54 protein-coding genes and 1 riboswitch (1 of these 55 running past the window's edge) are annotated in these 55534 nt (G+C 65.9%); of the genes, 22 read left to right on the forward strand and 32 right to left on the reverse strand.

Features of this window, described 5'->3' with window-relative positions:
- Positions 1-154: 154 nt before the first annotated feature.
- The 3 genes from ettA to QW881_RS07995 all read left to right on the forward strand — a co-directional run bounded on the left by ettA (position 155) and on the right by QW881_RS07995 (position 3848).
- Entirely contained in the window at positions 155-1804 is a 1650-nt protein-coding gene (ettA, locus tag QW881_RS07985) for an energy-dependent translational throttle protein EttA (RefSeq protein WP_315755321.1), read from the forward strand.
- 145 nt (positions 1805-1949) lie between these two features.
- Positions 1950-2528 (forward strand): TIGR00645 family protein, encoded by a 579-nt coding sequence (locus tag QW881_RS07990; RefSeq protein WP_315755322.1) that lies wholly within the window; start codon positions 1950-1952, stop codon positions 2526-2528.
- 132 nt (positions 2529-2660) lie between these two features.
- Positions 2661-3848: a lytic murein transglycosylase gene (locus tag QW881_RS07995; RefSeq protein WP_315755323.1), complete on the forward strand. Its 1188-nt coding sequence runs from the start codon at positions 2661-2663 to the stop codon at positions 3846-3848.
- An 82-nt stretch (positions 3849-3930) separates the two neighbouring features.
- Here QW881_RS07995 and QW881_RS08000 read toward each other — a convergent pair whose 3' ends face one another.
- Positions 3931-4212, reverse strand: coding sequence for a hypothetical protein (locus tag QW881_RS08000; RefSeq protein WP_008964967.1), 282 nt, complete (start codon positions 4210-4212; stop codon positions 3931-3933).
- 215 nt (positions 4213-4427) lie between these two features.
- A complete protein-coding gene (locus QW881_RS08005) occupies positions 4428-4766 on the reverse strand; it encodes a hypothetical protein (RefSeq protein WP_315738586.1) in 339 nt (112 codons plus the stop codon).
- Positions 4767-4935: 169 nt separating this feature from the next.
- Between QW881_RS08005 and QW881_RS08010 the strand changes: the two genes are divergently transcribed.
- The 3 genes from QW881_RS08010 (at position 4936) to bfr (ending at position 6284) form a co-directional block, all read left to right on the forward strand.
- Positions 4936-5205, forward strand: coding sequence for a hypothetical protein (locus tag QW881_RS08010; RefSeq protein ID WP_315755324.1), 270 nt, complete (start codon positions 4936-4938; stop codon positions 5203-5205).
- Positions 5206-5393: 188 nt separating this feature from the next.
- Positions 5394-5678 carry a bacterioferritin-associated ferredoxin gene (locus QW881_RS08015; RefSeq protein ID WP_315755325.1) on the forward strand — a complete coding sequence of 95 codons (285 nt, stop codon included), beginning with the start codon at positions 5394-5396 and terminating at the stop codon, positions 5676-5678.
- Positions 5679-5798: 120 nt separating this feature from the next.
- A complete protein-coding gene (bfr, locus tag QW881_RS08020; RefSeq protein WP_315717837.1) occupies positions 5799-6284 on the forward strand; it encodes a bacterioferritin in 486 nt (161 codons plus the stop codon).
- A 108-nt stretch (positions 6285-6392) separates the two neighbouring features.
- On the opposite strand, the gene QW881_RS08025 is transcribed toward bfr, so the two are convergent.
- From QW881_RS08025 to QW881_RS08045, 5 genes are all read right to left on the reverse strand, one after another.
- Complete coding sequence (locus tag QW881_RS08025) at positions 6393-6704, reverse strand: DUF3240 family protein (protein ID WP_315755326.1); 312 nt, start codon at positions 6702-6704, stop codon at positions 6393-6395.
- Complete coding sequence (locus QW881_RS08030) at positions 6701-9775, reverse strand: CusA/CzcA family heavy metal efflux RND transporter (RefSeq protein ID WP_315755327.1); 3075 nt, start codon at positions 9773-9775, stop codon at positions 6701-6703. Before QW881_RS08030 ends, QW881_RS08025 begins: the two co-directional genes overlap by 4 nt.
- Complete coding sequence (locus QW881_RS08035; RefSeq protein WP_315755328.1) at positions 9776-10897, reverse strand: efflux RND transporter periplasmic adaptor subunit; 1122 nt, start codon at positions 10895-10897, stop codon at positions 9776-9778. It lies immediately after the preceding gene.
- A gap of 163 nt (positions 10898-11060) precedes the next feature.
- Positions 11061-11414, reverse strand: a complete 354-nt coding sequence (locus QW881_RS08040) for a hypothetical protein (protein ID WP_316158163.1) — start codon at positions 11412-11414, stop codon at positions 11061-11063.
- A gap of 21 nt (positions 11415-11435) precedes the next feature.
- Positions 11436-12497, reverse strand: a complete 1062-nt coding sequence (locus QW881_RS08045) for an alpha/beta fold hydrolase (RefSeq protein WP_315755331.1) — start codon at positions 12495-12497, stop codon at positions 11436-11438.
- A 96-nt stretch (positions 12498-12593) separates the two neighbouring features.
- Here QW881_RS08045 and QW881_RS08050 point away from each other — a divergent pair, with 96 nt between their 5' ends.
- Complete coding sequence (locus tag QW881_RS08050; protein WP_315717862.1) at positions 12594-12866, forward strand: DUF2277 domain-containing protein; 273 nt, start codon at positions 12594-12596, stop codon at positions 12864-12866.
- A gap of 30 nt (positions 12867-12896) precedes the next feature.
- On the opposite strand, the gene QW881_RS08055 is transcribed toward QW881_RS08050, so the two are convergent.
- Positions 12897-13424 (reverse strand): collagen-like protein, encoded by a 528-nt coding sequence (locus QW881_RS08055; protein ID WP_315755332.1) that lies wholly within the window; start codon positions 13422-13424, stop codon positions 12897-12899.
- A 161-nt stretch (positions 13425-13585) separates the two neighbouring features.
- A complete protein-coding gene (locus QW881_RS08060; protein WP_315755333.1) occupies positions 13586-13855 on the reverse strand; it encodes a helix-turn-helix domain-containing protein in 270 nt (89 codons plus the stop codon).
- A gap of 416 nt (positions 13856-14271) precedes the next feature.
- Between QW881_RS08060 and QW881_RS08065 the strand changes: the two genes are divergently transcribed.
- On the forward strand, positions 14272-14712 hold the full coding sequence (locus QW881_RS08065) for a hypothetical protein (RefSeq protein ID WP_315717830.1): 441 nt from the start codon (positions 14272-14274) through the stop codon (positions 14710-14712).
- A 956-nt stretch (positions 14713-15668) separates the two neighbouring features.
- Here the strand turns inward: QW881_RS08065 and QW881_RS08070 are convergent.
- Complete coding sequence (locus QW881_RS08070; protein WP_316158301.1) at positions 15669-16196, reverse strand: mismatch-specific DNA-glycosylase; 528 nt, start codon at positions 16194-16196, stop codon at positions 15669-15671.
- Between the two features lie 108 nt (positions 16197-16304).
- Between QW881_RS08070 and QW881_RS08075 the strand changes: the two genes are divergently transcribed.
- Entirely contained in the window at positions 16305-16925 is a 621-nt protein-coding gene (locus QW881_RS08075) for a glutathione S-transferase (RefSeq protein WP_315738576.1), read from the forward strand.
- A 33-nt stretch (positions 16926-16958) separates the two neighbouring features.
- On the opposite strand, the gene QW881_RS08080 is transcribed toward QW881_RS08075, so the two are convergent.
- From QW881_RS08080 to QW881_RS08090, 3 genes are all read right to left on the reverse strand, one after another.
- Positions 16959-17228: a hypothetical protein gene (locus tag QW881_RS08080; protein WP_315738575.1), complete on the reverse strand. Its 270-nt coding sequence runs from the start codon at positions 17226-17228 to the stop codon at positions 16959-16961.
- 193 nt (positions 17229-17421) lie between these two features.
- Positions 17422-17679, reverse strand: a complete 258-nt coding sequence (locus QW881_RS08085) for a hypothetical protein (protein ID WP_316158165.1) — start codon at positions 17677-17679, stop codon at positions 17422-17424.
- Between the two features lie 188 nt (positions 17680-17867).
- On the reverse strand, positions 17868-19127 hold the full coding sequence (locus QW881_RS08090) for an acyltransferase (RefSeq protein ID WP_316158166.1): 1260 nt from the start codon (positions 19125-19127) through the stop codon (positions 17868-17870).
- Between the two features lie 298 nt (positions 19128-19425).
- Here QW881_RS08090 and QW881_RS08095 point away from each other — a divergent pair, with 298 nt between their 5' ends.
- Entirely contained in the window at positions 19426-19770 is a 345-nt protein-coding gene (locus QW881_RS08095; protein ID WP_315717823.1) for a hypothetical protein, read from the forward strand.
- 74 nt (positions 19771-19844) lie between these two features.
- On the opposite strand, the gene QW881_RS08100 is transcribed toward QW881_RS08095, so the two are convergent.
- The 7 genes from QW881_RS08100 to QW881_RS08130 form a co-directional block, all read right to left on the reverse strand.
- Positions 19845-20231: a RidA family protein gene (locus QW881_RS08100; protein ID WP_316158169.1), complete on the reverse strand. Its 387-nt coding sequence runs from the start codon at positions 20229-20231 to the stop codon at positions 19845-19847.
- A gap of 572 nt (positions 20232-20803) precedes the next feature.
- Positions 20804-22705 carry a phosphomethylpyrimidine synthase ThiC gene (gene thiC, locus QW881_RS08105; RefSeq protein WP_316158171.1) on the reverse strand — a complete coding sequence of 634 codons (1902 nt, stop codon included), beginning with the start codon at positions 22703-22705 and terminating at the stop codon, positions 20804-20806.
- A gap of 387 nt (positions 22706-23092) precedes the next feature.
- Complete coding sequence (locus tag QW881_RS08110) at positions 23093-23701, reverse strand: thiamine phosphate synthase (RefSeq protein ID WP_316158173.1); 609 nt, start codon at positions 23699-23701, stop codon at positions 23093-23095.
- On the reverse strand, positions 23688-24470 hold the full coding sequence (locus QW881_RS08115; protein WP_316158175.1) for a thiazole synthase: 783 nt from the start codon (positions 24468-24470) through the stop codon (positions 23688-23690). The genes QW881_RS08110 and QW881_RS08115 overlap by 14 nt, the downstream gene beginning before the upstream one ends.
- A gap of 223 nt (positions 24471-24693) precedes the next feature.
- Entirely contained in the window at positions 24694-24891 is a 198-nt protein-coding gene (thiS, locus tag QW881_RS08120) for a sulfur carrier protein ThiS (RefSeq protein WP_315781926.1), read from the reverse strand.
- A complete protein-coding gene (locus QW881_RS08125) occupies positions 24882-25895 on the reverse strand; it encodes an FAD-dependent oxidoreductase (RefSeq protein WP_316158177.1) in 1014 nt (337 codons plus the stop codon). The genes thiS and QW881_RS08125 overlap by 10 nt, the downstream gene beginning before the upstream one ends.
- Positions 25883-25993: riboswitch (TPP riboswitch) on the reverse strand. It overlaps the preceding gene by 13 nt.
- Positions 25994-26072: 79 nt before the next feature.
- Positions 26073-26855: a lytic transglycosylase domain-containing protein gene (locus QW881_RS08130; protein ID WP_315738566.1), complete on the reverse strand. Its 783-nt coding sequence runs from the start codon at positions 26853-26855 to the stop codon at positions 26073-26075.
- A gap of 214 nt (positions 26856-27069) precedes the next feature.
- On the opposite strand from QW881_RS08130, the gene QW881_RS08135 reads away from it, so the two are divergent.
- The 3 genes from QW881_RS08135 to QW881_RS08145 all read left to right on the forward strand — a co-directional run bounded on the left by QW881_RS08135 (position 27070) and on the right by QW881_RS08145 (position 30075).
- A complete protein-coding gene (locus tag QW881_RS08135; RefSeq protein WP_316158302.1) occupies positions 27070-28557 on the forward strand; it encodes a hypothetical protein in 1488 nt (495 codons plus the stop codon).
- Between the two features lie 150 nt (positions 28558-28707).
- A complete protein-coding gene (locus QW881_RS08140) occupies positions 28708-28956 on the forward strand; it encodes a hypothetical protein (protein WP_315755345.1) in 249 nt (82 codons plus the stop codon).
- A 582-nt stretch (positions 28957-29538) separates the two neighbouring features.
- On the forward strand, positions 29539-30075 hold the full coding sequence (locus QW881_RS08145) for a PRC-barrel domain-containing protein (RefSeq protein ID WP_316158179.1): 537 nt from the start codon (positions 29539-29541) through the stop codon (positions 30073-30075).
- Between the two features lie 71 nt (positions 30076-30146).
- Here the strand turns inward: QW881_RS08145 and QW881_RS08150 are convergent, their stop codons facing one another.
- From QW881_RS08150 to QW881_RS08165, 4 genes are all read right to left on the reverse strand, one after another.
- Positions 30147-31559, reverse strand: a complete 1413-nt coding sequence (locus QW881_RS08150) for an ATP-binding protein (protein ID WP_315755346.1) — start codon at positions 31557-31559, stop codon at positions 30147-30149.
- A gap of 24 nt (positions 31560-31583) precedes the next feature.
- Positions 31584-32324: a response regulator gene (locus QW881_RS08155; RefSeq protein ID WP_315717811.1), complete on the reverse strand. Its 741-nt coding sequence runs from the start codon at positions 32322-32324 to the stop codon at positions 31584-31586.
- Between the two features lie 411 nt (positions 32325-32735).
- Complete coding sequence (locus QW881_RS08160; RefSeq protein ID WP_315755347.1) at positions 32736-34373, reverse strand: DUF4403 family protein; 1638 nt, start codon at positions 34371-34373, stop codon at positions 32736-32738.
- A 255-nt stretch (positions 34374-34628) separates the two neighbouring features.
- Positions 34629-35327, reverse strand: coding sequence for a L,D-transpeptidase (locus QW881_RS08165; protein WP_315755348.1), 699 nt, complete (start codon positions 35325-35327; stop codon positions 34629-34631).
- 357 nt (positions 35328-35684) lie between these two features.
- On the opposite strand from QW881_RS08165, the gene QW881_RS08170 reads away from it, so the two are divergent.
- The 3 genes from QW881_RS08170 to QW881_RS08180 all read left to right on the forward strand — a co-directional run bounded on the left by QW881_RS08170 (position 35685) and on the right by QW881_RS08180 (position 38257).
- Positions 35685-36740, forward strand: coding sequence for a glycosyltransferase family 1 protein (locus QW881_RS08170; RefSeq protein WP_315755349.1), 1056 nt, complete (start codon positions 35685-35687; stop codon positions 36738-36740).
- A 50-nt stretch (positions 36741-36790) separates the two neighbouring features.
- The gene (locus QW881_RS08175; protein ID WP_315738560.1) at positions 36791-37480 is read left to right on the forward strand and encodes a class I SAM-dependent methyltransferase; all 690 of its coding nucleotides are present in this window, start codon (positions 36791-36793) and stop codon (positions 37478-37480) included.
- Between the two features lie 144 nt (positions 37481-37624).
- Positions 37625-38257, forward strand: coding sequence for a hypothetical protein (locus QW881_RS08180; protein ID WP_315755350.1), 633 nt, complete (start codon positions 37625-37627; stop codon positions 38255-38257).
- Positions 38258-38532: 275 nt separating this feature from the next.
- Here QW881_RS08180 and QW881_RS08185 read toward each other — a convergent pair whose 3' ends face one another.
- The gene (locus tag QW881_RS08185) at positions 38533-40197 is read right to left on the reverse strand and encodes an aminotransferase class III-fold pyridoxal phosphate-dependent enzyme (protein ID WP_409998963.1); all 1665 of its coding nucleotides are present in this window, start codon (positions 40195-40197) and stop codon (positions 38533-38535) included.
- 35 nt (positions 40198-40232) lie between these two features.
- Here QW881_RS08185 and asd point away from each other — a divergent pair, with 35 nt between their 5' ends.
- The 4 genes from asd (at position 40233) to QW881_RS08205 (ending at position 44199) form a co-directional block, all read left to right on the forward strand.
- Positions 40233-41108: an archaetidylserine decarboxylase gene (gene asd / locus QW881_RS08190; protein WP_315755352.1), complete on the forward strand. Its 876-nt coding sequence runs from the start codon at positions 40233-40235 to the stop codon at positions 41106-41108.
- Between the two features lie 115 nt (positions 41109-41223).
- Positions 41224-42219: an NUDIX hydrolase gene (locus tag QW881_RS08195; protein WP_315755353.1), complete on the forward strand. Its 996-nt coding sequence runs from the start codon at positions 41224-41226 to the stop codon at positions 42217-42219.
- A gap of 30 nt (positions 42220-42249) precedes the next feature.
- A complete protein-coding gene (locus tag QW881_RS08200; RefSeq protein WP_315755497.1) occupies positions 42250-43128 on the forward strand; it encodes a DMT family transporter in 879 nt (292 codons plus the stop codon).
- Positions 43129-43302: 174 nt separating this feature from the next.
- Complete coding sequence (locus tag QW881_RS08205; RefSeq protein WP_315755354.1) at positions 43303-44199, forward strand: DUF3313 domain-containing protein; 897 nt, start codon at positions 43303-43305, stop codon at positions 44197-44199.
- Positions 44200-44315: 116 nt separating this feature from the next.
- Here QW881_RS08205 and QW881_RS08210 read toward each other — a convergent pair whose 3' ends face one another.
- From QW881_RS08210 to QW881_RS08225, 4 genes are all read right to left on the reverse strand, one after another.
- Positions 44316-45590 carry a DUF2130 domain-containing protein gene (locus QW881_RS08210; protein WP_315755355.1) on the reverse strand — a complete coding sequence of 425 codons (1275 nt, stop codon included), beginning with the start codon at positions 45588-45590 and terminating at the stop codon, positions 44316-44318.
- Between the two features lie 110 nt (positions 45591-45700).
- Complete coding sequence (locus QW881_RS08215) at positions 45701-48778, reverse strand: efflux RND transporter permease subunit (protein WP_315755356.1); 3078 nt, start codon at positions 48776-48778, stop codon at positions 45701-45703.
- On the reverse strand, positions 48775-49851 hold the full coding sequence (locus tag QW881_RS08220) for an efflux RND transporter periplasmic adaptor subunit (protein ID WP_315755358.1): 1077 nt from the start codon (positions 49849-49851) through the stop codon (positions 48775-48777). The genes QW881_RS08215 and QW881_RS08220 overlap by 4 nt, the downstream gene beginning before the upstream one ends.
- Positions 49848-50969: an efflux RND transporter periplasmic adaptor subunit gene (locus tag QW881_RS08225; protein ID WP_315755359.1), complete on the reverse strand. Its 1122-nt coding sequence runs from the start codon at positions 50967-50969 to the stop codon at positions 49848-49850. The genes QW881_RS08220 and QW881_RS08225 overlap by 4 nt, the downstream gene beginning before the upstream one ends.
- Positions 50970-51286: 317 nt before the next feature.
- On the opposite strand from QW881_RS08225, the gene QW881_RS08230 reads away from it, so the two are divergent.
- A complete protein-coding gene (locus QW881_RS08230; RefSeq protein ID WP_315755360.1) occupies positions 51287-51925 on the forward strand; it encodes a TetR/AcrR family transcriptional regulator in 639 nt (212 codons plus the stop codon).
- A gap of 310 nt (positions 51926-52235) precedes the next feature.
- Here QW881_RS08230 and QW881_RS08235 read toward each other — a convergent pair whose 3' ends face one another.
- Positions 52236-52535 (reverse strand): hypothetical protein, encoded by a 300-nt coding sequence (locus QW881_RS08235; protein WP_315755361.1) that lies wholly within the window; start codon positions 52533-52535, stop codon positions 52236-52238.
- A gap of 521 nt (positions 52536-53056) precedes the next feature.
- Entirely contained in the window at positions 53057-54241 is a 1185-nt protein-coding gene (locus tag QW881_RS08240; RefSeq protein WP_315755362.1) for a urate hydroxylase PuuD, read from the reverse strand.
- Positions 54242-54441: 200 nt separating this feature from the next.
- On the opposite strand from QW881_RS08240, the gene QW881_RS08245 reads away from it, so the two are divergent.
- Complete coding sequence (locus QW881_RS08245) at positions 54442-54753, forward strand: hypothetical protein (RefSeq protein WP_315755363.1); 312 nt, start codon at positions 54442-54444, stop codon at positions 54751-54753.
- Between the two features lie 116 nt (positions 54754-54869).
- On the opposite strand, the gene QW881_RS08250 is transcribed toward QW881_RS08245, so the two are convergent.
- On the reverse strand, positions 54870-55534 hold the 3' end of the coding sequence (locus tag QW881_RS08250; protein WP_315755364.1) for a molybdopterin-dependent oxidoreductase. The gene runs 2050 nt beyond the window's last position; only the last 665 of its 2715 coding nucleotides appear in the window; its start codon lies beyond the right edge, outside the window — the gene reads right to left on this strand; the stop codon is at positions 54870-54872.

The raw sequence follows: 55534 nt of genomic DNA on the forward strand, positions 1-55534 counted from the left end.
TGGGCGGGAGGCCCGTCCCGGCGCAGGAACGACCGTGATTCTCCCGGCATTTGTTCCGGTCGGGACCGGCTCGCCGGTTGCCCTTTGGGGACCGCGCGGTTACATCAGCGGCAACCATTTTCCGAAAATTCCGGCAGGCTTCAAGGGACACGCGATGGCGCGCCAGTTCGTCTACTTCATGCAGGGTCTGTCCAAGACCTACCCGACCCGCAAGGTGCTCGATAACATCCATCTGTCGTTCTACCCGGACGCCAAGATCGGTGTGCTCGGCGTCAACGGCTCCGGTAAGTCCACCCTGCTCAAGATCATGGCCGGCATCGACAAGGACTATACCGGCGAGGCCTGGGTCGCCGAGGGCGCCCGCGTCGGCTATCTCGAGCAGGAGCCGCAGCTCGATCCAAAGCTCACGGTGCGCGAGAATGTCATGCTCGGCGTCGGCAAGCAGAAGGCGATTCTCGATCGCTACAACGAGCTGGCGATGAACTACTCCGAGGAGACCGCCGACGAGATGACCAAGCTGCAGGACGAGATCGAGGCGCAGGGCCTGTGGGATCTCGACAGCAAGGTCGACCAGGCGATGGATGCGCTGCGCTGTCCGCCCGACGATGCCGACGTCGCCAAGCTGTCCGGCGGCGAGCGTCGCCGCGTCGCGCTGTGCCGGCTGCTGCTCGACCAGCCCGAGCTGCTGCTGCTCGACGAGCCGACCAACCATCTCGACGCCGAATCGGTGTCGTGGCTCGAAGGCCATCTGCGCAACTATCCGGGCGCGATCCTGATCGTCACCCACGACCGCTACTTCCTCGACAACGTCACCAGCTGGATCCTCGAGCTCGACCGCGGCAAGGGCATCCCCTACGAGGGCAACTACTCGTCCTGGCTGCAGCAGAAGCAGAAGCGGCTGGAGCAGGAAGGCCGCGAGGACGCGGCGCACCAGCGCACTTTGGCGCGCGAGCAGGAGTGGATCGCGGCGTCGCCGAAGGCCCGCCAGGCAAAATCCAAGGCGCGCTACCAGCGCTACGAGGAGCTGCTCAAGAAGGCGAGCGAGAAGCAGACCCAGACCGCGCAGATCATCATTCCCGTGGCCGAGCGGCTCGGTAACAACGTCATCGATTTCGAGGGGCTGACCAAGAGCTTCGGCGATCGCCTGCTGATCGACAATCTCACCTTCAAGCTGCCGCCCGGCGGCATCGTCGGCGTGATCGGCCCGAACGGCGCCGGCAAGACCACGCTGTTCCGCATGATCACGGGACAAGAGAAGCCGGACGCCGGCACGATCACCATCGGCGAGACCGTGCATCTCGGCTATGTCGACCAGTCGCGCGACGCGCTCGATGGCAACAAGACGGTGTGGGAAGAGATCTCCGGCGGCAACGAGCTGATCCTGCTCGGCAAGAAGGAAGTCAACTCGCGCGGCTATTGCTCGTCGTTCAACTTCAAGGGCGCCGACCAGCAGAAGAAGGTCGGCGCGCTGTCGGGTGGTGAGCGCAATCGCGTGCATCTCGCCAAGATGCTGAAGTCCGGGTCCAACGTGCTGCTGCTCGACGAGCCGACCAACGATCTCGACGTCGATACCCTGCGTGCGCTCGAAGAGGCCCTGGAAGACTTCGCCGGCTGCGCCGTCATCATCAGCCACGATCGCTGGTTCCTCGACCGTATCGCGACCCACATGCTGGCCTTCGAGGGCGACAGCCATGTCGAATGGTTCGAAGGAAACTTCCAGGACTATGAGAAGGACAAGATGCGCCGGCTCGGCCAGGACAGCGTGATTCCGCACCGGGTCAAGTACAAGAAGCTGACGCGCTGATCTCAGGACATCGCAAGGCGCGACGCTGTCTTCGTTCCGGGACAAAGCGTCGCGCCCAGGCTGCGGCCAGTTGTCGCTTCCATGTGCGACGTGATTGCGTAGATAGTCGTTCCGCAATCCCATCCAGCCGCGAGAAAATCCCATCATGACTTCCCCCGACGCGACCCTGTCCTCCAAGGGCGGAGCGCTGCGCCCCATTCCAATGCTGATCTTCGGCTCGCGCTGGCTGCAGCTACCGCTCTATGTCGGGCTGATCATCGCACAGGGCGTCTATGTCGTGCTGTTCCTGAAGGAGCTCTGGCACCTGTTCGCTCACGCCTTCGATTTCTCCGAGCAGCAGATCATGCTCGCGGTGCTCGGCCTGATCGACGTGGTCATGATCTCGAACCTGCTCGTGATGGTGATCGTCGGCGGCTACGAGACCTTCGTGTCGCGGCTGAATCTGCAGGGCCATCCCGACGAGCCCGAATGGCTCAGCCACGTCAATGCCAGCGTGCTGAAGATCAAGCTGGCGATGGCCATCATCGGCATCTCTTCCATTCATCTGCTCCGCACCTTCATCGAGGCCGGCGCGCTCTCGTCGGGCAAGTCGAACTACACCGAGACCGGCGTGATGTGGCAGACGATCATCCACACGGTCTTCATCCTCTCCGCGATCGGCATCGCCGTGGTCGACAAATTGTCGAATGCCGCGATCGAAGAGGCGAAGCAGGCGGGGCATTGAGCGGCAGCCTCGAGTTCCGCCGCGCGGTCTGCTGACGTTCACAACGGCCGCGGGCTGTGCTAGCCCTATCGGATGGCTCGGCAGCTGCTACTCCGTTTGCGCAGGCTCGTTCTCGTCGGTCTGGTGCTCTGCATGTTTGGCGATGGCCAAGCGAGCGCGGCCGACGCCGCCTTCACGGAGTTCGTCAACTCGCTCTTGCCCGAAGCCAAGGAGCAGGGCGTCTCCCGCGCGACGTTCGAGGCCGAGACGCGCGGGTTGGAGCCTGACTACAAGCTTCCCGATCTGCTGCTGCCCGGCCGGCCCGCGACGGGGGCGCCGGCGCAGGCCGAGTTCGTGCAGGTGCCAGCCGACTACATCAAGGAAGCGTCGATCGCGCGGCTGGCCGCGCATGGTGAGAAGCTGATCCAGCAATATCGTTCAGCGCTCGCCGAGATCGAACGCCGCTTCGGCGTGCCGGGGCCGGTTGTGCTCGCGATCTGGGGCCGCGAAACCGATTTCGGCCGCTATGCGCTGCCCTACGATGCGCTGCGCGTGCTGGCGACGCAGGCCTATGTCGGCCGGCGCAAGGACCAGTACCGCACCGAGTTCATCATGGCGCTGAAGATGCTGAGCGACGGTGTCGTGTCGCGCCGCGATCTCAGGGCCTCATGGGGCGGGGCGGTCGGGCTCACCCAGTTCCTGCCGTCGGAGTACTACAAGCACGGCGTCGATCTCGATGGCGACGGCAAGGTCGATCTCTGGCATTCGGTGCCGGACGCGCTGGGCTCGGCGGCGCTGCAGCTTGCGAACAAGGGCTGGCAGCGCGGCGTGCGCTGGGCCTACGAGGTCAAGCCGCCTGCCAATGTCGATTGCGCGATGGGGGTGCCGGAGGTGAAGAAGCCGATCGGCGAATGGCTGCGGGCCGGCTTCGTCCCGGTGCGTGGCCAGCGGCTGAGCGCAGCCGAGCAGCGGCAGCCGGCGTCGCTGCTGCAGCCTGAGGGCATCTATGGTCCGGCTTTCCTGACGACGGCGAACTACTTCGTCATCAAGGAGTACAATTTCTCCGATCTCTACGTGCTGTTCGTCGGCCACCTTGCGGACCGCATGACGAGCTCGGCCCCGTTCGCGACGCCGTGGGCGGCGTCGAAGCAGCTTCGGAGCAAGGACGTCGAGGCGATGCAGAAGGGCCTGACGCGGCTCGGTCTCTACGGCGACAAGCTGGACGGCAAGGCTGGCATGCAGACCCGCGCCGCGCTCGGCGCATTTCAGAAGAAGGCGGGCCTGAAGGTCGACTGCTGGCCGAGCGAGTCGGTGCTGCAGGCGATCAACGCCGCGCGCTGATCGACCGAATTCAGCGGATTGGCCGGCAGCAAAAAGCCCGGCCGCAGGGCCGGGCTTGCTGCAACGCTATGCGTCGTCAGGATCAGTAGCAGACGCGAACCGGGCGCGACACCCAGCCGTAGCCGTCCCAATAGCGCTCACGGCGCCACACGCACGGCGGCGGGCCCGGCGGAGGGGCTTCGACATAGACCGGACCGCCATAGGCCGGGCGGCTGGACGCGATCGCGCCGCCGATCAGGGCGCCGCCGATCAGGCCGGCAGCCACGCCGGCACCCACGTCGCCAGCCTTGGCGGCTGGTGCCGTCACGCTCAGCGAACCGGCGATGGTCGCAACCGCAAGCACTGCGGTCAGGATCTTCTTCATGTTCCGAGATCTCCTGGAAGGCGCCCTCGCGGGCACCAGGTTGGTGATTCACGCACGATCAGGGGCCGTCAGCATCGTGAGAAAACACGACAATCCGTCAACCCTTCGTAAACTCTGTCCGACCTGATGCGACGGAAAAACGGTTTTTTCTGGCCGTGGAGGCCGCCGTTCTCGAAATTCCGGTGCAAGGTCATGGAATTAATGAAGGTGAACGATCACTCGCAAACGCGGACGCGGCGAAGCCGCCAGCCGTAGCCGTCCCAGAAGCGCTGGCGTTGCCAATAGCAGGCATAGCCGGGATCGGCGACGTAGGCAGGCCCGCCGTAATAGGAGTAGCCCGGCCCGTAGGAATATCCTGGTGAGTAGGAATAGCCCGGCCCGTAATAATAGGGATTGCTGCCCGCAGCGATGGCGCCACCGATGAGGGCGCCGCCGAGCAGGCCGGCAGCGACACCGGCGGCGACACGACCATTGCGCGCTTCAGCAGGAGCAGGGGCCAGCGCTGCGGTCGACAGCGTCGCGACGGCGGCCAGGGCCGCAAGAGTCTTCTTCATGACCTTAACCTCTCTCACTCCAAGTCGGCGGATCGCGTATCAAACGATACGGCAGGTTCACACATCCCGCTTGAATGATCAATGAACGGGCGCGTTCCATTGGACGACCCATCTCCAGGATGCGTTCAATGTTGCAGTGCACAAAATTTGACATCGGTTCGGAGCAGGCATGACTCCCACGATGACGATCGTCGTGGCGATCGGACTGACCTCGGCCATCTGCTACGCGCTGCTGGTTCGCGCCAACCGCAGGCCCAACCGCCGCCGCTCTTCCACCGACACCACCATCAGCGATTCCGGCAGCTCATCGCACGACGGCCAGGGGATCGGACTTGCGAGTTGGTTTTCCAATACCTCGTCAGACGTCGTGGGAAACCCGATCGATGGCGGGGGGGACGGTGGCGACAGTGGTGGAGGCGACGGGGGCGGTGGCGACTGAGTTCCGGCTGCTCGATCGCCGCTCGATGGTCGTCCGGCGACGACTTTGATCTGCGGCAAGCTCGCATAGTTGGAGTCGTTCTAGATTAATTGGCAAATTGGAATCGCTTCAAAAGCGCCGTTTTCCCTTTGCGCGGGTAGCTGCGGATGACTATCGATACCTGACCAAGGACGATTGGCCGGTTTCTCATGATTGTTTGTTCCTGCAACGTCATCAGCGATCACGACATCCGCAACGCGGTGAAGTCTGCGGACGAACTGCCGCGGAACCCCAAGCAGGTCTACGGTTGCCTGGGGTGCAGCGCGGAATGCGGTCGCTGTGCGCGCACGATCAAGACGATCATCGACGAGGCGCTGGGTCCCTGCGCCCGCTCCTGCCAGGCCGGCTGTCAGCACGTCCACCATCATGGGGCGGCGCCGGTGCAGGCGATCGATGACGACCTTCAGAGCCGGTTCGCGCTCGCCGCCTGCTGACAGGCGTTTGCCCTCGGTCGCGTGCTTTCCGCCCTAAAAATGCACATGAACGGGGGTCGTCTCCGCACTTCGAACCTGTTATTGAGCGCCTGCGGCCTCTAACTTTTTCGGAGCTTATCCATGCAGGGCGACCCCAAGGTCATCGAATATCTCAACAAGGGATTGCGCAGCGAGCTGACTGCCATCAACCAATATTGGCTGCACTATCGCCTGTTGAACAATTGGGGCCTTCTCGACATGGCGAAGGTCTGGCGCAAGGAATCCATCGAGGAGATGGAGCACGCCGACAAGTTCACCGACCGCATTCTCTTCCTCGACGGCTTCCCGAACATGCAGGTGCTCGATCCGCTGCGCATCGGCCAGAATGTCAAGGAGATCATCGAGTGCGATCTCGCCGCCGAGATCGGCGCGCGGACGCTGTATCAGGAAGCCGCAACCTATTGTCACGGCGTGAAGGACTACGTGTCGCGCGACCTGTTCGAGCAACTGATGAAGGACGAGGAGCATCACATCGATTTCCTCGAGACCCAGCTCGACCTGATCAACCGCATCGGTCTCGAGCTCTACACGCAGAAGCACGTCGGCGGCCTCGAGAGCGAGCACTGACGTCGACGGCGAGGCGGTCGTCCGCTTTCGGTACAGGGTCGATTCAGGGCTGGTGTTTCATGCCTTGAATCGACCGCCCTGTGACGTGAGGGGCGCCCAGAGTCGTGCTCAGTCGATAATGCCGAAATCCGTCACGGGCATGACCCAGTAGACGAGCTTCGTCCCTGCAAATGCGTTCCTGAGCCGTTCCAGCAGGTGCTCGAGATCCTGTCCCTGCAGCACGATCCGCACGACGACCTCGTCGGCATGTCCCTTGACCCGCTCCGCCGCGCTGCGCAGCCGGACGCGGACGCCATGTCCGGACGCATCAGAGGCCGTAAAGCCGCTCACCAGATCGGTCTGCTCGCTCAGATGGTCGAGCACCTCGGTACGAAGCGCATCCGGCACGATCAGTGTCACGCAGACGGCTTGGCCGGTCATGTCGCGTCCTTCGCAGCGGCGCCGTAGCGGCGATACAGGATCGGCAACAGGATCAGCGTCAGCAGCGTAGACGACAACAGGCCGCCGATCACGACGATCGCAAGCGGACGCTGGACCTCCGATCCAGGTCCGGATGCAAACAGCAGTGGGATCAATCCGAGCGCCGTGATGCTCGCCGTCATCAGCACCGGCCGCAGCCTGCGCTTTGCGCCTTCGACCACGATGCGCTGCTGGGAGAGCCCGTGAGCGCGCAACTGGTTGAAATGAGACACCAGCACGACGCCGTTGAGCACGGCGATTCCAAGCAGTGCGATGAAGCCGACGGAGGCCGGGACGGAGAGGTATTCGCCGGTTGAGACCAGCGCGAACACGCCGCCGATCAGCGCAAAGGGAATGTTGACGAGGACGAGCAGGGCCTGGCGCACCGAGCCGAACGTCGTGAAGAGCAGCACGAAGATCAGGCCGATCGCGACCGGCACCACGACGGACAGACGCGCGGCTGCACGCTGCTGGTTCTCGAACTGCCCGCCCCATGTCAGCCGATAGCCGGACGGCAGCGGCAGCTCGGCTGCGACCCTTTGCTGGGCCGCCTGGACGAAGCCGACCATGTCACGGCCGCGGACGTTGCTGCGAACCACGCTCATGCGGTTGCCGTCCTCACGATCGATCTTCACCGGGCCGTCGACCCTCTGGATGCGGGCGACCTGCGAGAGCGCAACATGCTGGCCTGACGCAAGCGTCAGCGGCAGCGCCGCCAGCATCGTCGGGGCCTGCCGCGTGGCCTCGCCGCCGCGGACCAGGATCGGCGTCCGGCGTCCCTCCTCGAGCGCGGTGCCGATCGTTCGGCCTTCGATCTGCGTGCGCAAGGCGGCCGAGATCGAGTCCACTGTGAGCCCAAGGCGGCCCGCCTCCATCCGGTTGACGGCGATCGTGTAGTATTGCGCGCCTTCGTTGAGCGTCGTGTAGACGTCTTGGGCGCCATCGATGTCGGACATGATCGCCGACAGCTTCGCTGCGATCTCGTTGAGCTTGGGGATGTCCGGGCCGAAGATCTTGACCGCGACGTCGCCGCGCACGCCGCTGATCATTTCCTGCACACGCATGTCGATGGGTTGCGTGAAGCTGAGCGAGACGCCGGGGAAGCCGGTCAGGACCTCGCGAAGCTTCTCGAGCAGGACATCGCGGTCGCTGGTCTGCCGTTGGTCTGCCGGCTTGAGCACCAGGAACGTGTCGGTCTGATTGGGTCCCATCGGATCGAGCCCGAGCTCGTCCGAGCCGGTGCGCGCGATGATGCCGGCGACGTCTGGCACCTTCATCAACGCCGTCTGCAGCCGGGCATTGATGGCGAGGGACTCGTCGAGATTGACGGACGGCAGCGTTTCCACGCTGACGATGACGTCGCCTTCGTCCATCGTCGGCATGAAGGTCTTGCCCAGCTGGGTGTAGCCGTATCCCGCGGCAACAAGGCTGACCAGCGCCGCGATGATCACCTTGCGCTCGTTCCCGAGCGCCCAGTCGAGTGCGGGCGCGTAGACGCGCTGCGCTGCCCGGATCAGCATTGGATCGTCATGCGATGCGGATGTGAGCACGAAGGACGTCGCGACCGGAAGCACCGTCAGCGCAAGCAGCAGCGATGCGGCCAGAGCGAAAATGATCGCCAGCGCGACCGGAATGAAGAGCTTTCCCTCCAGCCCCTGCAAGGTCAGCAGCGGAACGAACACGATGATGATGATCAGGACGCCCGAGGCGACCGGCTGCAGGACTTCGCAAACCGAGCGGTAGACGACGTGGATCAGCGGCGTGGCGCTTCCGTGATCGTGCTTGGCGAGATTGCCGACGATGTTCTCGACCACCACGACCAGCGCGTCGATCAGCATGCCGATCGCGATCGCAAGGCCGCCCAGACTCATCAGGTTCGCGGACATGCCGACAGCCCGCATCACGATCAGCGCCATCACGATCGCCAGCGGCAGGCTGAGCGCGATCACCAGCGAAGCGCGCCAATTGCCGAGGAACAGCAGCAGCAGCACGACGACGAGCACCGTGGCTTCGCCCAGCGCCCGGACCACCGTGCCGACGGCGCGGTTGACCAGCCGGCTGCGGTCGTAGAACACGTTGATGGAGACGCTGCTCGGCAGCGACGGCTTCAGTTCGTCCAGCCGGGCCCGAACGTCGCGCACCAATTGTCCGGCGTTGGCGCCGCGCAGACCGAGCACGAGCCCCTCGACCGTCTCGCCCTTGCCGTCCGTCGTGACGGCGCCATAGCGGGTGAGCGCGCCGATCTTGACCCTTGCGACGTCGCTGACCCGGATCGGGATTCCGTCGCGGGTGTCGACGATGATCGCCCGGATGTCGTCGATGCCGCGGATGCTGCCTTCGATGCGGACCAGCGCGCTGTCTTCGCCCTGGTTGACCCGCCCGGCACCGTCGTTGCGGCTGTTGGCCTCGATGGCCTTGCGAAACAGCTCGGACGAGATGCCGCGCGCCGCCAGCGCGTCATTTCTCGGCACGATTTCGAAGGCGCGGACATAGCCGCCGAGCGCGTTGACGTCGGCTACTCCGGGCACCGTGCGTAGCGCTGGGCGGATGACCCAGTCGAGCAAGGTCCGGCGTTCGGCCAGTGACAGTTCGGGACTGTCGATCGTGAACATGAACATCTCGCCCAGAGGGCTCGTGATCGGGGCGAGGCCCCCGTTCACGCCCTCGGGAAAGTCGCGCGAGATGTTGGACAGCCGCTCCGATACCTGATTGCGGGCCCAGTAGATGTCAGTGCCGTCCTCGAAATCGACGGTGATGTCGGCCAGCGCGTATTTCGTGGTCGAGCGAAGGATCTTCTTGTTCGGCAACCCGAGCAGCTCCAGCTCGATCGGTACCGTGATGCGCTGCTCGACCTCTTCCGGCGTCAGGCCGGGAGCCTTCATGATGATCTTCACCTGGACCGGCGAGACGTCTGGAAAGGCATCGATCGGCAGGCTCGGCAAGACAACGGCGCCTGCGCCGATCACCAGCAGCGTGCTGAGGATGACGAAGAGCCGCTGTGACAGCGCGAATGCGACCAGCCGTTGCAGCATCTACTGCCCCAGTCGCGAGAGGATGCCGCGCAACGCCGAGATGCCGCCGATGGCGATCTCGTTCTTGTCCGTGAGGGGGCCTGCGATGACGACGTGATCCTGATCCTCCGCGAGCAGGGTGACCGCAACGAGCCGGAAGCCGCCGTCGGTCGCGACGAACACCGCGGTCTGCTCACCGCGCCGGACGAGGCCGCTATAGGGAATTTCCCACGCGCTTTCTCCTGCCGAGACAAAGCCGATGCGGGCCGCCGCCATTTGTCCGGAATGCAGTTCGCCGTTGTTGGGAATCTCGGCGCGGACGAGAATTGTCTGCGTGGCGGCATCGGTCGTCTCGGACACCAGGATGACCTGGCCCGGTGTCGCATAGCCTTCGATGTCGACCTTGGCGCCGGTCTTGATGGCGCCGATGTTGGTTGCGGGAATCGCGATCTCGGCCCATAACGGCGACAGCCGGGCGAGCTTCACCAGCGACGCGGCCTGTTCCAGGCGCTGGCCCGGCGATACCGCGAGCTCGACCACGGACGCCGTGCGCGGGGCCGTCACGGTGAGCGTCGCGCTGATCGCCGCCTCGCTGCTGAGCCGGGCGATGGCTTCGTCGGACAGCCCGCTGATGTGCAGCATCTGCCGACGTTCGGCGACGACGATGCTGGCCTGGCGCGCTTCGGTCTGGCTCGACTCCAGCACGCGTTGCGGGATGGCCTTGCCTTCGAACAGGTCGGCATTGCGCTTCAACTGCTGAACCGCGAGAACCTCCTGGGCCAGCGCATGCAGGTAATCGCGCTGGAGCGAGACGAAGCTCGGACTTTCCAGCGTGAGCAGCGGTTGTCCGACGGTCACGCGATCGCCGCGGGCAACGGCGAGGTTGGTGATCATCCCCGCGACCGGTGCGCTGACGACCCACAGTTGAGGCGTGGGAATGACGATCTGCGCGGGATAGGGCAGCGTTTTGTCCATCCGGCTGGAGATCGGATGCGTCACGCGCACGCCGAGGTTCTGCGCCTGGCTTGGCGTGAGCTTCAGCTCATCATCGGCCGACGCGGCGCAGGGCGCCACAACGAGAACCAGCCCGAGAGACGCCCGGGCCAGACGGCCTGCGGACCAATGAAACAATCGCTTGGGCATCTCGATCAAGAATCTTCAGGTTCATGCATGACACATTCTGTACACTATTTTGGCCGGTTTCCGCGACTGTTGACCTAGGTCAATCGGAGCTAGTCACGAAACCGGAGGTCACTTCTCGTGCCGCCAACGAGTCGCATGAGTGGCAGCCGCACGCGCCAGCGCCTCATACGGCATCGGCGGGAACGAAACAGCTGATGATGATGTCGCCGCGGTGATGGACGTACCACACCACGGCCTCGCCGATCGGGTTGCCGCGGTCGCGGATGATGGCGCGTTCCGGCACCGGCATCCACCGGCCTTCGATCGGTACCCAATAGGTGCCGTCGCGCACGTCATAGGTGGTGCGGTGGCCGTCGGAGACATCGCAGCATGGCACGCCGTTCGGGGCGACCACGCTCTTGAACCACGCGCGGATATCGGGCGGGACGTTGTCGAACTGCCCGTTGTCGAAGGCGGCGGCGACGGTCGCGCAGGCGAGCGAGCCCATCGTGAGACCGGCCAGCACCATCCTGCGCATTCAACGCTCCCTTCTGCGGACCTACATGCCGCGCTGCGGCGCCGTCGCCAGCAATTCGCGCAGCGGCTCGACGTAGAACTTCGCATTTCCGGTGGTCAGGTGGCCGCGCGTCTCGGCCGAGGTCGGGATGAGCAGGAGCTTGCCGTTGGCGACGCGCTTCATGGCGTCGACCGTCACGCCGGTCTCCGGCGGGTTGCGCTCGTCGTCGGCCGAGTTGATCAGCAACACGGTCGCCTTGATCTTGTCGAGAGCGGCAGACGGATTGTAGTCGTGCGACGAGTCCCACTGATAGATGAAGTCGTTGGCGTCGGTGGGAATGGGCGTGGCGAGCCGCTCCTCGACCAGCTTGTCGGCCTTGGCCGCGGTCGGTGCCGCGAGCTGATAGGCGATGGTGCCGCCGGCCGTGGCGGTGGCATAGGCCGTGACGGCATATTTCATCATGCGCGGCTGTGCGGTGTAGTTGCCGCCATTGTAGTCGGGATCGTTGCGGATCGTCTCCAGCATCAGCCGGCGCAGCATCCAGTTGCGGGCCGCCATTTCGGTCGGCTGGGAGGCCATCGGCACCGCGGCGTCCATGAAGTCCGGATAGCGCGCGGCCCACACCCAGCTATGCATGCCGCCCATCGAGTTGCCGATGACAAGCCTCAGGTGCTTGATGCCAAGGCCCTCGGTCAGCAGGCGGTGCTGCGCATCGACCATGTCGGCATAGTCATAGGCGGGAAACCTGGTCTTCAGCCCGTCGGAGGGCTTCGACGATTTGCCGTGGCCGATGCTGTCGGGAATGATGATGTAGTACCTGGTCGCATCGAGCGGCTGGTCCTTGCCGAACAATTCGCCGGCGAAGGTCGGCACCAGCATGCTTCCGCCTGAGCCGCCGGTGCCATGCAGCACCAGCACCGGCTGCCCGGTCGGCTCGCCGACCGTCGTATAGTGCAGTCTCAGCTCCGGCAGCGTCTCGCCGGTGTGAAACTTGAAATCCTTGACGACGAAGTCGCCCTGCTTCGGGGCGGGATAGTCGGCGGCGCGGGCCGGCGCGCAAAAAACGACGACGGCGGCAAAAACGGCGGCAAGCGGTCGAACCATGGACTCCCCCTGATCATGCGCGACTCTTCCGGCCGCGTCAGGGACATGATAGCACGATCTGCGACTTGGTTCAGTACCGGATTGATGGGACTCATCATGTGCCGCAACATCAAGACGCTGTTCAATTTCGAGCCGCCGGCGACGGAGGCTGAAATTCAGGCCTCGGCCCTGCAATTCGTGCGCAAGCTGTCCGGCTTCAACGCGCCGTCGCAGGCCAACGAGGCCGCCTTCGCCCGCGCGGTCGAGGAGGTGGCCGACGCGGCGCGGCGGCTCTTGACCTCGCTGCAAACCCAGGCCCCGCCGCGCGACCGCGAGATCGAGGCGGCCAAGGCGCGGGAGCGTTCGGCGGCCAGGTTCGGCCCGCGCTGAGGCCCATCGTGCCCTGACAGAAGGCGAAGCTCAGAACCCCTCGTCGTCGAGGTCGTGGCGGTCCCGGGCCTGCTTGTCGTGCTTCTTCTTTTTCTTGCCCTTCTTCTTTTTCTTCTTCTTCGGGATGTCGATGTCGTGCGGATCGTCGTCCTCGAAGGCTTCGTCCAACGCATCGTCATGGGTCGTCGCGGCGAAGATGTCGCGCACCGCGACCAGCTCGGCCTCGCGCTCATGCGCCTCGCGATCCCGCGCGCGCTTGTAGTCGTCATAGGCCGCGAAGATCTGCTCGAGCCACGGCATCAGCTGATCGATCGTCGGCAGCGTGCCCGGCGGTCCCGGTTCACCCTGCGGACCTTGAGGCCCCTGCGGTCCCGGCTTGCCGGGCGGGCCTTGCTCGCCGCGCGGCCCTTGCGGGCCGGGCTTGCCTTGCGCACCTGCCTTGCCGTCGGAACCCGGCTTGCCGCGCTGACCATCTGGCCCGCGCCGCCCGGGCTGCCCCTGCGGGCCACGTGGACCCACGGGGCCCTGCAGGCCGCGTCCGGCCGGATTCTTTGCCACTACCGCAACTCCGCTACACACCTCTGATTCGCGGCGAAGCGTAACAGAGCCGCGATGATGGCAGCAATTGCAGCAGGGCTGCGAGGCCGATTGATCAACATCAATCGGCGCCGCATCCTGATGAGTTCCACGCGATGGGATATCGCGCGGCCGCCGTTGGATCAGGCCGAATAGGCCGGCACTGCGATGCCGTCAGCCGTGTAGCTGCGGATCTTGTTGCGCAAGGTGCGCACGGGCATGCCGAGCAGCCTTGCGGCGTGGGTACGATTGCCGTTGCAGCGCGCCAGGGTCTGCACGATGAGCTCGCGCTCGATCTCGGACAAGGGCGTGCCGATCAACAGCGGCAGGACCTCCGCCGCGGAGCGCGACGGTGGCATGGCAAGCGGCACGAGTGACGGACTTGCGGCTTCGGATGACAGTTCTTGCGACATAATTCCTCCCGATCAACGCCCACGCCGACACTGAAACGACGCGCAAACATCGAGACCAACTAAACATCCAGCCCGTAAATCACCGTGGTCCGACAAGGTTAATGGGGCCTTAACGCGGGCGTCCTGCTGTCGCACCGGTGTCGAATACCCCGAAATGGCCTTGGTTTCGCGCGGGTCTCGACCCATTTGGCCGGCGTCGACGCGCGTCCACGATGGGGGTGCAGAGGACTGATCGTCGGACCGCCACAGTTCCTGCGCTGCGAGCGCATCATATCGAACACACCGGCGGCTGCGCATGCACGGTGCCGTGCAAAGGGCTAAATTCGGCCCGATCGATTCGCTTAGTGGGGCACGATCGTCGCACACGGCCATCGAATTACCTCAAGCCCAAATTCACTTCGCTGGAGACTTCATCCATGACAATTGCATCCTCGCTTCGCGGTCTGCTGGTGGCACTGACAGCTGCTTGCGGCGCTGTCATTCCGGCCACGGCGCACGCAGATGGCGGCTTCATCACGCTGACCATCTACAAGGCGGGATGGATCATCGGCGGCTCCGGCGGCAGCGGCGTGTTGAACTTCCACGGCCGCGCCTATCCGCTCTCGACCGGCGGCCTCGACTGGGGCCTGGTGTTCGGCGGCTCGCGCACGGTGTTGCGCGGCCGCGTCAGCAACATCTGGCGTCCGTCCGACGTCGAGGGCGTCTATGGCGCCGCGGGCGCGGGTCTCGCCGTCGGCCGCGGCGTGCGCGGCATCGTGCTGACCAACCAGAAGGGCGCGGTGCTGGAGCTCTCGGGTGAGCAGATCGGCCTCTTGGCGAACGTCGATCTGTCGGGTCTTGCGATCACGATCAGGTAGTTGCGTCATCGTCGTCGTCATCGTGGACGCCTAGCAACTCACAACAGGTGTCATCGCCCGCTTGCGTGGGCGACGACCGTTGTTGCGTGCTGAGCATTGCCAACACCATCTCTCTCCCTCTCTTCTGCTCATAAGCCCGCGCTCTCGCCGCACCGCGTGCGCGAGGGATGCATCGTGAGAGCCCCGTCGAAAATCGAGAGGGGCAGGGAAGGCCGGGAGCTCGCCGCTCCCATGGTCCGCGTGCAACAAAAAAGCACGCGGCAGAACCACAGGTTCGGCGGAGACATCCCGGCCTTCCCTGCGCGCATGGTTTGACGGCTTATACGTGGTCTCCCTGGTGCGCCGGGCTTGTTGGCCACCATTGCGCGCGCTACGCTTTCGCATGAGCACGCACGTGACACCAGCTTCGGGGTGTCAGGACATCACGACTTCACCGTACGTGACAGCCGGCGCTCGTCGTGCGCAGCCACCACGTCCACCGCGGCCCACCTCCACGTATCGTGACGACGCGTACGTCCCTCTGCATGAGGCGGGTTGAGCGAAAACATCGTCCTGATTTGCCCGACGTGGCAAGCGCGCGTGGGTGCGACAAACTAACACGACGGGCAGTTTGCGCATGATGCGCATGCGCGGATTGCCCGTCGGGCAGAGATAGGATGCTTCACCTCGGTGACGTGGATAGCCACAACCGCGCGTCGGATGGCCAGCATTGCGCTCTGTGATGCAGCGCCCTCTCCCCTTGTGGGAGAGGGCATCTCCGGCCTATCAGCCCGCTCGCTTGGGTGAGGGGTCTCTCTCAGCAAACTACGCTCGGAGAGGGACCCCTCACCCGAGCGCGTTTGCCGCTCTATACTACATGCCCTCTCCCACAAGGGGGGAGGGCGCAGTCATGGGCATTGCGCGGATCGTCGTCAGCGAGTCGCTTGCCGCAATGATGATGGGCTTACTACCCATCATCACCGCACGCGAGTCGGTTGCGCGTCTGAGGTCTGGGCCAAATGCATCGCCAGCTCCCGCCACGGCGCCAATGTCCACGCACCGGATGCGGCGCCGGAGGGCGAGGCGAGCACGAACGTGGTCGGGAAGTCGGCCTGCTCCGGCTGCCGCCCGAGCGCGACCGCGCCGGTCGGCTGGCCATAGAACAGGCTCGCGGCCTTCTTGCTGGTGAAGGCGACCGTCGCCGGTCGATAGTGTCGGATCTTGTCGGCGAAACCGGCGACGTCGACGCCGGCCTTCAGCGCGACATGGTCCATGCCCGCGCCCTGCTTGCACAGATCGGTGAAGCCGATGCCGAGCGCGCGCAGCGCTGGAAACTCGTGCGGCTGGTACAGCCGTGGCGTCAGGCCGACGGAGAACAGCGTCGGCCAGAAGCGGTTGCCGGGATGGGCGTAATAGTGTCCGGTCGCCGCCGAGCGCTCGCTCGCGGCGGTGCCGACGAAGACGAGGCGCAGGCCGGGCTGGAGCTGGTCGGGCAGGCGGTCCATGGCGCCGTTGTCGCATTGTTGCAGTCGTTGCAACAGGCTGTTGACGCGATGCTGCATTGTTGCTGCGGCGGCCGTGGTCTAGGTGACGGCGAGCAACAGGAGCACAGCATGTCGCAACGTCGTCTGTATCATTTCGTCCTTTCCGGCCACGCGCATCGCGTGCGGCTCATGCTGAGCCTGCTTGACCTGCCTTGCGAGCTCGTCGAGGTCGACCTCAAGGGCGGCGCGCACAAGCGGCCGGACTTTCTCGCGCTCAATTCGTTCGGCCAGGTGCCGGTGCTGGTCGACGGCGACGCCGTCATCCCGGACTCCAATGCGATCCTGGTCTATCTCGCCGGCCGCTATGACGGCTCGGGCAAATGGCTGCCGCGCGATCCGCTCGGCCAGGCGCAGGTCCAGCGCTGGCTGTCGGCCGCGGCCGGTCCGCTCGCGTTCGGCCCGGCAGCGGCGCGGGTGGCGACCTTGTTCGGCGCCCCGCTGGACATGGCGAGGGCGCATCTGCTCGCCAACAGCCTGTTCACGGTGATGGAGCGCGAACTCGCCGCGCGGCCGTTCCTCACCGGCGCGGCGCCGACCATCGCTGACGTCGCGCTCTACAGCTACACCGCGCACGCGCCCGAAGGCGGCGTGTCGCTGACGCCGTACCCGAGCGTGCAGGCGTGGCTGGCGCGGATCACTGATCTGCCCGGATTCGTACCGATGCAGGCGAGCGCGGTCAGCGCCGCCTGACCGCCGCCATGCATGAATGCGTGCGAACGCCGCTTACAGGAAGCAGCGGCGCTCGTCGCGCAGCTTGAGCTGGATGTTGGTCGCCTCGACGAAGGTCGGCACCGGCTTGGAAACGATCTTGTAGGTCGACGGCCACTCCACCGGCTTCGACTGCAACTCGGTGTTCCAGATCTGGCAGATGCCGGTGTTGTCCCAGCGGATCACGTAGTAGCCGGACTTGGGCGCAGGCGCGGCGAAGGCGGTAGGCACGATCGAGGCGGCTGCAATGGCCGTGGCGGCAGCGAACGTGGTCAGGCGACGCATCATCAATCTCCTCAAACGAAACAACGACAATCGCCCACCCGCGCGGGCCACCGGCCTTGCGGCCGGACCAAGGCCCAAGTGGTGCGACAAAAGCGCGCGCAACGCAAGCCGCCCGTGCCGTCGTTCACAGCGATGTCCGGATGTGAATGACGACATGCGGTCGTCACATGATGCCGTCAGGCGCCGCGCCGGCTTACAGCGTGCAGCGGCCCTGCTGGCGCAGCCTGATCTGCCGGGTCACGGCGTCGTTGAACGTCGGCACCGGCCGGCTGATGACCTGATAGCCGGACGGCCATGCGATCGGCTTGAAGGCGAAGGCCTCGCTCCAGACCTGGCAGATGCCGGTGTTGTCCCAGCGGATGATGTAGTAGCCGGCCTGCGCTGGCGTAGCGGCGAGCAGCGCGGCCGCGGCGAGGCCTGCGGCAAGACAGACTGTGGTGAAACGAGGCATCGTGAAAACTCCGGCAACGAACTGGCCCAGCCCGCGGCCGGCCCTATGTCGGAGCGGTCTCGATCAATTTGAAGGCAGCCGCGCGCGAATCGTGCGGCAAAAGCGCGCGATGCCCCCGGCCGATGATGAGGCGCGATGAGGCGGCGGAGCGAGAGGCCTCTCGGCGTGCGCAGCGCGTCGCGCAAGCCTCAGGAGTGGATACCTCCGGCGCTCGGTCGGGACGAGAACCGGAGATCGCCGCTGAAGCTCGCGGTCGGAACCAGCGCCGGACCCGCGCCGGCGACGAGCGGCTGCGAGGCCACTGGCCCCGCGCGCCGGCGCAGGAAGTGGCGCTCGAGATAGGCGTAGGACAGCGTGGCCGCCACGACCGACAGCGGCAGCCCGATCGCGAGCCGCAGCGGCCACCAGACGCCGTAGCTGTCCAGGAAATTCAGGACCGGCAGGTGCCAGAGATAGATGCCGTAGAAGATCCGGCCGAGGAAGATCGCGACCGGCCATTCGAAGATGCGGTGGCAGATCGTGCCGTGGCTGCGCATCAGCATGGTCAACGCGAGGATGCCGGGAAGCACGCCGCACACCATGCTGCCGAACAGATAGTAGTTCATGCTCGGCCCGTCCGCCGGCCAGAACAGGAAGGTGACCGTGCCCCAATAGATCAGGAGCGGCCACGCCAGCTTCGGCCAGAGCCGGTCGAGAGCGGGGGAGGCGCCGTGCGGCACCAGCCTTAGCACGACGGCCATCGCGCATCCCGCCATCAGTGCATCGGCGCGGGTGTCGAACGCGGTATAGAGCCGCCGCCACTCGGCCCCATCGAGCACCAGCGCCACGCGCCAGGCCCAGATCGCGGCCGCAATGGCGCAGATGGCGCCGACCAATCGCCAGGTGACGCCGAGGCGTTTCACCAGGACTGCGAAAGTCAGCGGCCACAGCAGATAGAACTGCTCCTCGGTCGACAGCGTCCAGGTATGGCCGATGTCCTCGATGGTCTTCGGGTCGAACACATACCAGTAGTTGGCGATGTAGGAGAGCGCGATCGCGGCGCGCTCCAGCGCCGGCAGGAACGGCGGCCGCAACAACCAGGTGAACAGCAGATAGGCGGCGAGCATCAGCAGCAGCGGCGGCACGATCCGGGCGAAGCGCCGCGCATAGAACTGCCGGAACCTGATGTGGCCGTGCTTGTCGATGTCCCGCAGCAGCAGGCCGGTGATGTAGTAGGCGCTCGCCACGAAAAACAGGTCGATATAGAGCACGGCGCCCGGCACGAGCGTGTGCGAGACATGGGCCGTAACGACGCCCAGGGTCATCAGCCCGCGCATGCCGTCATGCGAGGGAACGTAGCCGAGCGGATAGACCTGGGCCTGGAAGGCCTCCCGGATCGCCTCCCGCAATGGCGCCGTGGCGGCGCCGACGAGGCGGAACAGGGCATGGATCGGCCAAGAATAAGACATCTATCGTGAAATTTTCGGAGATAATGTTTCGGACTATTAAATTCTATTTAAAATTTAAATCGGCCGCAAGAGACGAAAATCGCGGAACGGGGGCCATCACGACGCAGGGGTGCAGAAGAATGAGGCAGGCCGCCTGTGGCGGTGGCAGATGGCGGGCGTCAGTGAAGGCGATGCGAAAGGTGTTGGTGTCGCTAACATAGATTTACAATCAATGGTGGTAGTTCGTGAAATTGGAGCTTAAAATCCGCGATTGTTTTAGTGCGGCCAATTTTTGAGTTTTATTTCAACGGAGCTTGTCATGGAAGAAGCGCATATCAAGGCATTCGAGGCTCTGCCCCAGTCCACGTCGTGCAGGATCATCACGTTCGACAGCGCGACCGTGGTGCCCGGCATCGTTCCGAACACCTACTTCCTGATCGTCACCGGCACCAAGCCCTGGGTCACGATGAAGGTCGAATTGCATCCGCTGATCTATATCCGGCAACCCGAATATTGGGGCATCGAGGTGGTCGGCTGCCAAAGCGGCATCGGCTTGCCGCAGACCGCGCCGTATCACGTTGTCCTCGACATCACACACGTGCGCGGCACGAAGGGGATCGAAGTGATCGGCGCCACGAGCAGGAAGCAGATCAACGTGCCGTAGGTCGGTCGACGGTCGGGTGCGGGGGCATTCGCGCGCTCCGAAGCGGATCGCGCAACGCCCTCGGCCTGACCAGCTCACGTTACGACGAGCGCCGCGACACCCTCGATCTCGATCAGCATCTTCGGATCAGGCAGCGCCACCACCACGCAGGTGGTGCGCGCCGGATACGGCGCCGGCCCGAACGCCGCGGCGTAAAGCCGGTTCATGGTCGCAACATCCGCTGCGCGCGTCAGCAGCACGTTGACCTTGACGAGGTCGCGAATATCAGCGCCGCCTTCGGTCAGGACGCGGGTGAAGTTCGTCACGACGTTGGCGAACTGCGCGTCGAAGTCGTCGGGCAGGTTGCCGTGGGCGTCGAATCCGGGAATGCCGGAGATGAAGAGGAGGTCGCCGACACGGGTGCCGAACGACAGCGGTGGGGCTTTGATGTGGGGTGGGGCGGGGATGTGGTGGATGGGCATGGGACGTCCATTTCGATCTCGTAACTATTCACCAGAGGCGCAAAGCACGCGCTAGGACCTGGGCAGTGGATTTCGGCAGGCTACCGAAAATTCCTACTAATGCAAAGGCGACCGGCCACAGGCAGGCGGCTAGACCGAACAACCAGTGCTGCTTCGGCTCGCGGGAAGACCGTTCGGACATCAGATTCTACTGCTTTCTTTCGCCGCGAAGGTGATGTCCTTTCCTACAAAGTACAATGATGAAAGAACTTAGTTGGCGGTCGGTTTAACGGGCCAATAAACCGAAATTGACCTAATCCCTTGGATTTACTTACTCGCGTTCCTTGCGGATAGTTGTGGATTGGGAACGTGAAGGAGGCTGTTTGTGCATTCGTCGACCGTTCCTTGTCGCTGAAATTGAGAAGGCGGACATCAGCGAGCTTCCGTCATTGTCGCAACAAGCGGCAACCAACGCATCAATTGCGAAATCGAAGGACCGAGCAGATCTCAAACAAAAAGCCGGGCTTGCGCCCGGCTTCGATGGATGGCCGGGTCAAGCCCGGCCATGACGGTGAAGGTGGAGAGAGTGGGCTTCAGGACAACGCCTTGTTGCTCTCCTTCACCTTCTCCGCATCCAGATACACGCTGCCGCCCATTTCCTTGAACTTGGCGCTCATCTGGGCCATGCCGTCCTCGATGGTACCGCTGATGGTCATGCCAACGGTGGTCGGATCATTCAGCGTGGCGGCGTAGTCGCGGACGTCCTGGGTGATCTTCATCGAGCAGAATTTCGGGCCGCACATCGAGCAGAAATGCGCGACCTTGTGGGCTTCCTTCGGCAGGGTCTCGTCGTGGAAGTGCTTTGCGGTCTCCGGATCGAGGCCGAGGTTGAACTGGTCGGTCCAGCGGAAGTCGAAGCGGGCGCGGGACAGCGCGTCGTCGCGGAGCTGCGCTGCGGGATGGCCCTTGGCGAGATCGGCGGCGTGGGCGGCGATCTTGTAGGTGATGACGCCGACCTTGACGTCGTTGCGGTCGGGCAGGCCGAGATGCTCCTTCGGCGTCACGTAGCACAGCATGGCGCAGCCGAACCAGCCGATCATCGCCGCACCGATGCCCGAGGTGATGTGGTCATAGCCCGGCGCGATGTCGGTGGTCAGCGGCCCGAGCGTATAGAACGGCGCCTCGCCGCACTCCTTGAGCTGCTTGTCCATGTTGATCTTGATCTTGTGCATCGGCACGTGGCCGGGGCCCTCGATCATGACCTGGCAACCCTTGTCCCAGGCGATCTTGGTGAGCTCGCCAAGAGTTTCCAATTCAGCAAATTGCGCGCGGTCGTTGGCGTCCGCGATCGAGCCCGGGCGCAGGCCGTCGCCCAATGAGAACGACACATCATACTTGCGCATGATGTCGCAGATCTCCTCGAAATGGGTGTAGAGGAAGCTCTCCTTGTGATGCGCGAGGCACCACTTGGCCATGATCGAGCCGCCGCGGCTGACGATGCCGGTGACGCGGCTGGCGGTGAGATGGATGTAGGCCAGCCGCACGCCGGCATGGATGGTGAAGTAGTCGACGCCCTGCTCGCACTGCTCGATCAGGGTGTCCTTGTAGAGCTCCCAGGTCAGCTGCACAGGGTCGCCGTTGCACTTCTCCAGCGCCTGGTAGATCGGCACGGTGCCGATCGGCACGGGAGAATTGCGCAGGATCCATTCGCGGGTGGTGTGGATGTTGCGCCCGGTGGAGAGGTCCATCACGGTGTCGGCGCCCCAGCGGATCGCCCACACCATCTTGTCAACCTCTTCCTCGACCGAAGAGGTCACCGCCGAGTTGCCGATATTGGCGTTGATCTTGGTCAGGAAGTTGCGGCCGATGATCATCGGCTCGAGCTCGGCGTGGTTGATGTTGCAGGGGATGATGGCGCGGCCGCGCGCGATCTCGGAACGCACGAATTCCGGGGTGATGAAGGCGGGGACCTCCGCGCCGAAGCTTTCGCCGTCGGCGAGCGCGGCCTCGGCGCGCTCGAGCTGGGTCTTGCGGCCGAGATTCTCACGCTCGGCGACGTAGATCATCTCCTTGGTGACGATGCCGGCGCGGGCGAATTCGAGCTGGGTGATCTTGTGGCCGTCGAGCCCGCGCAGCGGCTTGTGATGCGCGGTGAAGGCTTTTGCGGCCTTGTCGGCACCGACATTGCCGTTGTCCTCCGGCTTAATGTCGCGGCCCACATATTCCTCGACGCCGCCGCGCTCGCGCACCCAGGCAATGCGGGCGCGCGACAGGCCCGCGTTGACGTCGATCGTCACGGTCGGATCGGTGTAGGGGCCGGAGGTGTCGTAGACCGGCAGGTTCGGCTCACCGGCGCCTTCCGAAAGGATGATCTCGCGCAGCGGCACGCGCAGGTCGGGCGCGGCATCAGGCGTCGCGTAGATCTTGCGCGAGGAGGGCAGCGGGCCGGTGGTGACGGCGGGCAGGGTGGTGTCGGGATTGGAGCGGATGTTCATGGGATCCTCCTTCTCAATCGTTGTTGTCGGAGTGAATGGGGGACGTCACTGCGAGGAGCACTTGCGACGAAGCAATCCAGGGCTGCTCACGTCGCTCTGGATTGCGTCGCTTCGCTCGCAATGACGGTGGAGAGAGTTGAGCCTCATGCCAGTTGCTCGCTCGTACCGAGCCGAGGGCGAAAATGAGTTGTCGACGTAAGGGGCGGATGCTGTTCAGGCTCCCTCCCCCCTTGTGGGGGAGGGTTGGGGAGGGGGGTAACCCCGCGTTCGGTGCTCGTGGCTCACCCCCCTCCCTAGCCCTCCCCCACAAGGGGGGAGGGAACGAGCTCGTGTGGGGCGAGGTCGGGGCCCAATCGCTCTCAGACGCATTCGCAATATCAGCGCGCGTCATGCCGGCTCCTTCGTCGCATCGAGCCAGGCGCGAACGCGGGCGTCGGGGTCTGCATTCTGGGTGACGTCGCTGACGACCGCGATGGAATCGGCGCCGGCGGCAAAGATCTCTGCGGCCTGCTCCAGCTTGATGCCGCCGATCGCGACCAGCGGGATGGCGCCGACGCGCTTCTTCCAGTCGGTGATCTTCGCGATGCCCTGCGGCGCGAAGCGCATCGCCTTCAACGTCGTCGGGAAGATCGGACCGAGTGCGACGTAGTCGGGCTTGGCGGCGAGCGCGGTCTCCAGCTCGGCATCGTCATGCGTGGAGAGGCCGAGCGTCAGGCCGGCCTCCTTGATCGCGGCGACGTCGGCGTCGGCGAGATCCTCCTGACCGAGATGGACGTGCGCGGCGCCGGCGACGATCGCGGCGCGCCAATAGTCGTTGACGATCAGCCTGGTCGCGGTGCCCTTGGTGATGGCGAGCGCGTCGGTGACGATCTGCAGCGCCTCGCCGTCATTGAGGTCTTTCGCGCGCAACTGCACCGTGCCGACGCCGAGCTTGGTGAGGCGCTCGACCCAGGCGAGGCTGTCGACGACGGGATAGAAGCGGTCAGGATACGGCATGCCAGAACGGTGTCCCAACGACAGGGGTGGAGGGCGAGGCGAAATCACGGGCGTCCATCAACCCGGCCTCAAAGGCGGTGCGGCCGGCCTCGCAGCCGAGCCGGAAGGCGCGCGCCATCGCGACCGGGTCGGCGGCTTTTGCCACCGCGGTGTTGAGCAGCACGGCGTCGTAGCCGAGCTCGAGTGCTTCCGCCGCGTGTGAGGGCGCGCCGAGGCCGGCGTCGACGACGAGGGTGATGTCAGGCAGGCGGTCGCGTAGGAGCTTGAGCGCATCGCGATTGGTGATGCCTTTGGCGGAGCCGATCGGCGCCGCCCAGGGCATCACGACCTTGCAGCCGGCATCGACCAGGCGCATCGCGACCGTGAGATCCTCGGTGCAATAGGGGAAGACCTCGAAACCGTCCTTGATCAGGATATCAGCGGCTTCGACGAGCCCGACCACGTCGGGCTGCAGGGTGTCGTTGTCGCCGATCACCTCGAGCTTGATCCAGGACGTGCCGAACAATTCGCGCGCGAGCTTGGCGGTCGTCACCGCCTCGCGCACGCTGCGGCAGCCGGCGGTGTTCGGCAACACCGTGACATTCAGCTCGTTGATCAGCTTCCAGAACGCGTCGCCGGTCTTGCCGCCGGCGGCCTCGCGCCGCAGCGACACGGTGACGATCTGCGCGCCCGAGGCGCGGATCGCGTCCTGCATGATGGCCGGAGATGGGTAGAGCGCGGTGCCGATCAGCAGGCGGGAGGTGAAGGTCTTGTCGTAGAATTTCAGCATGGGAAAGGTCTCTCCCCGAATGAGGCTGTCATCCCCTGTCTGCGCGGGGCGCGACTTTCTCTCCCCACGTCGTCCCGGCGAACGCCGGGACCCATACCGCGTGATCTCACGTGGGACCTCGGTGGGAGAGATCGAGCTTCAACACAAAAGCCGGTGGCTATGGGTCCCGGCGTTCGCCGGGACGACAGCGGATTCCGTGGCGCAAGCGAGCGCTCCATGAACTTCACCCTCCCTGCCGGGGCGTGATGATCTCGATCTCGTCGCCGGTCTTGAGCTGCGTCTCCGCCCAGCGGCTCCTCGGCACGACATCGTAGTTCAGCGCGATGGCGAAATGGGTGCCCTCGTAGTCGAGCTCGGAGAGCAGCGCGGCGACGGAGGTCGCGGCGATGTCGCGGGCCTCGCCATTGACGGTCACGCGCATCGCATCACCTCGTTGTCGATCTGGCCGTGCGAGATGTAGTTCAGCGTCGCCTGCGCCAGCGCGGGGGCGATCAGGAAGCCGTGGCGATAGAGGCCGTTGACGCGGATCTCGCGCTCGCCCTTGATGGTGATGCGCGGCAGATTGTCGGGATAGGCCGGCCTGAGCCCTGAGCCGAATTCGAGGATGCGGGCCTCGCCGAATGCGGGATGCACGGAGTAGGCGGCACCGAGCAATTCCAGCGCCGAGCGCAAGCTGACGCCGGTGTCCTCGGCCTCGAGCGAGGTCGCCCCCAGCATGAACAAATTGTCCTCGCGCGGGATCAGATAGAGCGGGAAGCGCGGATGCATCAGCCGCACGGGCCGCGCGAGCTGCACCTCGGCGGTCTCGATCAGGATCATCTCGCCCTTGACGCCGCGCAGCTCGGGCTCGGCGTCGCGCGCCTCCAGCCCGCGGCAGTCGATCACGAGGCCGTCGAGATCATCAGCCGTGACGTCGCTGTTGAACAGCACCCGGCCGCCGGCCTCGACGATGCGCTGATGCAGCTTCGGCAGCACGCGGCGTGGCTCGACATGGCCCTCGGTCGGGTAGAACAGGCCTTCGCGGAAGCGCCCCTCCAGCGACGGCTCCAACGCTGCAAGCTGCTGCGCGTCCAGCCGCTGATAGCCTGACGTGCGGCGGGCGAAGCGGTCGTAGTCGGCGCGGTCGCGGGCATGCGCGATCACCAGCGAGCCGTTGAACGGCGTGTCCGGCAGCTCGCGCCGCCAGATGTCGAGCGAGGCGAGCCCGAGCCGGCTGATGATCGGCTCGGCGACCTCGCTCTCGCAATAGGGCGCGAGCATGCCGCCGGCCCAATGGCTGGTGGAGAGCATCAGATCGGCGTCGCTGCGCTCGTGCAAGGTGACGTGATGGCCGGCCCGCGCGAGCAGCAAGGCTTGCCAGGCACCCGCGATGCCTGCACCGATGATGGAAACGGGGACATCCCCGCGCGTGGTTGTCTGCTGCATCCCTGTCCCTTCGCCGGCATGACCCGGATCAGGTTCAAAGGGTCACCGCACATCGCTGCGGTATCTCAGCTCCCCTCGGAGCTCCCCTCGGAACACGCTTAAAATAGACCGATATCCCCCCGTGTCAACGGAGTGTCACGGAAAGACAATGCCGACGGCCCTCGGAACCAATGGCGATCAGTGCGCCCGCGCGTGGCGGCCGGTTGCAATCTTCGGGGTGATGTCGAGCGGGGCGCTCGTCCGCTCGGAGCGGCCGGCGGGCCGCGCGTCGGCCAGGCGCTGCCGCTTGGCCTCCTCGTAATAGCCCCTGGCGAAGTAGAGCACGGCGCGGTCGTGGTCGCCGCGGGCGGCACGGTAGGCGCCGGCGAGATAGCGCACGCCATAGGTGAGGTTGGTGTTCGGATCGTGCAGGCCCTGCGCGTCGCCGGTGTAGCCGAGGCCGCGCGCGGTGCCGAGCTTGATCTGCATCAGGCCGATGCAGCCGCAGCGGCCGACCAGGTCCTTCTGGTATTTGCTCTCGCGCACGATGACGCGGTGGATCAGCGATTCCGGAATGTTGTTGGCGGCGGCGTGCACCGCCACCAGCGCGTCGATATGCGGATGGCCGGTGTCGATGTGGCGCGGCTTGGCCTCGGCCGCCTTGCGCTCGGCCTCGCGGGGCTCGGCCGCAGCGGCATCGGTGTCGGCTGGCGCTGAGGCATTGGCGTCCATCGGCGGCGAGGTGTCGGCGCTGCTGACGGCCTCGATCGCCTCGACCTCGCGCGCGGCCTTGGTCACCGCGCTGCGTACGGCCAGCTCCCTGGTGCCGTCAGAGCGGACATGGGCGAGCTTGACCTTGCCGGCCTTCGGTTTGGCTGCACTGTCCGATGCGGTGCTCGCATCATCGGCAGCCATGGCGAACGGCACGGGACCAGCCATCGCGAAGCCTGCAATGCAGGCCGTCAGCACAAGACGTCTCATGTGTCAGGATCCCCCGGGAACCACACGCATGCCGAGTAGCCCCCCAGCACGCGCTTTACACTTTGCACACCGTAATTGGCGCAAACGCCGGGCGATAATGTGGCAACAATGGGGCGAAGACGCCGGGCGGGTCCGGATGCGCCGGCGGTTTACCGCGAATTATACCGTGCATGCTTGGCTGGCGGAGCAATTCCGCCAATGGGGCCATGCCGCGATGACGCTGTCCGTCACCCACACCGAAGCGACCGCCGGGCGCGCGCAGGCGCAAATGCCGCTGTGGGTCGGCGCCGGCGTCTATGCGCTGCTGCTGATCTCCGGCAACCGACTGCTCAACGATCCCGACACGTTGTGGCAGATCACGGTGGGGCAGTGGATCATCGACCACCGCGCGGTGCCCGAGGTCGACGTCTATTCCTTCACCATGCGCGGCGCGCCGTGGATCTCCACGCAGTGGCTGGCGCAGGTCGCCTATGCCGCCGCCTACAAGTTCGCCGGCTGGACCGGACCGGTGGTGCTGGCGGCGTCGGCGATCGCGCTGTCCTTCGCGCTGTTCGCGCGCGCCCTCGGCCGGCATCTGCGCGACGGCACGACATTGGTGTTCGTCGTCGCGGCGTTCCTGCTCTGCCTGCCGCATCTGCTGGCGCGGCCGCATGTGCTGGCGTTTCCCATCCTGGTCGCCTGGATCGCCGGTCTGATCGACGCCGCCGATCGCAAGGATGCGCCGCCATGGCCGCTGGCGCTGCTGATCGCGCTATGGGCCAATCTGCATGGCGGCTTCGTGTTCGGCCTGTTCTTCATCGCGCCCGCCGCGCTCGACGCGCTGGTCGATGCCGATCGCTCGGTCCGCTCCAGCCTGGCGCTGCGCTGGGCGGGGTTCGCCGCGCTCGCGCTGGCGGCGAGCTGCTGCACGCCCTATGGCTGGAACGCGCTGCTGGCGTCGCAGAAGATCCTGTCGCTGGGACAGGCGCTGCCGCTGATCGTGGAATGGAAGGCGACCGATTTCCAGGGCCTCGGCCCGTTCGAGATCTGCCTGCTGATCGCGATCGGGTTCGCGCTGTTCCACGGCCTCAGGCTGCCGCCGGTGCGCATCCTGATGCTGCTCGGCCTGCTGCACATGGCGCTGGCGCAGGCGCGCGCGGCGGAGATCCTGGCGTTGGTCGGCCCGCTGGTGCTCGCCGCGCCGCTGGCCCGGCAGGCGGGCGCGCTGCCCGTGCTGCCGCAGGCGCGCGCGTCGGGAGCCGCGCTGACGGAGGCGGTGATGCTCGCGCTCGGCGCCGGCACCATCGCATCGGCCTCGATCCTGAACTACACGCCGAACATGCGCGGCACCCCGGTCGCAGCCGTGACCGAGCTGAAGAAGCTCAACCTCACGCGGGTCCTCAATGACTATGATTTCGGCGGCTACCTGATCTCAGCCGGTGTCGCGCCGTTCATCGATGGCCGCACCGAGCTCTATGGCGAAAAGTTCTTCGTCGATCACAATGCCGCCTCCGGCCTGATGGAGCCGGACAATCTGTTCCGCCTGCTCAGGGACTACGACATCGAGGCGACCCTGCTGCGCACGCAGAGTGCTGCGACCAAGCTGCTCGATCACGTCGACGGCTGGCAGAAGGTTTATGCCGACGACATCGCCACCATCCATCTGCGCAAGGCGGCCGCCCGCCACACGGCGGAACCCGCGGTGGACACCAGCCGCAATTGAATCAAACGCATTGATCCCATCCCCGTGAGGTCGGATGTCGCGCGGCATCCCAGCGCGTGCAAACGAGCCGCCGCTTGGCTATGATGGCGTCCGTCAGTTCGACAGCATGGCTGACTCATTCAAGAAGTCTGAACAGAGAGGGAGCGCGTCATGGCCGTGAAGGCGACCGGCATTCAGTTCCGTGACTTCGACACCACGCAATCCGCGGTCCGCGTCCTGGATCTGCCGCGCAACAATCCCTGCGCCCAATGCTTTGAGCCGATCGCGCTGCCGTCCTGGGTCGAAAAGGATGGTCAGCGCACCGCCTATCTCTGGCACTGCCGTCTCTGCGACTATCGCTACGAGACCATCGCGTTCTATGCCGAGGCCGTCGATGAGGACGGCGCGATGGCCGCGTAGCTGATTCAGAATGCGCCGCTCGGAAATATCGAAGCTCGGAGTTTTCGTCGATCGACCGACCAGTCGTCCCGAATGAAATGGCCCTGACGCAGTCGGCGGACGGGGCAATCTCCTATGGGCTGAGCCGTCGTGGCCCCCTGGTTCGAGACGCTCACCACGAGGGCTTGGATTTGTGAGGGCTTGGATCTTGCCAAGCAGCCCTCGTCCCGAGGAGTCTACCGCAGGCGGCCGTATCGGGCTGCCAGCCTCTTCCAGATGCGATTGACCTGCGGGAGGTGAGCATCGAACCGCGTTGCGGGATCCGTGCTCGACGCGCGCAGCTCAACGAAGACCGCCGACTCGCAGTCCTCTGCTGTGAGGGGCGGCTCTTCCGGTTGCTCGGGCTCCCAGTCGAACGCTCTTCCCAAACGCGATTCCAGCTTCGGCTCGCCGGCCCGGCGCGCTCCCGAGTGTCACAAAACGACGTTGTCGCGCTGCACCGAGGCGGCTTGTCGCGCAAAATGACGAAATCGTAGTTCCCACGGAACGCTGGGGGTCGGTTGCAGTTCTCTCGTCACCATACACATTGAGAGGAGACACCACATGGTGATGAAAACTGTTGCGGCCGGCCTCGCCGGTTCCCTGTTGCTCGCGACCGCGGCGTTTGCTGCGGAGAGCACCACCACGACGACCACCACCACGATCCGCGCCGATACGACCGCGGCGTCGTATCAGGGCGACTGGCGCAGCTCGAAGCTCGTTGGCGTGAAGGTCTACAACAACAACAACGAGAATGTCGGCTCGATCGACGACCTGCTGGTCGACAAGAGCGGCGCGGTCAAGGGTGTCGTGATCGGCGTCGGCGGCTTCCTCGGCATGGGCGAGCACCTCGTCGCCGTCTCGTTCGATCAGATCAAGTTCTCGGATCAGCCGGTTCAGGCAAGCACTGCGTCGAATGCCCCGGCCTCCGGCACCACGTCCTCGACCACGCCGCCGGCCACGACCACGACTGGTGCGGCCACCGGCACTTCGTCCTCGTCGATGAGCTCCACGAAGAACCGCTGGTATCCCGATCACGCGATGATCAACGCGACCAAGGACCAGCTGAAGTCGATGCCCGAGTTCAAGTACTCCCAGTAACGGCATCGCCGACGAAAATAGCTGCTCGTCTCGATCGCGGCGCGCCCGGCTTGTCCGGGCGCGTTCGCGCGTCATGCTGCGGGGCGCAAGGTAGTCTGGCCGAGCGGCAGCTCGATGCGGGCGATCAGCCCGTGCGGCCTGCGATCGTGTAGCGACAGTTCGCCGCCATGAGCCTGGACGATCGCCTTTGCGATCGACAGGCCGAGCCCGAAGCCGGTGGCCTCGTCCATGTTGCGGGCATCGTCGCCGCGCACGAACGGCTCCAGCATGTCGGGCTTGCGCGCATCGGCGATCCCGGGTCCGTCATCCTCCACATCGATCGTCAGGCGCTTCCCCGACGCAGATAACCTGATGACCGTTTCCTTGCCGTACTTCACGGCGTTCTCGACCAGATTGGTGACCGAGCGCATCAGGTCGTCGGGCCGCACCGTCGCCATTGCGTGCGCCGGGCCGATATAGGTGACGCTGTGGCCGACGTCGGCGAACTGGTCGGCGACGAGCTGCAGGATGCTCGCGATATCGACCAGCGTCATCGGCTCGAGCTTGCGGCCGTTGCGCAGGAACGACAGCACCGAGCCCAGCATCGCATGCATCTGATCGAGATCGGCCAGCATTCGGCTGCGCTGCAGCTCGTCCTCGACGAACTCACAGCGCAGCCGCATGCGGGTCAGCGGTGTCCGCAGATCGTGGCTGATGGCCGCCAGCATCTTGGTGCGGTCGTTCATCAGCGCCGTGATGCGTTGGCGCATCCGGTTGAGAGCGCGCGCCAACGATCGGATCTCCTCCGGTCCGCGCTCGGGCAATTCCGGCGCATCGCCGTCGAGGCTGAAATTCTCGGCGGCCTTCGCGAAGCCCGACAGCGGCGATGTCAGTGCGCGCGCGGCCCACAGGCCGAGCAGCGTCATGCTGATCAGCGCGAACATGATCGTCGTCAGCCAGGGCGCACCCCAGAACGGCGGCCGATGCGGCCGGTCGACCATTCGGGCCGAGACCATGTTGCCATCGGGCAGAGCAAAGATGACGGTGCGCGTCTGGGAGCCGGGCGGCGGCATGAAGATGCGATAGCCTGGGCCAAGGCCGCGAAAGCCGCCTGGACCGTGAGGCCGTCCGTCAGCCATCTCCGGAGGGGCCGGGCGGCGCTCGTCGCCACCGGTCCCGGCGCCGACGTCGGGGCCGGCCGGCTCGTGCAGGCGGCCGGGATCACCCGGCAGAGGTCCCGCGTGCGGCTTGAGCTCGAACTCAGGATAGGCACGAGCAATGTCGGAGATCAGCCGAGGCCGTTCGGCAGCGGGGGCGCGGCCAAGAATGCGGATGGCCGTCGCGAGCTGAAACGGCCCGACTTCGTTTTCGGGGTCGGGCTGCTCGGCGCGATAGATCAGGAACGTCGCCGTGATGATGGCATGGAGCGCCACGATCGAAATGGCGACCAGCGCCGTGATCTGGCCGCGGATTCCCTTGAGGTTGAGAAAGCCGAACGACATCATGACATCGCCATTCGATCCGGCCGGTCAATGGCTTTGCGGGCCGGTCACCACCTCGACGACGGGCGTGAACATGTAGCCGCCGGAGCGCACGGTCTTGATCATGGTGGCCTCCTGCGGGTCTGGCTCGATCTTGCGGCGGATGCGGCTGACCAGCACGTCGATCGAGCGCTCGAACGAGCCGGCGCTGCGGCCCTGCGTCAGGTCGAGCAGGCTGTCGCGCGACAGCACGCGGCCCGGCCGCTCGCAGAAGGTGCGGAGCAGATCGAACTCGGCGCTGGTCATCGCCACGCGCGCGCCTTCGGGATTGCGCAGCTCGCGCAGCCGGAAGTCGATCGTCCAGCCGAGGAAGCTCAGCGCGGTCGCGCCTTCGGTTGCGCTCGCCGTCATCGCGGCCGCCTGCCGGCGCAGCACCGCGTTGATGCGGGCGAGCAGCTCGCGCGGATTGAACGGCTTCGGCAGATAGTCGTCGGCGCCCATCTCCAGTCCGAGGATGCGATCGACGTCCTCGCCGCGCGCGGTGAGCATGATGATCGGCACTTGCGATTCCGCGCGCAGCTTGCGGCACAAGGTCAGGCCGTCCTCGCCGGGCAGCATCACGTCGAGGATCAGGAGATCGACACGGTGGTCGCCCATGATGCGGGTCATCTCGCGGCCGTCGGTCGCGGTGGTCACGTTGCAGGCATTGTTGCGCAGATATTTTGCGATCAGCGTCCGCGTCTCGCGGTCGTCCTCGACGACAAGAATGTGTGGTTGTGTCTGGGCCATACCGACAAGTGACCTAGAATCGCGGCGTTTTGCGAAGAATTTTGTTACGGAATGTTTCCTGCGACGGGCGCGCGGAAAGGGCCCGACGACATCTCTCTGCGCCGTGTTGCGGCTTTCGTGAGAGCGCGTCAAGCCCGCGCAGTGGCGGGAGCGCTACGGTCCCGTCTCGCGTCCGCGCCGCGCATGACGGCCCGGCTATGCGCTTGCGGATGATAATACCAGATCGGTCGTGAAGCGGAATGATGACGAAGCCGTCGATGCCCCGCGTCCGTCTATTTGTCGATCGCCAGACTAATGGCGCCATCCATTTGGATTCCCATGTCCTGCTCCTGAAGTGGCCTCGGCCGTCGAGGATCACGAATTGCCGCCGGCTTCGGCAAGGCGTCGTCGTCCAGGCGTAGCAACGGGCCGTTACAGTCCTGGCAACGTATTGACTCGAACCGACATCGTGCCCTCCGCCGAGGCGATCACGCGCAGCACGGTGGCGTCGAAGGCGATGTCGGTCAAAGCGAGATTGTTGATGTCGGTATCGACGCGGATGCCGTTCTCGTTCTTCTGCAGCTCGGCGACCGCCGTGGCGATCTTGTCGCGGACGTTGTCGGCGAAAGGCTTGAGATCGACCACCGAACGTTCCAGCAGCGCGCGTTGCAGATGCGGCACCACGGCGCGAGCGGCGGCGCCGAGCAGGCCGAATGCCGCGTCGGATTCGACGGCGAGCTGCAGGTCGGACAGCCGCAGGATCTGCTGCGCCTGATCCACCATGGGGCGTCCCCAGATGTGCACGGTCGCATCGGCGCCGAAGCCGAAGAGGCTCTCCTTCTCCTTGCCCTTGACCTGCAGCGAGATCAGCAGCCGGTTGCCCGAGGGCACGACGGTCGCATGCTTGACGGTGACCGCGACCGGGCCGGAGCCGTCCTCGGGGAACGTCCGCCCCGCAAGTTGCGAATCGACGAGGTTGCTGAGCTCGGTGAAGGGGACGTCGATCGGAACCGCGACATTGATAGTTCCGGCGGTGGGCGGAATGATCGTAATCTTATCGGGGAACGGACACTCCGGCTTGGTCTCGGCCGCCGTGACCCGGGTCTCCGCTTCGATTCCCATGGTGACGCTGACTGCGTTGGCATCGATCGCAGGCTGCGCGGCCAACGCGCGCGTCGGCTTGATCTCAAGCCAGACGGCGGGCAGTCCCGGCGCGGTGCCCTGCAGCGGCACCGAGCGACAGGCGCGGGCCCATTGCGCCTGCGCCACGCGTCGGATGGTCGGGTCCTTGCGCAGCCTGTCGCTGAGCGCGCTGAGTTGCTCATTGACGGTCTTGTCGATGATCGGCTTCATCTGCGCCGGCACGTTGACGCGGGCACCCGCCACGGTCAGCGCGGTGTCGCCGAGATTGACCTGGGCGGCGAAATTCGGCTCGACATACCATGAGGCGGCGAGCCGCGGCCGCATCGCGATCAGGACGTTGCCCTTGATGTCGGCGGTGGCGTTCAGATTCTTGATGTTGATGCCGCCGATCTGCTTGGCGGCATCCGAGCCGAGCAGGCCGCCGATGGCATCGCCGAGCGCGCCGGTCGCCTTGGCGGACAGCGATCCGGTGACGTTCAGCCGGCCCGAGAGCGGCGTCGCCAGGGACAATGTGTCCTGGGTGCCGGTGGCGGCGATGACGCCGCGGGTGACGGTCCAGCCGATGTCGGCGTTCTGCAGGATCTGGTTGACGGGGTTGTCGGCCTTGCCGGAGAAGTTGCGCGGCGCGGCCTTTTCGGCGGCGTCACGAATCGCGCCGAGCGAGATCGACACAGGCGTCATGATGATCGAGTTGCGCGTGGCCGGCGGCAGCGGCGGCAGTTGGGTCAGTTGCGGCGCCGGCGTGCTGCCCGAGAACAGAAACACCTCCGCGATGATGATGCCGATCAGCACGACGGCGGCAAGGCCGGCGGCGCCGATCAGGATCATCCGCAGCCGGGGCGGCGAGCGCCGCCGTGGCTGCTGCGGTCTCGGAGCGAGCGGATGAGGTCTGCTTTGCCAATCCGGTCGCGGCGTCGGAAGATTCATGTCGGATCCACGGACTCCAGTTGCCACGGGCCGGCTCGTGCCGGAAGCGGCGAGATCGCGGTTAATGCAAGATTGCCGAGCTTACAGGGCCGGACGGAGGCGCGCCAGGGCAGCCGATGAAGCAGGCCACCATCAATCGGCCGTGATGGTGAATGGCGAAATGCGCGCAAAGAAATGACCGCCGCGGCTTTCGGGCCTCGGCGGTCCAGTCAGGGAGGATCCGGGAGAAGGAACGAGCAGTGCGGCCCGCGCAGGTCAGCGGGTCATGCGGCCGAGATCGGCGCGGCGCTCCATCGGCAGCACGATCACCTTGGCGCCGACGCCGACGCGGGAATAGAGGTCGATCACGTCCTGATTGGTCAGGCGGATGCAGCCCGACGACACATGCGTGCCGATCGTCTCGGGCGCGTTGGTGCCGTGAATGCGGTAGACGGTGCCGCCGAGATACATCGCGCGGGCGCCGAGCGGATTGCCGGGACCGCCGGCCATGTGACGCGGCAGATAGGGCTGGCGCGCGATCATCTCCGGCGGCGGCGTCCAGTCCGGCCATTCGGCCTTCCTGGTCACCGACTGCACGCCCGACCAGGTGAATCCGTCACGGCCGACGCCGATGCCGTAGCGCATCGCCTGGCCGTTGCCGAGCACGTAGTACAAATACTTGTTTGGTGTGTCGATGATGATCGTGCCGGGCGCTTCGCGGGTCGCGTAGCTCACGACCTGGCGGCGCAGGCGCGGGGGCAACTCATAGGCGGTCGCCTCGTCCTCGCGCGGCGTGATCAGTTGCGGCGTCGTTGCCGGCGGCTCGTAGGTCGCCACTGGCGGCTGCAGCAGGAAAGGGAAGGGGAGCGGGGCCGGGGGCGCGGCCAGCGTCGGCGTTGTCGCAACGATCGTGCCGACGATCAGTGCACCGAACAGGGTGCGGGATGGCGAACGGGCTGTGCCTGGCGTGAACATGGACGTCCCCTTGTTTGATCGCTTGGTGCGCGCCGCCATTGTCTCGGCCGGCGTCGTCAAAATCGGCTGCCTGTCATCATTCTTTGTGGCGCCTCGACCCACGCCTGATGCTGCAACTCATAGGGGAGAAAAGTTTCGTTGCGTTTGCGCGCTGCACGCAAAACGGTTTCGTCGGCTTAACCGTTTGTTTCATGACGGTTTCACGACAGTGCCTGTGCGACGCCGCCACGGATCGCGGGGAAAATAGCGGCGGGCGGGCAAAAAGACCCTTCGACAGTTCGATGACGTCACACGCCTGAAATAACAATGTCGGAATTTGCGGCCGTTCAGAATCGCTGCAACTTTCCGGATCGCCTTATGCGGATCTTAATCGCAACCGACGCCTGGCACCCGCAGGTCAATGGCGTGGTGCGCACGCTCACCTCGCTGGCGCGCGCGGCCGCCGGCCTCGGCGCCGACATTACCTTCCTCACTCCGGAAGGCTTTCCATCGTTCGGCGTGCCGACCTATCCGGGCCTGCGGCTCGCTGTGACCAACGGCCGCGAGATCGCCCGGCGCATCGAGGCCGCCGCGCCGGATGCGATTCATATCGCCACCGAAGGCACGATCGGCTGGGCGGTGCGCCGCTACTGTCTGCGCCACGGCCTGCCGTTCACGACGTCCTACACGACGCGCTTTCCGGAATATGTCTCGGTGCGCACCGGCATCCCCGATGCCGTCGGCTACTGGGTGATGCGCCGCTTCCATGATGCGGCTGCGATGACCATGGTGGCGACCAATTCGCTGAAGCAGGATCTCGCTTCGCGCGGCTTCAAGAAGCTGGGCTTCTGGACGCGCGGTGTCGATACGAGACTGTTCAATCCGGATGAGCCTGTCACGCTCGATCTGCCGCGTCCGGTGTTCATGACGGTCGGCCGCGTTGCGGTCGAGAAGAACCTCGAGGCGTTCCTGTCGCTCGATCTGCCCGGCTCGAAGGTCGTGATCGGCAACGGCCCGCAGAAGGCGGAGCTGGAGCGCCGGTTTCTGACGGCGCATTTCCTCGGCGAGAAGACCGGCAAGGATCTGACCGCGCACATGGCCGCCGCCGACGTGTTCGTGTTTCCGAGCCTGACCGATACGTTCGGCGTGGTGCAACTGGAGTCGCTGGCCTGCGGCACGCCGGTCGCGGCCTTCCCCGTGACCGGTCCGCTCGACGTCATCGCCGGTCATCCGATCGGGGCGATCGACTGGGATCTGCGCGCAGCATGTTTGAAGGCGCTGACGATGTCGCGGGAGACCTGCCGCGCATTTGCGCTCGACCGCTCCTGGGAGAACAGCGCGCGCCAGTTCATCGGCAATCTCGCTGTGCTGCAGCCGTCCCGCGTCGTACGTCCGACCCCGGTGCTGGCCGGTCAGAGCGCCGTGCGCGGCTGACGGCAGATGTTGCGTCACTCCATCAATTCCAAACCAAGTGAGATGTAACGATGGCAGAAACCATGAAGCTCGACGGCGCGCGGGAGCTCGACTTCGATCGCGAGCAGGTCGAGCAGGCCTACGACCGCTGGGCACCGATCTACGACCTCGTGTTCGGCGGCGTGTTCGAGAAGGGCCGCAAGGCCGCGATCAGCGCCACCAACAAGCTCGGCGGCCGTGTGCTCGAGGTCGGCGTCGGCACCGGCATCTCGCTGCCGCTCTATGCGCCGCATGTGCGCGTGTTCGGCACCGACATCTCCGAGGCGATGCTCGGCAAGGCGATGCGCCGCGTCGCCGACCAGCGGCTCAAGAACGTCGAGGGCCTCGCGGTGATGGACGCCGAGCAGCTCGACTTCCCCGACGACTCCTTCGACGTCGTGATGGCGCAATATGTCGTCACCGCCGTACCGAACCCGGAGGTCGCGCTCGACGAATTCGCGCGCGTGCTGCGCCCCGGCGGCGAACTGATCATCCTGACCCGCGTCAGCGCCGACGACGGCCTGCGCCGCGTCATCGAGCAGGCGTTGCAGCCGGTGGTCCGCCGTCTCGGCTTCCGCACCGCCGAGTTCGGCTGGTCGCGCTATCTCCGCTGGCTCGCCGGCGCCGAGCGCATGGAGCTGGTCGAACGCCGCCTGATCCCGCCGCTCGGCCATTTCTCGCTGGTCCGCTTCCGCAAGCTGGAGCGTGCCGCCGCGGCCTGAGCCGCGGCAGCCCTCTGCCGCCGCTGCGGCGTTCTCCGTAGTCCCCAACGTCTCGCTGCGTCCGATCGTGTGACATCTTGATGATGTCACACGATCTACACCGAATCCCTGTACACGACCTGCAACTCATTCTTCGGAGCAACCATGATCAAGCATTTCCTGGAGCAGCTGCGGATCCAGCGCTGGGACGACCACCGCTATTATCATCACAGCCGCATCAACCAGAGCCTCCACTTCGTCAGCGCGCTCAGCTTCATAATCGCCTATGTCATGATGATGTTCGATCCGCTGGTCTCGGCGCTGATCGGCTGGCTGGTGTCGATGACCTCGCGCCAGGCGGGCCACTTCTTCTTCGAGCCGAAGGGCTACGACCACGTCAACCAGGCGACCCACGAGCACAAGGAAGAGATCAAGGTCGGCTACAATCTGCAGCGCAAGGTCGTGCTGATGTCGATCTGGGCCGCGGCTCCCGTGGTGCTCTATCTGCAGCCGACCCTGTTCGGCCTGCTGCCGCCCTGGACCTCGGCGATGGATTTCGTGCGCGAGACCGCCAAGCTGTGGCTCGTGATCGGCATCGGCGGGCTGCTGTTCCGCACCGTGCACCTGTTCTTCATCCGTGACGTCGAAACCGGCCTCGTCTGGATGACCAAGATCATCACCGACCCGTTCAACGATTTCGTGCAGTATCGCTCGGCCCCGCTGGCGCTGCTGCGCGGCGAGCTGATCGACCCCGGCCTGCACCTGATGGGCGAGAGCCTCGAAGAGCAGCACGCCTGAGCCGGACGCTGCGTTTGAGTTGCACGATGCCCGGGCCGGTCCCGGGCATCGGTGTTTGTGGGAAGGCCAAAGTGAGATCGATCGCGCCCGAAGCCGAAGCGGCGGTGCCACCCTCCCCTAGAGGGGGAGGGTCGACGCGCGCGCAGCGGGCGTCGGGGTGGGGTGATCTCTCCACGAGCACTGAACTGCGTCGAGAGATCACCCCACCCCGCCTCACGCGCCGCTGCGCGCCCCGTGAGGCGACCCTCCCCCTCCAAGGGAGGGGGGCAGCGAGCTCAGCGTCCGACCACGGCGCCGAGCATCTCTTTCAGGATCTGGCGCTTGATCGCCTTGTTGGTGAGGGTGCCGTCGTTCCACCACCAGCCGTCCTGCTTCATCTTCTCGGCTGCCGTGACGAAGCGCCTGGTCACCTCGGCAAAATCGGCGTCGGTGTAGTTCAGGCTGAAGATCAAGCGGCCGGTACCGACCCAGCTCAGCGCCAGGCCCTCGGCACGCAGGTAGTATTGCAGCATCCAATTGTAGCGCGACGGCGCGGTGTACTCGACCAGCCAGATCGACTGCAGATTGGACACGCGCACCGGCAGCTCGTGCTCGACCAGTGCGGCGTTGAGTTGCGCGGCGCGGCCGTTCCAGGTCTCGTCGAGGCCGTCGTAGATGGCGCGGAAGTTCGGGCTGTCGAGCCGGCTCAGGAACTCGTCCATTGCCGCCATCACATAAGGATGCGAGTTGAAGGTGCCGCGGGCGAAGCAGATGTCGGCCGGGCGATCGTCGCGGAAGCGGCGCATCAGCTCGCGCTTGCCGCAGACCACGCCGATCGGCAGGCCGCCGCCGAGGCTCTTGCCGTAGGTCACCAAGTCGGCTGCGACGCCGAAATACTCCTGAGCGCCGCCCGGCGCGAGCCGGAAGCCGAGGAACACCTCGTCGAACAGCAGCACGATGCCGCGCTCCGTGCAGACCTCGCGCAGCTGCTTCAGCCAGGCGGTGTAGGCCGCGCGGTCGTAGCGGCCCTTGCGCGAGGAGTCGACCAGCGCGGAATCGCCGGGCGCATTGCCGTTCGGATGCAGCGCCTGCAGCGGATTGACCAGCACGCAGGCGATGTCGCGGCGCGTGCGCAGGACGTGCAGGGTGCGCTCGGACATCTCGGCCAAGGTGTAGGTCTCGTGCGGCGCGATCGGATTGCCGACGCCGGGTTGCACGTCGCCCCACCAGCCGTGATAGCTGCCGGCGAAGCGCACCAGATGGCTGCGGCCGGTGTGGTAGCGGGCGAGCCGCACGGCTTGCATCACCGCCTCGGTGCCGGACATGTGGAACGAGACCTCATCCATGCCGGACAGCTCGGTCAGGCGCTTCACGTTGTCCGCGACGACCGGATGATAGAGCCCGAGCACCGGGCCGAGCGCGCTCGCGCGCCGCTCGGCGGCCGCGATGCACTCCTTGTAGAAGTCGTAGCCGAAGATGTTGACGCCGTAGGAGCCGGTGAGATCGTAGAACCGGTTGCCGTCGAGATCGGTCAGGGTCACGCCGGAGGAGGCCTGCATGAACGAGCCGGCGCCGAGCTGCTCCTTGACCAGCCGGCTGTACTGGAACGGCACGCGGTAGGACTGCGTGAACTGCAGATCGGAGATGCGGCTCGCGGCTTCCGCCGTCAGCGCGCGGCTCTTGGCGAACTTCTCCTGGAACAGCGTGCCGAGCCGGAAGAAGCCATCCTGCCGCCGGGTCGCGACATCCGGCGGAGCGCCGTCGGAGCGGAAGAAGTCGTCGATGTCGAACTCATAGCGCGGGATCAGCTTCGAGATCCGGCGCGACATCTTGGAATGGCCGGCCAGCGAGCGGTGCTTGGCGCGCGACAAATCGATGCGGGCCTTGACCTTCGGGGCGACGGCGGCCGTCACGGCAGCGCCAACGGCGAGCGATACATAAGGAATCGAGTTTTCCATCATGTCCACCAGCGCTAACCCCTCCTGCTGACAGATTCATGACAGTCAAAAGCCTGATCGCCTCCGTTACCCAACAGGAAGACCTCAATTTCCTGCTCACCAACCGCGTGCCGCGCGCCGCGCTGACCCGCTTCATGGGCTGGTTCTCCAAGATCGAGACTCCGCTCGTCCGGGACGCCTCGATCGCGCTGTGGAAGCTGTTCTCCGACCTCGATCTCTCGGAAGCCAAGGAGAGCCACTTCAAGAGCCTGCACGCCTGCTTCACGCGCGAGCTGAAGCCCGGCCTGCGGCCGTTCGATCCCGATTCCGCGATCGTCACCAGCCCGTCGGACGGCATCATCGGTGCTCACGGCCTGATCCGCGACGGCGAGCTCTACCAGATCAAGGGCGCGCCTTATTCGCTGCGCGAACTCGTCGCCGATCCCGCCGTGGTCGAGACCCATCGCAACGGCTGCTTCGTCACCTTGCGTCTCACCTCGAGCATGTATCACCGCTTCCACGCGCCGGCCGACATGACGATCGAGCATGTCAGCCTGATCCATGGCGACGTCTGGAACGTCAATCCGATCGCGCTGAAGCGGGTCGAGCGGCTGTTCTGCAAGAACGAGCGCGCGGTGATCCGCACCCATCTCGCTTCCGGCGAGCCGTTCACGATCGTGCCGGTCGCCGCGATCCTGGTCGCGAGCATCCGCCTGCATGCGCTCGACCGTGTATTGAACGCGCAGACCGAGCGGCCGCTCGCCTACACCTGTAACAACAATGTGCGCAAGGGCGACGAGCTCGGCTGGTTCGAGCATGGCTCGACCATCATCCTGCTCGCGCCCGGCGACTTCACGTTCTGCCCCAATGTGACGGAAGGCGCCCGCATCCGGGCCGGACAGCCACTGTGGCGCAGGCGCGTCGCCGCCGGATGAATGTCAGGTCCGCGCTCGCGGAATCTCGATTTCGTCGTTGCGCAGTCCTATATCGGAGCGTTCAACTGGCGAATCGGACCGCGGGAGTTGCGGTCGTTGCGGCTCGGGAGAGGCGATGGCGAGAGCGCCGATCATGGCGGCGGGTGGCATCGTGCTGCGGCGGGAACAGCCGCCGCGCATCGCAGTCGTGCGCCTGCGCAAGCGCGACGAATGGGTGCTGCCCAAGGGCAAGCTCGACGACGGCGAGACGCCGCGCGACGCCGCCAAGCGCGAGGTGCTGGAGGAAACCGGCCACAAGGTCACCGTGCACGAGTTCCTCGGCACGTTGGTCGTCGACACCGGCACGCGCTCCAAGGTCGTGCATTACTGGCGCATGGAAGCGGCCGATGAGCCGTCGCAGCCGCTGATGGACGACGTCCGTGCCGTCGACTGGCTGCTGCTCGATGCCGCGGTCGCGCGGCTGTCGCGCGATCATGAAAGGACGTTCCTGGAGATGGTCGGGCCCTACGCGCTGGCCGGACTGATCCGCAAGACCAGGGCGAAGCCGGCGCCGGAGGTGGCCAGAACGGTGGAAAAGACCCCGGCGGCAGCTGAAAAGATCGTGGCGGAGAAGGCCGCCGTCGCCGAAAAGTCTGTCGTGGCGAAGAAGCGCCGCAGCCGCGTCAGCGAGCCGCCGGCGCCGCCTGCAGAGATCGCCGTCGTCACCGCAGCCGAGCACGACGCGCCCGCGCCGGAGATCGCACCAACGCCGGCAGCGGCGGCCACAGCAGCGGCGCCGGAGGCTCGGCCGGACCGATCGGAGACGAAGGCGCTGTCCGAGGTCGGCGTGACGATCGCGCCGCAGCCCGCCGAGGCGGAGCGCGTGCCCGAGGATGTCGAGCGGGTGGAAGCTGTCGTGGCCGCGATCAAATCGCTCGTTCCGGACCGTCCGGCGACGCGTGGCGGCGCTGCCGGCGCCGTGCCGACACGAGAGACGGGCAGCTCCGAGCCGCAGCCTTCCGCTGCGGATCGCGAAGCTGCCGATGATCCGGTCGGCAACGGGACATCGGCGGGAGAGCCGCGCCTCACCTTGGCCCAGAAGATGCGCGCCTGGCTTGGCCGTGCCGCGTGAGGTGTTCGGCCGACCGGCGTGCCGCCGATGATGCTTCACGATCTGGCCGCGCTGGCGGCCGCTTTCAGCATCGCCGTCAGCAACATCATCGCGCCGTCGGCCGTCCGCCAACTCGGTCCCGTCAGGTTCAACGCGATCCGCCTTGCGGCGGCGCTCTTGAGCATGCTGGCCTTGGTGACGCTGCGAGGCCACTGGGCCGCGCCGTCCGGTGATCAGCTGCTGATGCTGGCAGCATCGAGCCTGCTCGGCGTCGTCGTCGCGGATTCCTGTTTCTATGCGGCGCTGGCCCGGCTGGGGCCGCGCCTGACCGCCGTCGTCTACGCCAGCTGGGCCGCATTCGCGGCCGTGCTCGGCTATCTCCTGCTCGGTGAGACGCTGTCCACGATCAAGATGACGGGCGTGGGGTGTATCGTGAGCGGCGTGTGGGTCGCGATCGTCTTTCGACAGCCTGTCGCGGTCGCTCAGGAAGCGCACGGCTCGGTCGGAGCAGGTTTGTTGTTCGGTCTGGCGGCCGCGCTGTTCGCGGCGGCCGCTGTCCTGATGGCGCGTCCCGTGATGGCCGCGGGTCTGGATCCGGCATTGGCCACGTCAATTCGGGCCGCGATCGGATTGGCTGCTTTGGTCGCCTTGTCCGTCATGCCGCGTTTCCGCAGCTCGTTCGCAGTGGATCGATCGGTCGTCATGCGGTCCGCGCTGAGCGGTGTGCTCGGGATGGGCGTCGGCATGACACTCGTCTTGTTTGCGCTGACCAGCCGGCCCGTCGGGATCGTCTCCAGCCTGTCGTCGACGACCCCTGTCATGATCCTGCCGCTGCTGTGGTGGAGCACCGGGCTCAGGCCCGCGCCGGCCGCCTGGCTGGGCGCCGTCCTGGCGGTGTCGGGCGTCGTCGCCATCACCAGCGGATTTTGAGTCCGCCGGCGCAGGTGGCGGACCGCGGACGCGCTTGCCGCACTCTCTCCTTGGTTGGTGGCGTTGCGTAACATCTCTCCATGCTTCCGCCCCACGCTGTCCGGATTTTCCTAGGAGAAACATGGCGCCGCTCGCGAGGGGCGCGCAGATTGGTCGGCGTGAGGCGGTCCGGGCATGGTCGAAATCGACATCGCGGCTTTCATGAGATCGTGCGCTCCAGTCGCCACCACCCGCCTGGCGATGCTGTGCGCGGCCCTCGGCCTGTCGGGCTGCGCCACCGCGCCGATGACGCAGAGCGGCGCGCTCGCGTCCTATCAGTCGCTGGCGGAATCGAACGGCGTGCTCGCCAAGTCGCTGCTCAACGTCGACAAGGACAATGTGCTCGCGGCGCAGACCGTGCGTATCACGCCGACATCTTTCTCGGGCCAGGCCGGCGCGGTGCTGACGGACCAGGAGCGGCAGCTCGTTGCCAATGCCGTCGACCGCGCGCTGTGTCTCAACCTGAGCGAACGTTTCACGGTCGTGGCGCCCAATCAAAGGGCCGATCTGACGACGCGCACCTTCATCACCCAGGCGACGCCGACCGATCCGGTTGCTGCCGGGGCCTCCAAGGTCGTGTCGGCCGTGCCGGGCGCGCTCGGCGTTCCCGTTCCGGTGCCGCGGCTGCCGATCGGGCTCGGCAGTCTCACGATCGAGGCTGAAGCGCTCGACCGCAAGGGCCGGCAGCAGGCCGCAATGGTGTGGGCGCGCGGCGCCAATTCGTTCACCAACTCGCCGGTGCTGTCGCAGGCCGGCGATGCCTATGATCTCGCGGGCTCGTTCAGCGCCGATTTCGGCCAGATGCTGGTGACCGGCGAGAGCCCGTTCGGCAAGGTGCCGAAGCTGCCGTCGATCGAACGGATCGGCGCGGCGCTCGGCGGCAAGCCGAAGAATGCGGCGTGTGAGGCGTTCGGCAGGGATCCTGGAGTCATCGGCATGGTCGCCAACCGCCTGGGCGCCCCGCCGGAATGGGTCGACAAGGGTGCTGTGCCAAGGGACGCACAGGCGAGCACGCAGATGGCGAAGCAGTAGCGGCCATCTGTATCCGCATGCCATGGGAATGCGAGACGCGGCCGGACGCGGCCGCGTAGGAAAGCATAAGCGAGGTGCGGTGCTGGCACACCTCGGATCGGTGCGGCCGGCGCGCGCTACTCCGCCGCCTCGCTCTTGCCCTCGATCAGCAGCACGTCGAGGCTCTCGATCTCCTGCATCGCGCGGCCGGCAATGCCTTGCAGGTCGCCATACAGTCCCGCCGTCGAATCCAGCACGCCGCGCAGTTGCTCCTCGCGCTTGGCCCACAGCCGCATCATCGTCTTGCGCTCACGGTCGAGGTCCGACTGCATCTCGGTGAAGCGCTCGACGATGGCGTCGATGCGGTGGCGGAAGCGGGGGCCCGTGAGATAGGCGTAGACCATCTCCATCTTGGTCTGCTGGCCCTCCTGGGCGAGCTTGCTGCAGCCGACGTCGATCAGCGACTGCCGCAGTGCCAGCGACAAGGGCAGCGCGAAGCGCGGCTCGGCGACCCAGACGCCGTCGATCAGGTCGAAGCCGTCGACGCCCTTGGGCAGCGCGCTCGAGACGATCAGCGCGATGTCGGCCTTGGCCGCGCGCTGGTCGTCGCGCAGCTTCACCAGCCAGCCATCGCTCCAGTTCTTGGTGCGCTTGGACTCCCACAGGATCGCACCGCAGACCTGGCCGCTGGGGGCCACGACTCGATGGATCACGTCGCCGCCGAACTCTCCCTTCGGCACCGGCTCGACCAGGTCGCGGGGAAAGCGCGCGCGCAACTGCAATTCCAGCTCGATCTCGAGCGCCTCGCCCTGCAGCTGCTGCGAGCCCTGCTCGGCCTTGCGGCGGAGCTCCTCGATCTGGCGCTGCATGCCGGCGATCTGGGTTTCCTTCTCGGCGACCTTGGCCTTCAATCCTTCCTCGGCCTCGAGCCGGGCCTTGTCGCGCACGGCAACAAGGCTCTCCTGCACCTTGGTCTCGATGGTGAGATCGAGCTCGCGGCGGGCCTCGTCGAGTTCGCGCTGCTTGCGCATCATCTCGGCCTGCGCCTTCTGGGCATCGGCGAGCTTGGCGTCCTTGCTGAGGATGGTCTCGTGCAACTCGGCGAGCTGGCGATCGCGATTGCCCATCTCATCCGCGACGGCCTGGCGCGCCTTCTCGGCTTCGGCTTGCGCGATCGCAGCGCGCTCGGCCTTCAGCTTGGCGGCGACCTGCTGATCGATCGCGGCCTTGGCCTGGGCGATCTGCTCCTGCGCCGCCTTGAGCTGCGCCTCGCGGCGGCCGAAATCGGCTTCCTTCGCCTGGAGCTGCTTCTCGAACTGCCGGCGCGTCTCCGCGATCAAGGGCGCTGCGAGCTGCTCGGTCAGCTTGATCTCGGTGCGGCAGGAGGGGCAGACGATCTGAGGATCGGTCATGATTCGCATCCTTCCATGAAGGCCGAATCTAACCGGCCGCCGCGTGGCGTTTAACCCACGCGGACGGCTTATCCCATGCAATTATCTGCGATTCCCCGCCATTCGGCGTCTTACGCGCCGTGCGGCGTGGCCTCCGGAGCCGCGGTGTTCTCCGGCGCCTTGATGCGGAACCAGGCGACGTAGAGCGCCGGCAGGAACAGCAAGGTCAGCACTGTGCCGACGATGATGCCGCCCATCATCGCATAGGCCATCGGGCCCCAGAACACCTCGCGCGCGATCGGGATCAGCGCCAGCGAGGCGGCCGCCGCCGTCAGCATGATCGGCCGCATGCGGTGCTCGGTCGCTTCCAGGACAGCCTCCCAGGGCGGCCGGCCCTCGTCGCGCAGATGCTCGATCTGCACGATCAGGATCACCGAGTTGCGGATCAGGATGCCGATCAGCGCCAGCACGCCGAGGATGGCGACGAAGCCGAGCGGCGCGCCGCTCGGCAGCAGCGCCGCGACCACGCCGATCAAGGCGAGCGGCGCCACCGCGAACACCAGGAACAGGCGCTGGAAGCTCTGCAGTTGCAGCATCAGGATCGTGGCCATCGTGAACAGCATGATCGGGACGACCGCGATGATCGGCGCCTGGCTCTTGGCGCTCTCCTCGACGCTGCCGCCAGTGACGACCTTGTAGCCGGCCGGAAGCTTGGCGTCGAAGGCCGTGATCGCCGGCTTGAGCTGATCGACGACTGTGTTGGGTTGCACCTGATCGATCACGCTGGCCTTCAGGGTCAGCGTCGGCTGCCGCGAGCGGCGCCAGATCTCCGGCTGCTCGATCTGGTAGCGCAGGGTCGCCAGCGCCGCGAGCGGGATCGACTGGCCGTTCGATCCGGACAGCTGCAGATCGCGCAGCGTCTCCAGCGACTGTCGTTCCTTGGCCTGGGCGCGGCCGCGAACGTCGATCAGATAGATGTCGTCGCGCACCTGGGTGATCGAGGTGCCGTCGAGCACGCCGTTCAGCGCGTTGGCGATGTCCTCCGAGGTGACGCCGAGCTGGCGCGCCTTGTCCTGCAGCACGTCGACCTTCACGACGCGCGCCGGCTCCATCCAGTCGAAGATGACGGCCCCGAGATGGCCGTTGCCGCGCAGGACGCCGGCCAATTCCTGCGCGATCTCGCGCACCTTGGCCACATCGGGCCCGCTGACGCGATACTGCACCGGGCGGCCGACCGGCGGGCCGATGTCGAGCAGATGCACATAGGCGTCGGTGCCGGGGAACGTCTTGGTCAGATAGGCCTGCAGCTTGGCGCGGGCACGGTCGCGCGCCTCGAGGCTCTTGGTGACGATGATGATCTGGCCGAACGACACGTCGGCCGGCTGCACGTCGAACGACAGCACGAAGCGCTGCGCGCCGGTGCCGACATAGGTCGACCAATGGTCGATGTCGGGATCGCCCTTCAGCGCCTCCTGCTCGAACTGCGCCATCTGCGCATTGGTCTCGGCGATCGAGGAGTTCTGCGGCAGGTTGAAGTCGATGACGAGCTCATTGCGGTCGGAGGAGGGGAAGAACTGCTGCTGCACGAAGCGCATGCCGAACACGGAGAGGCCGAAGATCAGCACCGTGGCGATGATCGTGGTCCAGCGGTGCCGCATGCAGGCATTGAGCATGGCGCGGAAGATCCGCGTCAGCCGGCCGCCTTCGGCATGATGACTCGGCAAGGTCGCGGGCAGAATGGCGACGCCGAGCAGCGGCGTGAACAGCACGGCGACGATCCACGACACGACCAGCGACACCGCGATCACGACGAACAGCGTGAAGGTGAACTCGCCGGCGGCGCTGTTGTTGAGGCCGATCGGAATGAAGCCGGCGACCGTGACCAGCGTTCCCGTCAGCATCGGGAACGCGGTCGAGGTGTAGACATAGGTCGCTGCCTTGCGCAGGCTGTCGCCCACTTCGAGCCGCGCCACCATCATTTCGACCGCGATCATGGCGTCGTCGACCAGGAGGCCGAGCGCGATGATCAGCGCGCCCAGCGAGATGCGCTGCAGGGATATGCCCGTGTAGTTCATGAACAGGAAGGTGATCGCGAGCACCAGCGGGATCGAGATCGCGACGACGAGGCCCGCGCGCACGCCGAGGCTGACGAAGCTGATCGCCAGCACGATGATGACGGCTTCGTACAGTGCCTTGGTGAAGCCGCCGACGGCTTCCTCGACGATCTTGGGCTGGTCCGAGACGAGATGCACGCCGACGCCGACCGGCAGGTCGGCCACGACCTTCGCCATCTCCTCCTTCAGCGCCTCGCCGAAGTCGAGCAGGTTGGCGCCCGCCTTCATGCCGATGGCAAGCCCGATCGCCGGCTGGCCGTTGAACCGGAACAGCGACGTCGGCGGGTCCTCATAGCCGCGTGTGATGGTGGCGACGTCGGTGAGCGGAAAGAAGCGGTCGTTGATGCGCAGGTTGATCGCCTTGAGGCTCTCCTCGGAAGTGAACTGGCCGGAGACGCGCACGGCGACGCGCTCGGGGCCGGCCTGCAGCACGCCGGACGGCGACACCGCGTTCTGCGCCTGCAGCGCGGTCAGGATGGTGCGCTGGTCGATGCCGAGCGCGGCCACCTTGCGCGGCGAGAATTCGAGATAGATCACCTCGTTCTGCGCGCCGACGATGTCGACGCGGCCGACATTGGGCACGGTCAGCACCTTGGCGCGGACCTCTTCGACGCGGTCACGGAGCTGGCGCTGGCTCAGCCCGTCGCTGGTGAAGGCGTAGATGTTGCCGAACACGTCGCCGAAGCGGTCGTTGAATCCCGGCCCGATCACACCGGACGGAAAGTCGCCCTTGATGTCGTTGATCAGGTTGCGCACCTGCAGCCAGGTCGGAACGACATCACGCGCCTTGGTCGTGTCGCGCAGGTTGACGAACACGGTGGTCTGGCCGGGCACGGTCAGGCTCTTGGTATAGTCGAGCGCCGGCAGCTCCTCGAGCTTCTTCTCGATGCGGTCGGTGACCTGGCGTGTCATCTCCTCGGCGGAGGCGCCGGGCCACTTGGCCTGGATCAGCATCGTCTTGATGGTGAATGACGGATCCTCCTCACGGCCGAGATGCAGGTAGGAGTAGAGACCCGCGGCCATGAACGCGATCATGAAATACCAGACGAGCGAGCGGTGCTCGAGCGCCCAGTCAGAGAGGTTGAAGGACTTCACGGCTGAGATTCCTGATCGATGCGGACGGACTGGCCATCCTTGAGACTGTGCACGCCGGCGGTGACGACGCGCTGTCCGGCGTCGAGGCCGCCGGTGACGCGGACGCTGCCGTCCTCGTTCCTGGCGATCGTGATTTCCTGTCGCTTGACGGTCTTGCTGGTCGCATCGATCAGCCAGACGAAGCTCTTGTCGTTCTGCTCCAGCACGGCCGAGCGCGGCAGCCGGATGACGGTCTTCTGCTCGGTGTCCAGCGTGGCGGTCACGGTGGTGCCGAGGCGCATGATCTCCGGCGGGCTGTCGAGCGTGATGCGGATGCGGCGCGTGCGCGTCGTGGCATCGGCGCGCGGCGCGATCTCGCGGACCTTGCCTGCCGCGCTGACGCCGGGATCGACCTGGAGCCGCACGGTGAACGGCGTGCCGGCCTGCAGGCCGCCGGCGATGTCGTCGCCGACGTCGATGACGGCTTCGCGGACGTCGGGCCGCGCGACGGTGACGACGCTCACGCCCGGCGAGACGACCTGTCCGACTTCCGCGCCGACCGCGGTGACGATGCCGGCGAAATCAGCCTTGAGCTGCGCGTAGCCGAGCTGCTCGCGCGCCTTGGCGAGGTTGGACTGCGCCTTGACGACGGAGGCCTGGGCGGCTGCACGCGACTGCTCCGCGCTCTCCAAGGTCGCCTTGGTGGTCGCGTCGGTTTCCAGCAAGGTGCGCTGCCGGCCTTCGGTCCCCGTTGCGTTGGTCAGTTGCGCCTGGCTGCGCGAGACGTCGGCGGCAGCCGCCCGCATCGCAAGCTCGAGCGCGGCGGGATCGATCGCCGCCACCACCTGGTCCTGCTTGACCATGTCGCCGACGAAAACGGGACGCGAGATCAGCCGTCCAAGGACTCGGAAGCTCAGATCAGACTTGTAGCGCGGCTCGATGGTGCCGGTGATGGCCGAGCCGTTGGCCGCCTGCGGCTCGATCTTCATCGACAGCACCGGCCGGACCGGCTCGGGAGCGGCGGCCTTTTCGTTGCAGCCGGCGAGCAGGGCGAGCGCGCCGAGCGGAAGAACACAACGCATCGGCGTCATCACGACCGCTTCTCCTCGTTGAATGTGATCTGTTGTCCGACGCTGAGCAGCTTGCCGCCATCGGTCACGACGCGATCGCCGGGCTTCAATCCGGCCGAGACGACGATCGCGCCGGTCTCGTAATCCTCGATCGTGATCGGCTTCAGCGACACGGACTTGTCGGCGGCATTGACCAGCCAGACCGCCGGCGTCTTGCCTGCGGCCGTCAGCGCGCTCCATGGCAGCACGATGCGCTGCTCCGGCTTGATGAAGCCGGTGGCGCTGACGGCGCTGCCGAGGGTCATCTCAGGTGGCGGAGTCTCGATCGCGATCTTGACGCGGACCGTGCCGGACTTCGGATCGATGGTCGGCGAGACCTCGCGCACCGTGCCCTTGGCGGTGACCGAGGGATCCGACAGCAGCGAAAGCGCCACCTTGCTGTCGTCGAACTTGAGCGACAGCGCGGCCTCGTAGACGTCGATCACGGCGTCGCGGGCGCCGTCATGGGCCAGCGTGAACACCGACTGCGCGGCTTGGGCAACCTGGCCGACCTCGATGTTGCGCGCGGTGATGGTGCCGTCGGCGTCGGCGCGCAGCTCGGTATAGGTCAGGGCGTCCTTCGCCGTGCCCAGCTGCGCCTTGGCGGACTCCAGCGAACCCTCCGCCGTGCGCAGCGTCTCCTGAGCCTGGTCGAAGGTCGCCCGTGTCGTGAAGCCGCTCGACAACAAGGTCTGCTGCCGGTTGAAGTTGGAGGTCGCGACCTTGACCTGCGACTCCGCAGCCGTCACGGCGGCCTCCGCGGAATCGAGATCGGCCTGCTGCTCGGCCGGGTCGATCTTGGCCAGCAACTGGCCGGCCTTGACGTGTGCGCCGACCTCGACCAGCCGCTCGGTGACGCGGCCACTGACCCGGAACGACAGGTCCGCGAGCACGCGCGCCTGGACGTCGCCGGTCAGCGTGATCGATTGCCGCCGCTCCGACAGCTTGACCACCTCGGTCCGCACCAGCCGGGATGGCGGCGCCGTTGCGGCCGTCTTCTGCTCGCAGCCGGCCAGCAGCAGGCCGACGGCAGCACAGCCGGCCACGGCCAGCAGGCGTGAGCCCGACGTCCGAAGGAAGGGGAATTCTGCGAATGGAGACATGGTCGTATCTTCGGCCCGGTTGGGTGGTGACGGTCGTCCCTGTCCCGCCGCGCATGCGCGCCGGATCAGAAGCGTCTGGTTGGTCGTAAGCAGCCCGCAGAATTCGCTCAGCCGCCCGCCGTTGCAAGGAAGCAGGTTCACGCGAGAGTTGAACACCATCCTCTTGACAGTGCGTGAATTAGACAATCAAATCTAGAATATATCGTCTAGTAACATTCTCGTGGCGGTTTCTAATTACCCCTATGCGGCTTGTCGAGCGCTCCTGTTGGGGACATCGGCATCGCTGCCGCCGCGATGAACGAAGGCATGACGCGAACGTGCGACGGAAAGCTGCGACCGACCTGAATGACCCCGCGCGCACGGCGGCTCGTGCGCCCCGCCAGGCGCGCGGCCGTGAGCGCCGCGAGCAGTTGCTCGACGCGGCGGCCGCCATCATCGCCGAGGCCGGGATCGGTGCCGTCGGCATGCACGCCGCAGCCCAGCGCGCCGGCGCGTCGATCGGCTCGGTCTATCACTTCTTCCGTGACAAGGAGCAGATGCTCGACGCGCTCGCCGAGCGTCACGATGCCGAGCTGCAGCCGGCGTTCGATCGCGTGCTGCAGCGAAGCGATGCGGAATGGGCAGCGATGTCGCCGCCGCAGGTCATCGAGCAGTTGATAGGCTGGGCGATTCGCTACTTCGTTCGCCATCCAGATGCGCTGGCGACGCTGGATCTGCACGATCAGACCATGCATGCCGAGTTCAGGGCCCTCATCGACCGCGTCATGCGTGCCAGGCTCGGCGACGAACTGGGCCAACAGGCGGCCACCACGCTCGATGCCGTCGTGCTCGGTACCCTGCTGTTCACGCGCGAGCAGGATCCGTGCAGTCGCGACGTCGTCGTCGCCGCGCTGCCGGAGATGATGGCAACCTATCTCACGGCGCTGGAGGCGAAGCGGAAGCGGCCGAAGGGGTGAGGTACAGACGCCGTATCGACGCGATCAGTGCGGCGACCTGAACGGCCACTCGCTCCTTTTCCGATGGATCGCCACCGAGCGCGGCGTCGCTGTGTCCTCGATCGGCTTGGCCGAGAGGATGATCTGGTCCTCGCCGTTCCAGCGGTCGAACTCGTAGCACCATTTGCCAGTCTCCGGTGTCCGATAATGCCAGTCCTTCAGCGCTCGATCGCGAGACGGATGATCGACGACCGCGAGGGTCGTTCGGTGCCGCCGACGATGCTGCAGATCAGACGGAACGACGAGGCCGGCGCGGCCCTATGCATCCCGCTCATCGCACGGGCCCCGCCGGCGATGGCGTGTCGACATGATCCATCGTCGTCATCGACAGCGGCTGTGGGCCCTCGACGAGAGCAGGGCGATCGCGACGATGGGCCAGCCGCTGCTCGCCGCTCCGATTGCGTCTGCTGGCGATCCCTTCGACCAGCCGGGCCACGACGCCGACCACGGCAAAACTCACGAGCAGCGAGATGCACAGCAGCCCCAGATAGAGCTTCAGCACCGAGCTTGCGAAGCAGGCAAGCGCGATGAGCGCGACAATGGCCAGCCGGCCTTTGACGGAGATCGACATGATGGAGCGTTTCGCTGATAGCTGATTGTGGGCGCCACTCTAGCGCCATGTTTTCTGCAGCCAAGCCGCGTCCCAATGGGTGGTAAATTTTGCCGCAAGGTCATGACGACAATCGGATGCGCTCCAACTCAATCGTCGTTGCTCGGATCTCAGCTCAACTGCGCGTTGTGAAAATCCGGTTGTCCCAGCGTCGGCTTCACGCATGCGTCGTGGGGAACCGAAGCGAGCATCTGCAAGCACGCCGTCGCGCAATGGACCGAGCCGACGGCTGCGTTGTCGGCGAATGCCGGAACGATGGGTCGAGTGCTTGTTGCGCGCCGAGAACATGCCCCGCGCCCGTGAGGGCGAACGATATACGCAACCCGGGCCGATCGCGCCGGGGGAGCGCCGTGGTACGTCTTCTCCTAGAGAACCGCGATGATTGAAAGTCGAACCGTTGCCAGGGCGCATGAGCTCGCGCGGGTGCGTGGGCTCGGCGAACGAGCTGTTTGACAGGTGAAGAGGACAGTGAAGGTGAGCGGCTATTGCGCGCCCGCCCACGCCGCGAGCACGGCGCGCTCCTCGCCGGTGATCTCGGTGACGTTGCCGGGCGGCATGGCGCTCGACCACGCGGCGTTGCGCGCGATCAGCCGTGCATTGCGCTGGATGTTGTCGGCGGTGTCGAGCCGCACGCCCTTGGGGGCTGCGACGATGCCGTCCCATACGGGCTCGGCGGCGTGGCACATGCTGCAGCGGGAGGTCACGATCTCCTCGACCTGGGCGAATGTTGGCGGCGCGCTCATCGCCGTCTTGGCGTCGCGAGGGCCCGCCGCGGACAACAGCAGGATGCCGATCATGCCCGCGGCCGCAACGCCCCACACCCACCATGGCGACGGATGACCCTTGTGACGCGCGTTGAAGAAGTGGCGGATCACCGGCCCGAGCGCGAGCACGATGGCGACGATCGCCCAATTGTATCGGGTGCCGAACAGCAGCGGATAGTGATTGCTGATCATCAGCACCACGACCGGCAGGGTCAGATAGTTGTTGTGGACCGATCGCTCCTTGCCGGTCTTGCCGAGCCTGGGGTCCGGGGCCTGACCTGCGATCAACGCGGCAACGATCTTCTTTTGGTTGGGGATGATCACCGCGAACACGTTGGCGACCATGATGGTGCCGATGATCGCGCCGATCTGGTTGAAGGCGCCGCGGCCGCTCAGCACGTGGGTGAAGGCGTAGGTGAGCGCGACGAGGAAGATGTAGCCGCCGATCGCGAACGGCAGCTCGTGCCTGGCAAGGCCGCTGCGGCAGGCGCCCTCGTACAGCAGCCACGCCAGCGCCAGCGAGCCGAAGCTGAACAGGCCGGCCTGAACGGGCGTGAGATCGAGGATCGACTTGTCGACCAGGAACAGGTCGGCGTTGAGATAATACACCACGATCATCAGCACGAAGCCGGACAGCCAGGTGGTGTAGGCCTCCCATTTGAACCAGGTCAGCTCGCTCGGCATCTGCGCCGGCGCCACCAGATATTTGACGATGTGGTAGAAGCCGCCGCCATGGACCTGCCAGGCCTCGCCCATCACGCCCGTCGGCAGGCCCTCACGCGGCTTCAGGCTGAGATCGAGCGCGATGAAGTAGAACGAGCTCCCGATCCACGCCACCGCCGCGACCACGTGCAGCCAGCGGAAGATCAGGCTCAGCCATTCCGATATGATCGAGGCCCACATCGTGCGCTCATCTCCTTTGTGCAGCACGCGCCGAAGGACGGCCGCCTGCGCCCCATCTGTTGCATCGATCCCGTGTGATTTCCAGCGCATCGCTTTGGCAGGCCGTGCACAGGAGACAGGCCTTCATGCGCGCTTGATCTGGTGGACTTCGACCGCGCGATTGCGTTCAATGCATCCGGTAACGACGCATGGCGGACGCGATGAAGAGACCGGTCCTGATCATTCTGGTGATGGCGCAGCCCGCCTTGGTGCAATCCGCCTTGGCGCAGACAGCGCCCGCGCCGAAGCCGGCAGCCGCCAGGCGCGCCGATGCCTGCGCGCCGATCGGGCGCACCGAGGACGGCAAGCTGGTCTATTCGATGAAGTGCGAGACCATTCCAAAGCCGGTCGCGCCTGCCGCGCCACAGGCGGCCGCGCAGCCGACGCAATCTGCTCCGGGAGCCGAGCCGGAGCCCGAGACCGAGCGAAGCGGCCTGTTCGGCTGGTCCTACGATCGCCGGTCGAAGCCCTAGCGCAGCCATCTCCCACCTCGGACGTGCTGCGCTGAGGAGCTGGTGGCCGCCGGACGCTCGTCGACCGGACGAAATGTCTCGCTCATGCGCGTCCCCGGATCGCCGCCATCATTGGCTCATTCGCCGAATTTCTCCTCCAACTGCGGAAACAGCCGGTCCGGCTTGAACGGCACGGCGGTGAAGCGGATGCCGGTGGCGGCACGCAGCGCGTTGCCGAGCGCGGCGGCGACCGGATTGTAGGGGCTCTCGCTCATCGACTTCGCCCCCAATGGGCCGATCGTATCGCTGGTGTCGGCAAACAGCACTTCGGTGCGCGGCACGTCGGCATAGGACGGCACATGGTAGTCGCGGAAGCGCGGATTGATCACGCGGCCCGTCTCGTCGATCACGATCTCCTCGTAGAGCGCAGCACCCAGCGACTGCGCGACGCCGCCCTCGATCTGGCCGCGGCACTGCATCGGATTGGCGACGCGGCCAGCATCCGCGGCCTGCACGCTCTTGAGGATCTTGACCACGCCGGTGTGCTTGTTCACGGCGACGCGAAAGCCCTGGACGTTGAACGCGACCGAGCGCGGCGTGCCCTGCGAGTTGCCGCTTGCCGTGAGCGGCGATCCGCTGAGCTTGGCAATCTCGGAAAAGGACAGGCGCCGAGCGCCGCAACTGATCGCATTGTCAGCGATCCGGCAGCCGTCCGGATCCAGGTTCCAATGATCGGCGGCGAAGCGCTTGAGCGTCTCGGCGAGCGCCTCCGCCGCGGCCTGCGTGGCGCGGCCGGCCACGA

Origin of the sequence: Bradyrhizobium sp. SZCCHNS3016, assembly GCF_032484535.1 — a bacterium.
In the GTDB taxonomy this organism is placed as follows: Bacteria; Pseudomonadota; Alphaproteobacteria; order Rhizobiales; family Xanthobacteraceae; genus Bradyrhizobium.

What these genes read in the sequence shown, in the direction of transcription:
- ettA (WP_315755321.1), top strand. Translation starts at nt 155, where the DNA reads ATGGCGCGCCAGTTCGTCTACTTCATGCAGGGTCTGTCCAAGACCTAC.
- QW881_RS07990 (WP_315755322.1), top strand. Translation starts at nt 1,950, where the DNA reads ATGACTTCCCCCGACGCGACCCTGTCCTCCAAGGGCGGAGCGCTGCGC.
- QW881_RS07995 (WP_315755323.1), top strand. Translation starts at nt 2,661, where the DNA reads ATGTTTGGCGATGGCCAAGCGAGCGCGGCCGACGCCGCCTTCACGGAG.
- QW881_RS08000 (WP_008964967.1), bottom strand. Translation starts at nt 4,212, where the DNA reads ATGAAGAAGATCCTGACCGCAGTGCTTGCGGTTGCGACCATCGCCGGT.
- QW881_RS08005 (WP_315738586.1), bottom strand. Translation starts at nt 4,766, where the DNA reads ATGAAGAAGACTCTTGCGGCCCTGGCCGCCGTCGCGACGCTGTCGACC.
- QW881_RS08010 (WP_315755324.1), top strand. Translation starts at nt 4,936, where the DNA reads ATGACTCCCACGATGACGATCGTCGTGGCGATCGGACTGACCTCGGCC.
- QW881_RS08015 (WP_315755325.1), top strand. Translation starts at nt 5,394, where the DNA reads ATGATTGTTTGTTCCTGCAACGTCATCAGCGATCACGACATCCGCAAC.
- bfr (WP_315717837.1), top strand. Translation starts at nt 5,799, where the DNA reads ATGCAGGGCGACCCCAAGGTCATCGAATATCTCAACAAGGGATTGCGC.
- QW881_RS08025 (WP_315755326.1), bottom strand. Translation starts at nt 6,704, where the DNA reads ATGACCGGCCAAGCCGTCTGCGTGACACTGATCGTGCCGGATGCGCTT.
- QW881_RS08030 (WP_315755327.1), bottom strand. Translation starts at nt 9,775, where the DNA reads ATGCTGCAACGGCTGGTCGCATTCGCGCTGTCACAGCGGCTCTTCGTC.
- QW881_RS08035 (WP_315755328.1), bottom strand. Translation starts at nt 10,897, where the DNA reads ATGCCCAAGCGATTGTTTCATTGGTCCGCAGGCCGTCTGGCCCGGGCG.
- QW881_RS08040 (WP_316158163.1), bottom strand. Translation starts at nt 11,414, where the DNA reads ATGCGCAGGATGGTGCTGGCCGGTCTCACGATGGGCTCGCTCGCCTGC.
- QW881_RS08045 (WP_315755331.1), bottom strand. Translation starts at nt 12,497, where the DNA reads ATGGTTCGACCGCTTGCCGCCGTTTTTGCCGCCGTCGTCGTTTTTTGC.
- QW881_RS08050 (WP_315717862.1), top strand. Translation starts at nt 12,594, where the DNA reads ATGTGCCGCAACATCAAGACGCTGTTCAATTTCGAGCCGCCGGCGACG.
- QW881_RS08060 (WP_315755333.1), bottom strand. Translation starts at nt 13,855, where the DNA reads ATGTCGCAAGAACTGTCATCCGAAGCCGCAAGTCCGTCACTCGTGCCG.
- QW881_RS08065 (WP_315717830.1), top strand. Translation starts at nt 14,272, where the DNA reads ATGACAATTGCATCCTCGCTTCGCGGTCTGCTGGTGGCACTGACAGCT.
- QW881_RS08070 (WP_316158301.1), bottom strand. Translation starts at nt 16,196, where the DNA reads ATGGACCGCCTGCCCGACCAGCTCCAGCCCGGCCTGCGCCTCGTCTTC.
- QW881_RS08075 (WP_315738576.1), top strand. Translation starts at nt 16,305, where the DNA reads ATGTCGCAACGTCGTCTGTATCATTTCGTCCTTTCCGGCCACGCGCAT.
- QW881_RS08080 (WP_315738575.1), bottom strand. Translation starts at nt 17,228, where the DNA reads ATGCGTCGCCTGACCACGTTCGCTGCCGCCACGGCCATTGCAGCCGCC.
- QW881_RS08085 (WP_316158165.1), bottom strand. Translation starts at nt 17,679, where the DNA reads ATGCCTCGTTTCACCACAGTCTGTCTTGCCGCAGGCCTCGCCGCGGCC.
- QW881_RS08090 (WP_316158166.1), bottom strand. Translation starts at nt 19,127, where the DNA reads ATGTCTTATTCTTGGCCGATCCATGCCCTGTTCCGCCTCGTCGGCGCC.
- QW881_RS08095 (WP_315717823.1), top strand. Translation starts at nt 19,426, where the DNA reads ATGGAAGAAGCGCATATCAAGGCATTCGAGGCTCTGCCCCAGTCCACG.
- QW881_RS08100 (WP_316158169.1), bottom strand. Translation starts at nt 20,231, where the DNA reads ATGCCCATCCACCACATCCCCGCCCCACCCCACATCAAAGCCCCACCG.
- thiC (WP_316158171.1), bottom strand. Translation starts at nt 22,705, where the DNA reads ATGAACATCCGCTCCAATCCCGACACCACCCTGCCCGCCGTCACCACC.
- QW881_RS08110 (WP_316158173.1), bottom strand. Translation starts at nt 23,701, where the DNA reads ATGCCGTATCCTGACCGCTTCTATCCCGTCGTCGACAGCCTCGCCTGG.
- QW881_RS08115 (WP_316158175.1), bottom strand. Translation starts at nt 24,470, where the DNA reads ATGCTGAAATTCTACGACAAGACCTTCACCTCCCGCCTGCTGATCGGC.
- thiS (WP_315781926.1), bottom strand. Translation starts at nt 24,891, where the DNA reads ATGCGCGTGACCGTCAATGGCGAGGCCCGCGACATCGCCGCGACCTCC.
- QW881_RS08125 (WP_316158177.1), bottom strand. Translation starts at nt 25,895, where the DNA reads ATGCAGCAGACAACCACGCGCGGGGATGTCCCCGTTTCCATCATCGGT.
- QW881_RS08130 (WP_315738566.1), bottom strand. Translation starts at nt 26,855, where the DNA reads ATGAGACGTCTTGTGCTGACGGCCTGCATTGCAGGCTTCGCGATGGCT.
- QW881_RS08135 (WP_316158302.1), top strand. Translation starts at nt 27,070, where the DNA reads ATGACGCTGTCCGTCACCCACACCGAAGCGACCGCCGGGCGCGCGCAG.
- QW881_RS08140 (WP_315755345.1), top strand. Translation starts at nt 28,708, where the DNA reads ATGGCCGTGAAGGCGACCGGCATTCAGTTCCGTGACTTCGACACCACG.
- QW881_RS08145 (WP_316158179.1), top strand. Translation starts at nt 29,539, where the DNA reads ATGGTGATGAAAACTGTTGCGGCCGGCCTCGCCGGTTCCCTGTTGCTC.
- QW881_RS08150 (WP_315755346.1), bottom strand. Translation starts at nt 31,559, where the DNA reads ATGATGTCGTTCGGCTTTCTCAACCTCAAGGGAATCCGCGGCCAGATC.
- QW881_RS08155 (WP_315717811.1), bottom strand. Translation starts at nt 32,324, where the DNA reads ATGGCCCAGACACAACCACACATTCTTGTCGTCGAGGACGACCGCGAG.
- QW881_RS08160 (WP_315755347.1), bottom strand. Translation starts at nt 34,373, where the DNA reads ATGAATCTTCCGACGCCGCGACCGGATTGGCAAAGCAGACCTCATCCG.
- QW881_RS08165 (WP_315755348.1), bottom strand. Translation starts at nt 35,327, where the DNA reads ATGTTCACGCCAGGCACAGCCCGTTCGCCATCCCGCACCCTGTTCGGT.
- QW881_RS08170 (WP_315755349.1), top strand. Translation starts at nt 35,685, where the DNA reads ATGCGGATCTTAATCGCAACCGACGCCTGGCACCCGCAGGTCAATGGC.
- QW881_RS08175 (WP_315738560.1), top strand. Translation starts at nt 36,791, where the DNA reads ATGGCAGAAACCATGAAGCTCGACGGCGCGCGGGAGCTCGACTTCGAT.
- QW881_RS08180 (WP_315755350.1), top strand. Translation starts at nt 37,625, where the DNA reads ATGATCAAGCATTTCCTGGAGCAGCTGCGGATCCAGCGCTGGGACGAC.
- QW881_RS08185 (WP_409998963.1), bottom strand. Translation starts at nt 40,197, where the DNA reads ATGATGGAAAACTCGATTCCTTATGTATCGCTCGCCGTTGGCGCTGCC.
- asd (WP_315755352.1), top strand. Translation starts at nt 40,233, where the DNA reads ATGACAGTCAAAAGCCTGATCGCCTCCGTTACCCAACAGGAAGACCTC.
- QW881_RS08195 (WP_315755353.1), top strand. Translation starts at nt 41,224, where the DNA reads ATGGCGAGAGCGCCGATCATGGCGGCGGGTGGCATCGTGCTGCGGCGG.
- QW881_RS08200 (WP_315755497.1), top strand. Translation starts at nt 42,250, where the DNA reads ATGCTTCACGATCTGGCCGCGCTGGCGGCCGCTTTCAGCATCGCCGTC.
- QW881_RS08205 (WP_315755354.1), top strand. Translation starts at nt 43,303, where the DNA reads ATGGTCGAAATCGACATCGCGGCTTTCATGAGATCGTGCGCTCCAGTC.
- QW881_RS08210 (WP_315755355.1), bottom strand. Translation starts at nt 45,590, where the DNA reads ATGACCGATCCTCAGATCGTCTGCCCCTCCTGCCGCACCGAGATCAAG.
- QW881_RS08225 (WP_315755359.1), bottom strand. Translation starts at nt 50,969, where the DNA reads ATGTCTCCATTCGCAGAATTCCCCTTCCTTCGGACGTCGGGCTCACGC.
- QW881_RS08235 (WP_315755361.1), bottom strand. Translation starts at nt 52,535, where the DNA reads ATGTCGATCTCCGTCAAAGGCCGGCTGGCCATTGTCGCGCTCATCGCG.
- QW881_RS08240 (WP_315755362.1), bottom strand. Translation starts at nt 54,241, where the DNA reads ATGTGGGCCTCGATCATATCGGAATGGCTGAGCCTGATCTTCCGCTGG.
- QW881_RS08245 (WP_315755363.1), top strand. Translation starts at nt 54,442, where the DNA reads ATGAAGAGACCGGTCCTGATCATTCTGGTGATGGCGCAGCCCGCCTTG.